This is a genomic window from Okeania sp. SIO1H4 (assembly GCF_010672695.1).
Taxonomy (GTDB): Bacteria; Cyanobacteriota; Cyanobacteriia; order Cyanobacteriales; family Microcoleaceae; genus Okeania; species Okeania hirsuta.
Genome location: NZ_JAAHGB010000022.1, coordinates 1 through 57671, shown reverse-complemented (window position 1 = coordinate 57671; position 57671 = coordinate 1). Strand labels below are relative to the sequence as shown.

Sequence of the window (57671 nt, the reverse complement as noted above, 5' to 3'; positions counted from 1 at the left end):
ATCAGGAACTACCAATTCAGCTCGACGGATTATCTCAGCCAAGACGTGATTTTTCTCTCCCTGCATAACCATTTCAGCATTTAGTGTCACTACATGAGTTCCCAGTCCCTTCTCTAATCGAGAAAGTAAATAACCAGAGTAGTCATCAATACAATGTATTGGTAAACCTAGGACAAAATTTTTTGCAGGTAGACCAAGTGCGGACTCAGAATTTTTTTCACTCATATTTATTTTGATTTTATTGATTTATTTTTTTGTTTTACTATCCTCAATACCTACTGATTTAGATTAGTTGATTCCGCTCTTTCAGGCTAGTGCTTAACGACTTTCTTTCACCCTGATGCCATATCAAGATTTTCCAATTTTAGAAACTTAATCTATAATCAATCGAACAGAATCAACTACAAAAATATTGTTGTATTCTGACAAGTAACGCTTTTGTGAAAATTAGTGTTTATGAATCTTAAACCAGGAGTTGTCCTTCAAAAAGGAAAATATACTATTGATAGTATCTTAGGCCAAGGAGGCTTTGGTATAACCTACCGAGCTATTCATCATCAACACAATCAAATTGTTGTCCTGAAAACCCTGAATGAAAGTCTACGCCATCATCAAGATTTTGCTAAATTTAAACATCAATTTATAGATGAGGTTCATCTTCTGACAAACTCTAGACATCCTAACATCGTTAGAGTGTGGGACTTTTTTGAGGAAGAGCAGTTCTTCTTCATGGTAATGGACTATATTCCTGGTCAAAATTTGGCTGATTTAATACAGTCTGGCCATAAACTTCATCCCAACGAAGCTATTGATTATGTACATCAAATTGCTTCAGCTTTATCAGTAGTTCACAAAAATGGTTTTTTACATCGGGATATACAGCCTAAAAATATTATTAGGCAACAGGGAACTAATACAGTAATACTCACTGATTTTGGTATTACCTGTGACTTAACTGCTGGAATTAGGCAAACTTATACTAATTTATTTTCTGTGGGATATGCAGCACCTGAACAGTGCGATCTAGAACAAAAGTTAACTCCCGCAGCAGATATTTATGCTTTGACTGCTACATTATACTATTTACTTACTGGTAAAGCTCCTACTCCTGCAGCTTTAAGGCTCAGTGATGAAGCTATTCCTCAAACACTTATAGTGTCTACAACTGAGCTAAGATTACTGGAAACGAATCTTTCTCCAAATATTGAGAATGCGATTATCAAAGGATTGGAAATAGACCCTCAAAAACGACCTCAAACTTTGGATAATTGGTTTGCACTACTGTTGGATAAGTCGGAGATTTCACAGGTAAGTAAACAAAAATACCAAGTAAAAGAAAGTTGTTGTGAAGTTAATAGTAATTATGGCTTGATGGATACTAACTTTAAGTCAAATATGAATAATAAAGTTAAAAATGATTTTAGCAATCAATCAAAAATCAAGAATTATCACGAAAATAAAGCACCAATTAATATTTTAAAAAATTGTTCTTTGGAAAAGAATTTTAATTGGATTAATCAACTTTCTTTGCAATTAACAATTTTTTTAGTGTTTCTATTTACAGCAGCAACTTTTGGGTGGATAGGTTTTGATATTACCCTTCGTTATAGTTATGCAAAAGCTAACAAAAAAACAGTATCTTTAACGGCAGGTAATTTACTAGAAACTCTGAATAATGAGTCTGAATATGCTTTCAGAGAGCACGATCCATCTAGCCCTCTTTTTGATTCTCCTTCGGTAAAAACTTACTCTACAACTCCACCAAAATTGAACAAATTGCCTAAACCTTATGTTGACACAGATGAAGTTTTTCCTAATAGTGGGTCTAACTCTTCTGGGGAGAATTACCAGTCATATCAACCATATTATTCTTCTGATTTAAAAATTCAAATACCTAGCCACAATTATTCTGTCAATGAAGAAATTTATTTGTCAGAAAAATTAGACTATCCTTCTGACCATCAATCTAAACCTCTTGAGTATAACTATCAAAAATATCAACAACAAAATCAGTATCCTAATGACTACTATTAATTTGATTTTTTACAGATAAATTATAAATTCAATTTTTGAAGCAATGTTTGTAGCAGTATTTTTCACATTTTAGTTAATGCTAAAAATTACATACTTTATACCACATCTGAATACTTGCTATCGTGAGCGATCGCTACTCTAAAAAAATATACAATAATTCAGCTAACAGCTATTTATATCAATTATCAAAAATCATACTATAAAAATCAAATTAAAAAAATCTGCATAGTAAAGAGTCGATCAAATCCTAGTTGCCATCTATCTCTATCATTATTTCTTATTTTTTTTCTTTCTTTATTTCTTATTCATCCCTCCCTTTTCCATAATTTTACTATTGTGGTATTAGATAGATAGAAATAGAATTAGTATTTAGAGTAGATAAATATACTTGTATTCTATAACACTTTAATACTGGGAAGATTTTCATTAATTATTGGACATGGCCTGTAGGATAATTATACTCCTACAGCACTTTTTAGGATAGTAAGGTACGCTTTTAAGGCTAATCTTTTTTCCCTACTCCCTACTCCCTAAAGTCCTAAAATTTTGTACCTTATCAACTCCAAAACTGCTGTAATATCATGTCCGTTTAATTAGTAATAGTAATAAAAAACTTTCTTCTTCTCTTCCTTCTTCTTCCCTCCTGACTCCTGTACGTCGCTAATCCGACGGCTGGATCCCCTACCTGACTCCTCCGTAGTTATTTCTAAGTATTTAACCGGACATGATATAACACATCTGCAAGTTCAGATTGGAAAAATAAAACAAAGGTAGACATCTTGCTACCTGCAAGATACGGATATTTATAAGATGATGTGATACAATACTTTACAATCAGCATAGTTTTAATAGACAACTGAGATAATTAGGTCTCAAAAACTGGAAAAGATTAACAAATCAAGTAAATAAATTAGAAGTATTTTAACAGGGTGGTGATTAAGGTATTTTTATAGTAAATATATAGTAAATAAATCAAACATCAAGCATTAAAATTTGCTTAACAACCATTAGCATAATTGAAAAATCAAGAGAAACCTTGTTAAGTAAGTAAAAATAAAGATAAGCCTTGCTTTTCCAGAAAATATCAATCAAAATTAATTAGTAAATTTTCAACATAGACAACTTTGAATTATGAGTAAATCACCACTTCATGCCTTTTTCGTTGGTAGAGCTATTGCAGAAGGAGTTTACGAACAACTAGAAAATGTTGTTACCAACTCTCTTAGTACACTAGGAAAATTTGATGCAGAGCAAAGAGAGAATTTGCGAAGTTTCATTGAACAAGCATTAGAAAGAGCAGACCGGGAAGCTCAAGCAGAAAATAATGTCAGTAGCTCCAGCAACTTAAACTATCAACCCAAAGACCTACAAGCTATAATCGACGACTTAAGAGCTGAAGTCGCTCAAGTTAGATCGGAACTACAAAAATATCGTAGTGGTTCTGTCTAAAGACAACCCAACCGCTAATTTTGTCCATTGCTATCAGCAAATCTTTAAATCATATCACAAATTATTATATACTGCTACTGTGTCTGTTCTCCTTGATGACAACATCATTAACCGCAAGGGACAAGCTAACTATACAACTGGAGGCTCAATGACCAAAGCCTCCACAAAATCCTATAGTGATAAAGCTTATCGCTGGAATAGAGAAAATTATTCTCGCCAGCGTCGTTACATTGATATTTGGGCTTTTTTTCTCACCTGGCTAACCTGGCTATGGGTAGACAAAAAAAATTGGAGCTACCGAGGGGGAGTAACAGAAGAAAAGAAAAATCTCAGACGTCGCAAACAAGCAATTTGGGTACGAGAGACAATGCTAGAATTAGGTCCCACCTTCATCAAGTTGGGACAACTATTCTCTACCCGTGCAGACTTATTTCCTGTTGAGTACGTCGAAGAGCTTTCAAAACTCCAAGATAAAGTCCCCGCTTTCAAATACGAACAGGTAGAAACAATAATCTTAGAAGACCTCGGAAAAAATACAGACGAACTATACCATAGCTTTGAACCAGTACCCCTAGCTGCGGCGAGTTTAGGTCAAGTTCATAGAGCACAACTTCATTCTGGCGAAGATGTAGTAGTCAAAATACAAAGACCAGGGCTGAAAAAACTATTCCAAATCGATCTAACTATTCTTAAAGGGGTAGCTCGTTATTTTCAAAGACATCCAGAATGGGGTCGCGGTCGAGATTGGTTGGGTATCTATGAAGAATGTTGCCGAATTCTGTGGCTAGAAATAGATTATCTCAACGAAGGTCGCAATGCTGATACCTTTCGCCGTAACTTCCGAAATTGTAATTGGGTAAAAGTACCAAGAGTTTATTGGCGGTATTCAGCACCACGGGTACTGACCTTAGAATATGTCCCGGGTATCAAAATTAGTAATTATGAAGCTCTGGAAGCGTCAGGTCAAGACCGCAAGGCTTTGGCTAGAATGGGGGCTGAAGCTTACTTAAGACAACTTTTGAATGACGGGTTTTTCCATGCCGATCCTCATCCGGGCAATATTGCTGTTAGTCCAGAGGGGGGATTGATTTTCTACGATTTTGGCATGATGGGACAAATCAAGTCCAATATCCGGGAAAAACTCATGGCAACTCTCTATGGCATTGCTTCAAAGGATGCTGAAAGAGTGGTTGTCTCTCTAATAGATTTAGGAGCGTTAACTCCTACTGGAGATATGGGTCCGGTGAGACGGTCGATCCAATATATGTTGGATAATTTTATGGATAAGCCGTTTGAAGCTCAGTCAATCACAGCTATTAGTGATGATTTGTATGAGGTTGCTTATGACCAACCTTTCCGTTTTCCGGCAACTTTTACTTTTGTGATGCGAGCTTTCTCTACTTTGGAGGGGGTTGGTAAGGGTTTAGACCCAGAGTTTAATTTTATGGAGGTGGCACAACCGTTTGCCATGGAGCTGATGTCTGATGGAAATTCTCAAAATACTATTTTTAATGAACTAGGTCGTCAAGCGGCTCAGGTTAGTTCTACTGCTTTGGGTTTGCCTCGTCGTATTGAGGATGCGATTGATAAGTTGGAGCAGGGGGATATTAGGGTTCGGGTTCGGGCTACGGAAACAGATAGGTTGGTTCGGCGGGTTAGCAATGTGCAAATGGGTACTAATTATGCCCTGCTTATCAGTGGTTTTACTTTGTCGGCGACTATTCTCTATGTTAATAATCAGCCTGGTCTAGCATTAGCTTTGGTTTTAGTGGTTGTTGTGATGGGGTTTGCTTTTATACGATTGTTGAAGCGTATTAATAGGTTAGACAAGATGATGTAATAAATTTTTTCTATCTTTAACTATTTTTACCCACCCTAGTAAATTACATTTGGTGGGTTTTTAAGTTTTAGTTATAGGTTTTAATTTTTTGTTTGAAAATTTTAAAGTTTGTCATCGATCTCTGACAAAAAAATTTTGAAGTTTTCTCTATTGGCTAACGAAGTTTCAATATTTTCACTTCTGTTCTTCAATTTTGTGGTAAGCTATGAACAGTGGTAAATTCCAACGGCTAGTTATCACTTGACTAGATCTTAAAGCTGCAAATACTGATTATTTGGTTGTTTTGCTTGGCGATCGCTCCTATCTTCCTCTACTATGAATAACTAATTTTTCTCTTCTCTTTTTTATGGGAGTTGACCTATCTACTTTTTTGTGATACTTAGGTTGTGATTTTGGTAGATATTAGCCTTTATTTCACTTAGTTCTTTAGCTTTTTGGTGTTCTTTAGTTGAATAAAAAGTCATGTGCATAGGCGAACAGCCCCTAAAAATAAAATTTTATCAAAATTTTTGAGCCAAGGCAACAATCCCTCCCATTACCGATTTTTTTTATCAGCTTTAGAGAATGAATGTTTTTGTTTTGGGTTTATAGATAGCGATCGCTTCTAGAATTTTAGATATGATTGATACTTAGAGGATACGAACATGGAAAAATTCATCTGATTTTTCCTGAGCTTCACAAAATGATTTTCGGCGGTCTAGGTTTGGCTAGCTATTTCTATGACAAAAGAGATTATTAGTCTGAAAAAATACTTTTACCGGGTTGAATAAAAAGTCATGCGTATAGGCGAGCAAACCCCAATAATAAAATAGTATCATGGTTATTTAGGGAGTGCAAGGCAAAATCCATCGCCGTTTTTTTTGGAGCTTAATAAAATGATTGTAGGATAACAATAGAAGTAGCGATTGCCACAAGAGAGAAGAAAAAGTGGCAGTAAGATTTTCCCTTGCCAGAGGTTGTTCATTCCCATATACATATTCCATTGAGAGGCTGCACAAAATGATTTTCGTGTAGATTTCTATGACAACATAGACTATACTATATTAGTTACTCTCAAAAAAATTCATTTTTTGCGTTGAATAAAAAGTCATGCGTATAGGCGAGCAATCCCTAATAATAAAATAGTATCACGGTTATTTAGGGAGTGCAAGACAAAATCCATCGCCGATTTTTTTGGAGCTTCATAAAATGATTGTGGGATGAGAGTAGGTAATGTTATAGAAGTAGCGATCGCCACCAGGAGAACAGCAGTGGGAGGAAGATTCTCCCTTGCCAGAGGTTGTTATGTATATCTTTCTGAGCTTCACAAAATGATTTTCGCTATTTTTGGGGAGATGTAAGATAAATCTCTATTTATTTTTTTTGAAGCTTGAGAGAATGATGAGGTAAATAGAGAAAAGCGCATACAAGGATTCTGCCACGGATGTACGGATGGATTAACGAGTTTATTTCTACTTCTGTTGAAATTCCTTTAATAACCAAGGATAAACTTGACCTTGGTTTGTTTGGCAACTGCGCTGAAGTGCTTCTTCTAACAAAGAAATAGCTAAACCAGGCAAAACTTGAGACTGATTAATTTTTCTACTTCCTCCATTGGCAACTGCAAAAGCAATAATTTCTAGATTCTGTACGTCAACTATCCAATATTCAGAGACATTCATTGCTTCATACAACAAACGTTTTTCACCTTTATCATCTAATAGGGAGGTATTAGCAACTTCAATGACTAGGGTTGGTGGAGGATAAATATCTAGATCGATAATAGAAGTTCCCCTTGGAATAACATTTGCATTTTCACCAATGTAACAAGAGACATCGGGTTGAGCTTCTCGAAATCCAGTTTTGATGAATTACTTGTTGAGAATGAATAAATTCCAATACAGGCAATAAACTTTTTAACAACTCTACAACTTGACTTTGATCAAAAGCTCCCGACTCTTCTAATTCCTGTTGTAAATTTTGCCCGTCGATAAATTCTTGTACTAAATACTGTCGATTATCCTGAGTAAAATATGCTAAAAGTTCGGGAATTTGTGGATGTCTACCTAAACCATCTAAACGTTGAGCTTCTTGAGCAAATAATTCCGCAGCTTTTGATAAATATTTAGTTCCTTGTGCTTGAGGAAAAAATTGTTTAATTACACAAAAAGGCTTTGAAGGTTTATATTCATCTACTGCTTGAAAAGTTCTGCCAAAACCTCCTTGCCCGATAATTTTTAGAGGGCGATAACGTTCGTTTAAAACCAATTTTTCACCACAGCTTTGACAGAATATTGTTTCTGGTGGGTTAGGTTTTAAACAGTCAGGATTTAAACATTGAGTCATTTCAGTTATCGGTTATCAGTTTTCCAGTGCGACCATCTTGCTCGCCTATTTAATAATAATACCAAACCTGTTAGGAATTGAAATTATTTTCTGGGAATTGAAATTATTTTCTGACAATTTTAATAATATTCTGGCGAGCTAGAAGCTCGCACTGGATAGCTCGCACTGGATAGCTCCCATTGGATGGCTCGCACCGTTTGCTGTTATTCTAATTATGAAGAGTTCCCGGTTGATTTATGTATGTACCTCTTTGGCCTGGAAAACCATTTCCCCTGGGAGCATCCTGGGATGGTAAAGGCACCAACTTCGCCATCTTCTCTGAAAATGCTACCAGTATAGAACTTTGCTTATTTGACAAGCAAAACCAAGAAACACGACTCACTCTGACAGAAGTAAGTAACTTTGTCTGGCATGGATATCTACCAGGTATTAGTCCTGGTCAAAAATATGGATTTCGAGTACATGGCCCCTACGAACCATCCCAAGGTCATCGTTTTAACCCCAATAAATTACTAATTGACCCTTACGCTAAAGCAATTGATGGGGATATCCTCTATGGTCAAGAAATATTTGCCTATTCTTGGGATAATCCAGAAAAAGATTTAGCTTGTACTTTAGATGATGATGCTCATCTGATGCCAAAATCTGTGGTAATTGATGAAAGTTTTGATTGGGAAAACGACAAATTATTAAACATTCCCAACCACGAAACCATAATTTATGAAATTCATCCCAGAGGATTTACTAAACTCCATCCTGATATTCCCGAAAATCTCAGGGGCACTTATGCAGGGTTAGCACATCCAACAGCGATCGCTTATTTCCAATCTTTAGGCATTACAACGGTGGAGTTAATGCCAGTACATCATTTTCTCCGATATCCAGGACATTTGGTTGATAAGGAATTATCTAATTATTGGGGTTATGACTCGATTAATTATTTTGCTCCCTACTGTGGTTATAGTTCTAGCGGTAAAGCAGGGGAGCAAGTTCGAGAATTTAAACAAATGGTCAAAGCATTGCACAATGCTGGTATTGAGGTGATATTGGATGTAGTCTACAACCATACTGGAGAAGGTAATCATCTGGGTCCGACTTTATCTTTCAAAGGTATTGATAATGCTGCCTATTATCGCTTAGTAGAAGATGAACTCCGCTACTATATGGATTTTACTGGTTGTGGTAATTCTCTCAACGTTCGTCACCCCCAGGTATTGAAGTTAATTATGGATAGTCTGCGCTACTGGGTGACGGAAATGCACGTGGATGGTTTTCGATTTGATTTAGCTTCAGCTTTGGCGCGAGAATTATATGACGTAGATACTTTGGCAGCTTTCTTTGATATTGTGCATCAAGACCCGGTTATTTCCAATGTGAAATTAATTGCGGAACCTTGGGATGTGGGAGAAGGTGGTTATCAAGTTGGGAATTTCCCCCTCTTGTGGTCAGAATGGAATGGTAAATATCGAGATGCAGTTAGAGATTTTTGGCGAGGGGAAGAGGAAACATTATCTGAATTTGCCTATCGTTTTACAGGTAGTTCTGACTTATATGCTGCTAATGGTAGATTACCTCATGCGAGTATTAATTTTGTAACTGCCCACGATGGTTTTACTCTCAACGATCTAGTTAGTTATGACGAAAAACATAACGAAGCAAATGGGGAAGATAATAATGATGGAGAAGAATATAATCGTTCTTGGAATTCTGGAGAAGAAGGAGAAACAGACGACCCCGATGTACTAAATATAAGAAACCGTCAAAGGCGTAATTTTTTAGTGACTTTAATGTTATCTCAAGGCGTACCAATGTTATTAGGTGGAGATGAATTTGGGCGGACACAAAATGGTAATAATAATGCTTATTGTCAGGATAATCAAATTTCTTGGTTGGATTGGAATTTACAAGTAGAAAATTCAGATTTATTAGATTTTACTCGACAGTTAATTTATTTCCGTTGTCAACATCCAGTATTTCATAGACGTAAGTGGTTTCAAGGTCGTGCTATTCATGGTTCGGATGTAAATGATATAGGTTGGTATAATCCTGATGGTGGAGAAATGACTGAGGAACAATGGAATATTGATTTTGCTAAAGCTGTTGGTATATTTTTAAACGGAGAGGAAATTCCTGCTAGTGGCGAACGTGGGGAAAGGATTATTGATGATAGTTTTATGATATTTTTTAATGCTCATTATGAGTTGATAGAGTTTACAATTCCTCCTAAGTTTAAAGATATAAATTGGGTGGTTATTGTTGATACGAGTAAGTCTCGTTTTGTGGAGAATGGTAAGCAATATAAAGCTGAGGTTCCTATTCCTGTTATGGAACGTTCAATTGTTGTTTTACGGCGTTTATAAACATTCAGCTATTAGCAGTCAGCTCTCATATTTTTAAGGAATGAAAAATTATTTGTAAGCATTTAGGTATTAGCTATCAGCTCTCAGCTTTTTAATTAATAGGATGCATCTTAGATATTTGTAAAAATACTTTTTTTCTATTGCCTGTTGCCTATTGCTTTTTCCTTAAAAGCAATAAATTTTTGGCTTTGTTCAAAATTTAGATGCACCCAATGAATGAAAAAATCATTCGTTTAATTTTCTGTTCAAATTTGATTCATTATAGGTTATCTGGAATTGGTAATTTATCAAATGATATAAATGATATATAAGTATTGCCACTAACAAATCAATACAGTATGGGAGAAGCAAGAATTCAAGCTTAGGTATTGTATATCTATAGTCTTTTAGGACTAAAGGATAAAGAGTAGATTTTTCTATTCATGTTCAATAAAAAAAAATAATCTGGTACTTCAATAAAATGGCAAAAAACTATCTGAAAGCTTCAGCTAAAGCAGGTCGTGTATTTGCTGGTCCTCTAGCACCTCTTTTTGAAGGTGTTCTTAGTCTCTATGAAGATGAACAAATAGAAAACCGTGAAGCTAAACTAGACGAAATGATTAGCAAAGTAGAAAACGTGAGCCGTGAAACTCTTGAGGAAATATTTGAAGCTAGAACCGATATAAAGGAATTAAGAGAACAATTTATCTTGGGAATGGAAATTTGTTTTTCTGTTCTGGCTAAAAATACGGCGTTATTATCTAGCCCAGATTTAGAAGAAAATCTTCCTTTTTTGATGGAACCATATAGGGAAAAGTTAGAAGCAAGTGGGTTGATTACAGATGAAGTTTTAGCTGATGAACTTTATAAATTTTACGAGAAAGATACCCGACTTTTTTTAGCACATATTTCTGCTGATTTTCCTGTGGGAGAACTTCGTACTAATGAAGCTTTACCAGTTGTTATTTCCAACTTTTTAAGCAGATGTTCTGGTCAGGGATTAAATCAACAAGCTAAAATATTTAATGCTTTAAGTAAAAAAAATCCAGGTAGTGAACCTTTAAAGGTAAAAAGCTTGATGCTTCAGGAACAAGTGATTAAGAAAATAGGGGAATGAGAAAATATTTATGGCTAGTTTATTTCAAGAGTTTCTAGAGAAGATTAGACAACGAAGTGGTAAATATGAAGATATTAAAGAGGAAATTCTTAAGGATATTTTACAAGTTTATAAAAGGTATGAATTATTTATAAATACTCTAGAATAAGGGGGCTTTGATATTAGTAACTTGAGGCTAAATGAATCTCTGCGAGTAATTTTATCTGATTTTTTAAGCCTATGTAATGGTCTAAATATAGACGAATTGCATAAAATTTTTAGTAAATTACATCATAAAAATAAAGGTCTTACTTTATTAAAAGAAATTAGAGATATACTGGAACAAGATAAAAATCAAAAAATTAATATTTCTCCTACATATCCACTACCAGAACTATCAATACTACCAATATCAATTCCTCCTATAGAATTACCTATAGATCGGCAGGTTCCACAAAAACCAGAAGAAACTACTATTTTAGAACCAAATTTCGACCCAGAAATTTATGGTAAATTAGAAGATTTTCTGCAAAAAAAAAAGTGGAAAGAAGCTGATTTAGAAACTATGAGATTAATGATAGAAATTGCTGACAGTATTGAAAGTTCTAATCACGTTCCAAAAAATAGAGATTTGATAACACGGCTAGACAGTGAAGACATACAAAAAATACCTGATGAAGCATTAAAAATCATGGATAAACTTTGGTTTGAATACAGCAACGGTAATTTTGGTTTCAGTGTTAAAGCAAAAATTTGGTGTAAATGTAAAGGCAGGCCAGGAGAATTTAATTTTTCAATTTACAAGAACAAATTTGCAAAATATATCGGTTGGTATGATGGTAGAAAATGGATAGAAAGGTATGATGATTTTAATTTTTCTAGTGAAGCAAAACCAGGACATCTTCCTTCTTTAAGTTTTCCCGATCAAAAAAATTACCAAATCAACCGCATTCGCTGGAAAGAAACTTTTGAAGTTCTCTTACCACGTTTTTTTAATTGTGGATTAATCTAATAAATTAGGGTTCATACCAAAGTTGCTACTCTTAACCCTGAACTTTATGCTCAAATAGAAATACAAGGAAAATGGTCGGATGCACTGGCTCAAACCCAAATTAATTATCCTCAAATTATGATGACTGGTGGTAATAGTGGTTCAGGAGACTCTGCGTCAAATTTATTTAATTTATTGCAAATAGAACATTTAACTGGACTTGCAGGCAACCTTCAACTTAACCAAGGAACATCCACGCCATTACTTTCCAGATCGCCAACAACACATTCTCTTCCCCCAAACTTAGAAAAGAAAAGTTGACCAGCACACTCCGCTGAACTTAAGATTCCAATTGTTCTAGTAGTAGATACATCTAGTTCGATGTCTGGTGAACGTATTGATTCCTTAAATGCTGGAATTGCTGCTTTTAAAAAAGAATTTGAACCAAGTAGCAAAATATCCCAATCTGTGGAATTAGCTATCATAAATTCTAATAGTAATGGGCAAGGAATTCAAAATTTTGTGAATATGGATAAATTTGCCCCATCTCCTTTCAAAGCTGAAGGAGAAACGATGATGGGTGAGGGAATTAATTTAGCATTGCGAAAAATAGACAATTATCAGAATAATTACTAAAGCAATAATATTCAGGACTCTCAAAAACCTTGGTTATTTTATATTATAGGTATACCTCCAACTGACAGCAATTGGCAAACAATGGATAAGGAATGGCAAAAATCAGCGCAGCGTGCGAAAGAAGCGGCAAAGGCAAATAAACTCAATTTTTTTCTAGTCGGTGTTCAGGGAGTAGATATGATTAACCTCAGAGAAATTGCTTCTCCACAAACACAACCTAAGTCGCTCAATGGTTTGAAATTCCCTGAATTCTTCCACTGGCTTGCAGAGAATCTCAACACAGTTTCCAATAGTAAGCCAGGTGCTACTATTTCAATTCTCCCTATTACAGAATCCGCAAAAGATAAAGATTGATTATTAGACACTATTCTCTAGGGGCGAATAGCCATTCGTCCTTACACTGGTCTACCAAAATGAAAACCGTTGTAATATTCTTATCTTCCCTGAAGAAGATTTAGAGTTAAGGATGAGCGATCGCCACACATCCTTAACTCTAAATCTACCCAAAACCACTATATATAGTAGTTAAAAACTATAACGTTGCATATATACAGTGTTTAGCCTTTCGACTTTTTTGTTTTACCCGCTGCTGAACTACTTCCGGAGGCGGACCATAATCTCCATTACTGAAATATACTCGCTCTACTATATTTCCCGGTTCTACTTCAATCCACAGACGGGCACCTCCAGCTTGACTTCTATTAGGTTGATGGGGTTGATACACTATCTGGCAAGGCCCATGAATTTTTACAGCGTGGCAATAATCTTTTTTACTTCCTACTTTTACGGCGACTGCTGTATGAGAGGTTCCATGGTCTCGGTTATAATCTATAGTCTTTCGCAGAACATGAATAAAAGTATTAGCTGTGCGTTGATTTTTATTCCAAGTGGGTTCAGGGCCACGACGACCAGGTGTAATTTCTGGCATTCCTCTATGATTTAAAGGAATTCGCCAAAATCTTTTGACTTTACGCGCACCTATAACTCGGCCAGTATTTAGTAGAAAACGCAATCTACCTGTCGAGATATTTAGAAGAAAAGCCGCTTCGGTGGTACTAACTAATGAGACACTCATAACTATAACGTTGTAGTTTTAAATTATTTAAATGAAAAGGAAGGAGAATTGATAATCTTTTTTTAAAAAAGTAATTTAGTTTTAAGAGGTGAGTAAATTAACAGATGAAATTGTAGTCTAAAATTAGACAACATTATTATAAAAAATTCAACGCCCTCAGAGTATATAAATTTATGAAAATCGGTAGCCATTATTCAGCAGAAACAAATAAATGCCAATTTAATGTTTGGGCACCTCTACGAGAAAAGTTAGCTGTACATATTGTACATCCCCAAGAAAAATTTATTGAACTTCAAAAAGATGAATGGGGATATTGGCAAGGAGAAGCAAAAGACATTGACCCGGAAACTCTATATTTTTATCAATTAGACCGAGAAACTGACCGACCAGACCCAGCCTCTAACTGGCAACCTCAAGGAGTACATAGTCCTTCTAAAGTAGTAGACCATCAAAAATTTACCTGGAATGATACTTCTTGGCAAGGTATCCCTTTGGCAGAAATGATTATCTATGAACTTCATGTCGGTACTTTTACTCCCGAAGGAACTTTTGCAGCAATTATTCCGAGGTTGCCAGAATTAAAAGATTTAGGGATAAACACTATAGAAATTATGCCCGTAGCTCAATTTCCAGGCGATCGCAACTGGGGCTATGATGGAGTTTATCTTTATGGCGTCCAACATTCTTATGGTGGGCCGGATGGTCTAAAGCAGCTTGTTAATGCTTGTCATCAAGTAGGCATCTCTGTAATTTTGGACGTTGTTTATAATCATTTTGGTCCAGAGGGAAATTATCTCTGGGATTATGGTCCCTATTTTACGGATAAGTATCATACTCCTTGGGGAAATGCTGTTAATTTTGACGACGCATATAGTAATGAAGTCCGTAATTTTTTTATTGAAAATACTTTGTATTGGTTAGATAAATATCATATTGATGGTTTACGTTTAGATGCTGTTCATGCCATTTATGATATGAGTGCCGAACCTTTTTTACAACAGTTAGCTGCTAGGGTAGAAGAGTTTAGTAAAAATGATGGAAGGAAGCATTATTTAATTGCGGAAAGTGACTTAAATGATGTGCGAGTTTTACGTTCAAAAGAACAAGGAGGGTTTGGTCACGATGCTCAATGGTGCGATGATTTTCACCACTCTCTGCACAGTCTTTTAACAGGAGAAAGTTCTGGATATTATTCTGATTTTAAGAGTATAGAATCTCTGAAAAAATCTTATAAAGAAGGATATGTTTATACAGGAGAATTTTCACCTCACCGCCAGAGAAATCATGGTAATTCAACGGTTGGTTTTGCCGGAGAAAAGTTTGTAATTTGTATTCAAAACCACGACCAAATAGGTAATCGATTAATAGGAGAAAGATTATCAGCTTTAGTAGATTTTGAAGGATTAAAATTAGCAGCAGGAGCAGTTTTAATTTCTCCATTTGTACCAATGTTATATATGGGAGAAGAATATGGAGAAGAAGCTCCTTTTATGTATTTTGTTAGTCATGGAGATCCTAACTTAGTAGAAGCAGTGAGAAAAGGAAGGGCAGAAGAATTTAAGTCTTTCAATTGGTCTGGAGAAGTGCCCGATCCTCAAGGTGAAAAAGTATTTATGGACTCTAAATTAAATTGGGAAAAATCCAGGGAAGGTAAATATGGAGTTTTACGTTCTTTTTATAAACGCTTAATTGAGCTACGGAAAAAAATTCCAGTATTAGCTAAGCTTGACATCTCTCAAATAGAAGTAAAAAGTTTAGCAGATAAAAATGTCTTATTGCTTCACAGGTGGGGAGAGAAAAGTAGTGTATTGAGTCTGATGAATTTTGAAAAGCATTCTGTGACATTTGAACCTCAACTACCCACAGGAAATTGGCAAAAGCTGATTAATTCCTCAGACCGAGAATGGATGGGAGAAGGTGCTGCTTTACCTAAAAAATTATTATCTGGACAAACCGTGACGATTAATCCTTTAAGCTTTGCTCTTTATGAGACTTGATCGGAGCATTCCCCAGAGAACATACATTAGACCTCTCCTGAAAAGAGGGAGTAGGGAGAAAGAATTGATGATTTTTGCGGGATAATTGATTTTATTTTTGATTATCGTAGATATCTATTTTTAGGTTTAAAAGTTATGATGGCCAACATCACCTATAATTGATCGTAACGACTCAAAATATATTTTATTGACATTAGTCGAGTGTCAGTGAAATTGATTTCTCAATTTTAGTGTATATTGTTGAGTCTTGATTTAATACAATACTTAAAAATTCATGATAAATTTCCCAAAAAACGTTTTTTCTGAGTCTTTTCCAATTTTTCAAAAATTACCTCCTTCCATGACTTCCATAAGGGAAATAAAAGTTTTTAAGTATTTCTCTCGTTGCCTTTACTCTGGTGCTGGAGAAATAGTCGATCTTAGTTCAGGAGTAGCAGGAACAGTATATCCCTTTGCCTTGGAATTATCAAAAAATCAACAAGTATTAGAGAAAAAATCTAGAATTTATGCCTATGATGCTTTTACAACTCCAAAACAAAAAATTGCAGCTAGAGGAGGCAAAATTTATTTCTCAAATACTAGAGAAGTTCAAAAACAAGACTCCTACTTACACATATTTCAAAAAAAACTGTAAGACTTTGATTGACTATGTTAATGTTTGTAATGGAGATATTACTACATTGTCATGGCAACATAAACCCATTGAGATTATTCACATTGATATAGCCAAAAAATTAAAAGTATGGCAACACATTGTCAAAGAAATTTTTCCTCATTTTTGTGTCAATAAAACTATTGTTGTTAATCAATATTTTTATCGATCAAGACTTCCTTGGTTAATTTATTCTACTGGCATAATCCTGCCCTATATTGAATTTTTATACCATGTGATTGATGGTGTTATATATTTTAAAATAGTTCAAGAAAGACCATCATTTATTCTTGGTAAACTCGCAGAAGATAATTTTAGTATTGCTGAGAAGATATATGCAATCAATAAAATTACGGAGGTACTTGATGATTGTATTTTTGTAGGTAATATTAACAAGGATTTAATGAAAGGACTTATGGAGCTAGCAATTGCTTATATTTATTATTATTTTGGCAGCAAACAAACATCTTCTACCTTGGCAGAATCACTCAAGAATAATCATGCTATTGTCAAGCATTACTCGGGGTTCTTTCGGAAATTAGGCGTTTCTCTTCATTGAAGCTTAACTACTATCAAATTTTAATTATATTTGGGCTACATGAAGAATAAATATAAAGTTTAATATCTCAAAAAAATTTATCTGTTAAACGTGAAATTTTGAACTTTTAACGTAAGCATTCAGCAGTCAGCCATCAGCTATTTGTTATTAACTCATGATCATACTAGAGGGGAATTATCCACCAAGGAGAATTAAAATTAATTAATGAAATTGGCTATAACCTAACCTCAATTCTTGCTTGAATATGTTCAAAAGTTGATTGTTGTTTGCGAAGCATAACCTAGGAAATGCTAATAGCTGTTTGCGGAGCATGACCTAGGAAAAGCTTACCTTTTAAGAACTAATTAATCAACACTTATAGCAGTTTTCATGTTTCATAGAATACAGAGATTTTAGCTGAAAGGCAGCGGGAGCTGAAGTTTTGTAGTCAACATGAATGAAAACTGCTATATTTATATCTATATTAACTATGCGAATTCTCATAACGACATTATATAATTTAATCTACTTATAGTTTTGACTTTGGAAGTAGATCAAGTCGTAGTTTTATATTTAGCCAAACTAGGAATTTTTCAGATTTATCCTTTTCCTAAATGTTTGAAAAACAGATATTTATCTGTTAAACGTAAAATTATGAACTTTTAACAGTCAATTAATCACACTTAATTATCTCTATATTAACTATGCGAATTCCCATGACGACCTATAGAATTCAATTTACTCCTAATTTTGGCTTTGATTCAGCTAAAGCTATAGTTACATATTTAGCGGAACTAGGAATTTCTGATATTTATGCTTCTCCTATATTTAAAGCAAAAACAGGAAGCAACCATGGATATGATGTAGTCAATTCTAATATACTTAATCCTGAATTAGGTGGCAAAGAAAAATTTGCTGAACTAGTCACAGAAATTAACAGTAATCAAATGGGATGGCTACAAGATATTGTGCCTAATCATATGGCATTTAGCAGCCAAAATCATATTCTGGTTGATGTCTTAGAAAATGGTCCTGAATCTCAATATCGTGACTATTTTGATATTGACTGGAATCATCCTTATGAAGGTATCAAAGGTAGAGTTTTAGCACCTTTTTTAGGTAAATTTTATGGAGATTGTTTGGAAAGTGGAGAGTTAAAACTTAATTACGGCCAAAATGGATTAACTGTTAACTATTATGATCATCAATTTCCGATTAGAATTGATTCTTATACTCAAGTTTTAACCTACAATATCGGCAAATTAAGAAATAAATTAGGCAGAAAAAACCAAGATTTTGTTAAATTACAAGGAGTTCTCTATAGCTTAAAATATATTCCTTCTGGAGCTGAGGGGAGAGAAAGGTATGACCAAATTAGCTTCATCAAAGGGATGTTGTGGGAATTATGGAATGAAAATCTACATATTCAAGAATTCGTTGAAGAAAATATAGAGACTTTTAACGGGGTTCCGGGAAAGCCAGAAAGTTTTGACTTATTAGATAAATTATTATCCGAGCAATATTTTCGTCTATCTTTCTGGAAAGTGGGTAATGAAGAATTAAACTACCGACGATTTTTTACAGTAAATGATTTAATTTCAGTCAGAGTAGAAGATGAACAAGTATTTAATACTACCCATGCTCTAATTTTAGAAATGTTAAAAGAGGAAAAATTTACAGGTCTGAGAATCGATCATATTGATGGACTGTACGATCCTGCTCAGTATTTAAACAGACTGAGAGAAAAAGCAAATGCTCCTTATATAGTTGTCGAAAAAATTCTTGAACCTAGCGAAGATTTACCTGTTAATTGGCCGGTTCAAGGAACTACAGGTTATGATTTTTTAAACTATGTTAATGGTATTTTTTGTGACCATTTTAAGGAAGAAGAATTCGACCAAATTTATTCTCGGTTTATTCAAGGTACTTCTAACTATGGGCAGCTAGCTGATCAAAACCAAAGGCTGATTATTAACAAACATTTAGCCGGAGATATTGATAATTTAGCTCACTTACTTAAAGATATTTCTAGTAAATATCGATATGCCAGTGATTTTACTATTTTTGGTTTGAAAGCTGCTTTAGTAGAAGTTATGTCGGTGTTTCCGGTGTATCGGACCTATGTTAGTAAAGAAGGGGTTAGTAAGGCAGATCGAGAATGTATTCAGAGAGTAATTGCTAAAACGAAAGAGAAAATTCCTTTCTTTATCAATGAACTTTTGAATGAATTGAGTTTTATTGAGAAGTTTTTGTTGTTTGAATTTGATGAACATTTAAACCAGGAAGATAAAGATAAATGGCTACATTTTGTGATGCGGTTACAACAATTTACCGGACCTTTAATGGCAAAGGGTGTAGAAGATACTGTTTTATATGTTTATAATCGACTTATTTGTCTCAATGAAGTTGGTTCAACTCCTAGTAAATTTGGAGTTTCAGTTGAAGATTTTCATGGATTTAATCAACATCGTATTGCGTATTGGCCTCATACTATGAGTGGAACTTCTACTCACGATACAAAACGTGGGGAAGATGTCAGAACGCGAATTAATGTACTATCAGAAATTCCTGGAGAATGGGAAAGTTATCTACAGAAATGGCAGGAAATTAATGCTCCTCAAAAAGATTGTGTAGCAGGTTTAGATGTTCCTGCATCTAATGATGAATACTTTTTATATCAGACTTTGTTAGGTGCTTTTCCTGTTGATGAAAGTGAATATCCAACTTTTGTCGAAAGGATTAAAGAGTATATTATTAAAGCAATTCGAGAAGCAAAAGTTAATACAGGTTGGTTAAGACCGGATGATGATTACGAAAGTTCACTTATTAAGTTTGTAGAACATCTACTTAATAAATCAGAAGATAATGAATTTTTACCAGCTTTCCGACCTCTGCAACGTAAGGTTCAATATTACGGTGTTTTTAATTCTTTATCTCAGGCTTTTTTGAAACTTACTTCTCCTGGAGTTCCTGATATTTATCAAGGTACAGAATTGTGGGATTTGAGTCTTGTTGACCCTGATAACCGTCGTCCCGTTGATTTTGAAAAAAGAGCAGAGTTTCTGAAGGAAATTAAGACAAAAATAGAGTCCGATATTTTAGGATTGATTGAAGAACTTTTGCAAACTCCAGAGACTGGTAAGATTAAAATGTTTTTAATTTACCAAGCTTTACAGGCACGCCGAGAGTATTTGGATTTATTTCAAAGAGGAGATTACCAAAAGTTAATTGTTATGGGTAGTTTGAAAGATCATATAGTTGCTTTCTCGAGAAAATGGGGAGATAGTACAGCGATTATTATAGCTCCCAGATTATTAACTAAGTTGATTCAAGAAGGAGAAAATCCTTTAGGAGAACAAGTATGGCGTGAGACTCGAATATGTTTACCTTCTGGTTCTTCTTTGGTGTGGAAAAATGCAATTACTCAACAAAAACTTAAAGAAGAGAAAGAGGATACTTTATGGATTAGAAATGTACTGAATCATTTTCCTGTAGCATTATTAATTAATGAGCAAGGTGAAACAAATAATGATTCTGAACCAACAGTAGATTCTCAAAATTAAGTATACTTTGATTTTGAATTTTGAATTTTGAGATTTGATCAACATCAAATTTAGCCCGCCAGAAAACTTTTAGAAGGCGGGATTATCGCTGCGCTTGAAGTCAGAAATAGGAACTCAGAAGTCAGAACTTTTTTCTCTGAGAATTTTCGGTAATCATATCTCTATTTCTAGACGGAGAAATAGGGTGATGCGACCCCCGCTATAAATTTCATTTTAGCGGTTGAAAATTATAGCACTAAGTAAGTTGGTATAAATAAACCAAACTATGTAAAGATAAGTAAATATGGATAATATCTCTATTGAGTGAGGAAATTTATACATGGGGGCTCGTTTAAGGGTTTTTCTCACAAGTGAGCAAGACCGAAGTCTACAGAAGTTGAGAACTGCGGACGTACCACAGAAAGTCAAAGACCGAGCAGAAGTGATTAGATTAAATGCACATGGGTGGTATGTAGAAAAAATAGCTGCTCATTTTAATTGGGCTAGACAAACAGTAAGAGAAGTGTTACATAAATGGCAAAAATTTGGCTTACAAGGACTGTGGGAGTCACAAGGTCGGGGTTTAAAACCTAAGTGGACTGAAGGTGATATGAAATTTTTGGAAGAATGCCTCACCAAGGAACCACGGACATACAACAGTCATCAGCTAGCAGAGAAATTATAAAGCGATCGCGCAATTAAATTGAGTCCTGATAGATTAAGTCGGATACTCAAAAAAAGGGGGTCATTTGGAAGCAGGCCAGAAAAAGTCATAAACAGAAACAAGATCCAAGAGTCAAAGAAATAAAGCAAGCCGACTTAGATCTGTTGCAATTGGCTGCAGCTACAGGAGAAATAGACCTCAAGTACCTAGATGAGTCTGGATTTTGTATGTGGAGCGAGCCGAGTTATACCTACTACTTTAAAGGGGAGCAAAAACGCCTAGAACAGACAAAGCGTCGTGGTCGTAGATTAAGCATTATTGGCTTTCTTCAACCTTTAATCAGTTTCGTTTACGGTTTAGTAATTGGCGGTGTAGACCGCAAGTGTTACATCCGAATGATGGAGCGTGAAGCCCAAGAAACTGCCAAAACTGGGCGTATGAGGATAATTGTTCAGGATAACGGACTAATACATAGATGTCGAGAGGTACAACAATTATGGTCAAAATGGGAAAGCCAGGGCTTGTATATATTCTTTTTACCTAAGTATTGCTCAGAAATGAACCCAATTGAGCTGGAGTGGAAACATCTCAAAAAAGATGAATTATCAGGTCAAATGTTTGATGACGAGTTAGATCTTGCTTATGCAGTAATTGACGGTATTCAAGCTAGGGGAGAAAAGGGAAACTACAGGACAGAACGTTTTAAATTTTACTCAAATCAAACTGCTTAAAATTTCTTTACATACTTTGGTTTTTTTTCACCGACTTACTTACGCAAATAGGGCGCGGACATTTATAAATGCTCAAAGTTAGTCAGGAATTACTTGTGAATTCTTGAATGTTTTCCAAAATACCCGAAAAGATGCTTAAAATCTTCCTATTCAGAATGGTGACTATGAGTAGTAATACTTTCTTTTTTGTTGAATAATCGCTCACAAATACCCAGTAAATATGATTTATTATTGATGGGCGATCGCGGCAATGGTTTTTCATTATCAGGCCAACTAGGTAAATCGAAACATGGACAACAATCTGGGGGCATTCCTTTAACACGAGATGGGATAGGCATCGAACAACGGGCACAATCACTAATGTCCCACTCTGGAGATAATAATTCTGCAATTGTTTGATGTGTCCCCTCTAAAAAACAATCTCCCGATCCAGAAGATAAAATTTGTTGCCAGCATGATTCAAAATCTTGACTGTAGCGATCGCCTAAAAGTACGATTTGAGGTTTTATAGCTGCTTGGCCATTTCTCATTAATACCTTCTTACCTAACTGAAACCAACAGGCAATATATTGTTTGACTTGATCGTGAGATGCCATAATTTTTAGCTCCGATATTTTCCGTTTCATAGAACTTCAAAGCTAATAAATAGCCTCGTTCATCTACCTTCATTCTAACTTTTCCATCGTTAAAATTGGGGAGTGAAGCTAATACTTTATTCCTTTAGAATAAATTAAGAATTAAATATTCAAAGGTGTGCCTAAAGCACTAAGATTCAAAACATGACCTCCTGTAACTAGATAAACAGACTGAGAAATTACTCCAACTCGACGAATCAGATGACCAAGGCGATCACGAAATAGTCGTCCGATAGGAAACGAAGGAACTACTCCCCAACCTGTTTCTTCACCCACTAAAATTACATCGCTACTAGCTTTTAATAAAGCTTCAATCAAAGCTGCTAAAGTTTCATTCCAAGCTGGTTCATCTTGTGACAAAATATTAGCCAACCAAGTACCTAAAGAATCTACCAAAATACAACAGTCTTGATGTGCATAAGTAGTCAAAGTTTCTGATAGTTTCACAGGTATTTCTAAGGTAGTCCAATCAGGAGGGCGACGGTTTTGATGTTGTTCAATTCGAGTTTGCCACTCTAGGTCTTGACCATCAACTTGAGAGGTAGCTATATAAATTACTTGTTTGTGAGAACTAATCGCCAAATTTTCAGCCCACTCACTTTTACCAGAGCGAGCAGGACCTGTGACCAAAATTAGTTTCTTAGAAGTAGCTTGAGGAGAATTCATGGGAATACAAACAAATAATACTATTTCTCAAAAACTTTTCTACATTTTCTTGAGTCGGGGATTAGGGGAATAGAGGCGTTAGCTGCCGCTAACGCCCCTACAGATAAGTAAACATAAGAATAATTAACATTAACTAGGCTACTAATTAGCAAAAAAGTTGTTTTGCCTACGTTAATTACTTAATAACTGAAGTCTTACCTAAGTATATCATTACTTTTGAGAATTGGTATAATCCAGTGTAAACTGAAAATAAAGGATAATAAATTAGAATAAATTAGTAAATAGTAAGTTCGGCCAAAATCCGTGAAAACTCCAAAATAGTAAGAATTAACTATGGCCAAAATATCTGCTATTATCTGCACTCATAATCGGGACAATTACTTAGGAGCTGCCATAGATAGCCTACTTGGACAGGATTTTCCTGGTAGCTTTGAAGTAGTAGTAGTAGACAATGCTTCCACTGACCGCACCCGCGAAGTAGTAGAAGCAAGATATCCTAGTCCCAATCTGAAATATGTATATGAGCCAGTCACAGGATTATCTGTGGCCAGAAATACAGGGGCAAAAGCAGCCAGTGCAGAAATTTTAGCTTATCTTGATGATGATGCTGTTGCTAGTTCCCAATGGTTAAGGGTATTGCAAGAAGCTTTTCAAAGTAATGAAAAACTAGCGATCGCTGGTGGTAAAGTTACCTTGATTTGGCCAGAAGGAATTACCCCCCCCAAATGGCTTTCTCCAGAATTATCAGGAAACCTAGGTTACTATGACCTTGGTGATTCTGTAGTGTATATTAATCAGCCTGGTTTAACTCCCAGAGGTTTAAATTATTCCATTCGTCGTACATTTCTTGAACAAATTGATGGCTTTGATACTAACTTAGGTCGAGTGGGCAAAAAGCTACTGTCTAATGAAGAATTACACACCACAGAATTAGCAATCAAGCAAGGTTGGCAAGTAGCTTATTTACCTGAAGCTTTGGTTGCTCATAATGTAGCTCCTGAAAGGGTTAGACCTTCCTGGTTTATTGAGAGAGGTTGGTGGCAAGGCATTAGCGAATGTTATCGCGAACAACTAGCTGGTCAGGCGGGTCTTAGACAAATAAGAAAGGGGAGCGATAGAATGATTAGGGGTGTGTACAAGTCTCTAAAAAATATAGCAGACCCGGCCAAACGTTTTGATAATTTTGTCTATGCTTATGCTCAAATAGGCTATCTAGGTGCAGCTATTCAGGGCATGATATCTACGAAGTAGATTTTAGGTGGTAGGTAAAAAAAGCCGATCGCCCTGCCTAAAAGCTAACCCAAAGCCACTCAAAATATCAGGGCATGATATTTATGAAGTAGGTATTATGTGGTAGATTTTAGGTGGTAGGTAAAAAAAGTTGATCGTCCTGTAGAAATACTAACCCAAGTCCACTCAATCTCAAATCGTACTTACCTAAAGATTAACTCAAGGCCACTCAACATCAAATCCTAACTATCTAAATACTAACCCAAGGCAACTCAATACAAAACTATTAGTGCCTTCGAACTATAGCGATAATAAAATAAGGTAATACCTATCTATAAAATTCTGAACTATGACATCATCTAAGATACCAGTTTCAGTTCTCATCCCGGCTAAGAATGAAGAAAAAAATTTACCCGCTTGTCTAGATAGTGTTGCAAGAGCAGATGAGATATTTGTAGTAGATTCTCAAAGCAGCGATCATTCCGGGGAAATTGTAGAAAGTTATGGAGCAAATTTAGTACAGTTCCATTTTAATGGTCAATGGCCAAAAAAGAAAAATTGGTCTTTAGAAAATTTGCCATTTCGGAATGAGTGGGTACTTATTGTTGATTGTGACGAACGTATTACTCCTGAGCAATGGGATGAAATTGCTGTAGCTATTCAAGACCCAAATTACAATGGTTACTACCTTAATAGACGAGTATTTTTTCTAGGTAAATGGATTCGTTATGGGGGTAAATATCCTGATTGGAATCTGCGTTTATTTAAGCATAAAGAAGGTCGCTACGAGAATTTAGGAACTGAGGGAGTGGCCAATACGGGGGATAATGAAGTGCATGAACACGTTGTTTTGAATGGAAAGGTAGGCTATCTGAAAAATGATATGCTTCACGAAGATTTTCGTGATTTATTCCACTGGTTGGAAAGACACAATCGTTATTCTAACTGGGAAGCGCGAGTACATTATAATATACTGACTGGTCAGGATGATGATGGAACTATTGGTGCAAGTTTATTTGGGGATGCGGTACAGCGTAAACGTTTTCTGAAGAAGATATGGGTAAGATTACCGTTTAAACCGATATTGAGGTTTATTTTATTTTACTTTATTCAATTAGGGTTTTTAGATGGTAAAGCAGGATATATTTACGGTAGGTTACTGAGTCAATATGAGTATCAAATAGGTGTTAAACTTTACGAACTTAAAGATTGTGGTGGTCAGTTAAATGCTGTTCAGAAAATAGAAAAAACTCCTAAACCTCAGCCAGTTGCTCAGGTAGATTCAGCAAGTAGTAGTTAGTAATTAGGCATAAGCATTCAGCGGTCAGCAATCAGCAATCAGCTATTAATTCATTGCCTTTAAAGCAGGAATTAGTATTGAGAGGTTTAAGGACAATTCAAAGTATTGAAAAAACAACTAACCTTGACCTTAGCAGTGTATATTCATTATTTATGAAACAGCTAAAAGCTGAATGTGAGCTAAGTTCAAAGAAGGGGTCGGAAAAACTAGGTTTTATTGCTGATGATTCTGATAGATCGATAACTCTAAATTTATTATCATACTTGAGTTGATAGTTATAATCAGTAATGCCAAAAATGTAGCTAATTAATCTGAAATTCACCGAACATTTAAAGGAGGTAGAAAGAGGAAAGTCAACCTATTTTCTACTTCCTTATTTTGATTTTTATACTATTAACTAGCTATCAGCATTTTCCGTACCGGAATGCTCCGCAAACAGCATTTACGGACTGAAAGGCTTTTTAAGGATTCTAGGCATTAAGCGAAGATATCTTATACCAATTCCTAAAAGTAACGCTAGACTTGGGTAAGACTTCAGTTATTAATTAATCAAAACAGTTATAATCACCCTTTTGCTAAAAATAGCCCAGTTAATGTTAATTATTCTTACTTTTTACTTCTCCCCTACTCCTCCACTCCCCTATTTCCCCTCCTGGGAGGGGTTAGGGGTGAGTCCCCTGCTCAACAAAATGTAGAAAAGTTTTTGAGAAATGGTATTATTCCTAATTTCCTTACTCCCTATTTCCTACTCTCAAAAAGATGTAGCAAGACTTTTGAGATTTGGTATAAAGTTTTTTTCAACTATCAAATAAGATTAAAATATTGACTAAAATATAGCTAGCATTGTGTAAGGGTTTGGTCTCCAAGCTCCTACTTTTGCTGTGGCAGTATTCTATGTTTAATATTTTGTTGATAAATGGTCTCTGAGAATTTTTATTCTATGATAATATCCTTGAAATATTTGCCAAAAATACAGATTGATGGAATTTAAGCACTATTTACAAGAATTAGATAAAAATCTGGAAAAAGGTAGTGAGCGTACCCACTATCCTGCTTTGAAAAATCTGATTGAGGGTGCCATGTTGGGAATTAATGCCAATATTGAAGAAACTGGAAATCAAGCTGGTATCCCAGATTTTAAAGTTAGGAAAAATAATAATTTACTTGGCTATATAGAAGCTAAAAAAAATTAGTGAAAATTTAGAAAAAATCCAATCAACTGACCAGTTAAAACGTTATTTAGAATCTGAAATCGGGAAAAACTTAATTTTAACTAATTACTTAGGGTTTGCGCTCAAAAGTCTGAAAACGGTTGATTTGTGATTCAAAGAAAGCTGATTATAACTTATTATTATCATCATTTATTCAGCTATAACTTTAAATTATAAAATACACCGCAAAAACAGTTTTTTCTCCAAAAAACTACAAAAAAAGAGAAAATGCCTCTTCCGGCGAGGGTAGAAAGGTTGATTACTAAAAAGGTCATTGCGATCGCAGTCATAGAAGTTTCAGGAAGTTTGGCCATCACTTTCGCCAGACTAAATCCTCTTTTTGCTTGCCCGAATTTACCCTCAATATGGTTCCGCAATCTTTCATCCAAGTGAGCTTGTTTCTTCTGTTCTTTATCAATATTTTTTGACCAATAAAGTATTGTAAATATGGATTTTCCTTGATTTGTTCTACTGTTTCCCTGTGGCTTATACCCAATTTTTCTTTAATAATTAACGCCCCTAAGGCGATTCTAAAAGATCAGGCAGGTGCTCCTCTTTCCTCAGATAATAAGCTAGCATATACATCTTCATATTTTGGCCAAGGAATTAGACTAACCATCACTACCCAAGGATTTTCTGGAGATAGTTGGCCATTGAACGGCAGTTCCAAATTTTCTGGTGCAGTGTCACCTTGGCCTACTTGTCTGTACATGGTGTGTGCAGTTATAGATACCTGGAATAAGAGTATATTTTAGCTCAAAATTGGGTACAATTTCTAATTCAAAATACCTTTAATCGCTGAGTGTGTAAGTTTTTTAAATTTATTCAGCAAGCCCTAAGTATGACCTGACAAATGAAAAAATATGGATTAACAAAAATTGTTATTTCACAGGGGTCAGTCAAAAAATATGGGAATTTAAAATCGGTAGCTACCAAGTTTTAGATAAATGGCTTAAAGATAGAAAAAAAGCTAACCGGGAATTATCGGATGAAAAGATTAATCAGTATCAAAAAATTATTTTTGCCCTGAGAGAAACCAGAAAATTAATGACAAAAATAGATCAAATTATTCCGAACTTTCACCTCAGATAGTCAGACAGTCCAATTGAGGATAAAAAATTCATTTATCTATATATAGTTTTCATTCCATCTACCTAGATATAAGGTAGAAAAATTTGCCCAAATTCTCTCTTCTTCCCCAAAATTATGATTTGTCTATCCCACAACCGATGAGGTGGTAGAAAAATTTATCAAAATTCTCTCAATTTTCCCTAGTAACTATTTATTTATCCCATAACCAATGAGTCGGCAAAAATTATTTTTTCACCAGACAAACCAGAAAAATAATCACAGAAATAGATCAAATTATTCTGGAGGTTTGCTCTTTTTATGACTCAATTTATTAATCTATTCCACAGTCAAAATAAATTGAATAAACCTTTGAAAATTAACTATTATATGCTAATATGCTAATCAAGGTATTATAGGAAATTTATGTAAATTTTACTCTAAGTCTATAAAAATCACTATTTACCTAGTTTATATATCTAAATGGTATAAAATTATTAAATTAGAGTCAAGCCTAAAAAAAATTAACTTTCAATGATAAATAACCAACAAACAGAATCTTGGGTCGATCTTCGCAAATATGACCAATCTTGGTATGACCGAGGTAAACCGGGTTGGTTTGTACTGTTGTGGTGGTTCATACAAGCAATTACTTTCCCACTAACTCCCCAACCTCTATATGGTCTGAGACGACTAATATTAAATCTCTTTGGAGCCAAAATTGGTCAAGGAGTTTTAATTCGCCCCACTGCCAGATTTACCTACCCTTGGAAAATAGCGATCGGCGATTATAGTTGGATTGGAGACGACGTAGTTTTATACAGTCTTGACCATATAAAAATAGGTCAACATTGCGTTATCTCTCAGAAAAGTTACCTCTGTACGGGTAGTCATGATATGGAAGACCCCACATTTGGTTTACAAACAGCAAGTATTACTATTGGTAATGGTGCATGGGTTGCTACAGATTGTTTTATTGCTCCAGGGGTTAATATTGGTGCTAATGCTGTTATTGGTGCTAGGAGTAGTGTGTTTAAAGATATGCCATCAGGTCAGGTTTGTTTAGGAACTCCTTGTCAACCTCGTTACCCAAGACAGATTAAGATGTAATACCGTTTCACCGAAGTCAGAACTCAGAAGTCAGAAAGTTAGATTTGATAGACTAAAAACTTTGACTGTACAATAATTTCAGGCAATTATTTGACATTTATTAAGGAGCGAAACTATTTGTGACATCCTGAAAGTGAATTGGTATAAGACATTAAATTATTAATATAATTAATAAGGATATAAATCAAGTAAAAATTGACTCAATAGAGAATATTATGTTTTAATGTTATATTGTTTTTCGTTCAGAAAATAACCGATCTGAGGAGTATTATAGTGGTAGAATTCAATAAAAGATTTTCAAAAGTAGTTATTGTGGGGGGAGCTGGTTTTGTTGGTAGAGAAATAATTGTTCAGTTTCAGCCCATAGCCGATAATATTGTTGTGATTGACAATATGCGTACCGGACTCAGAAACAAAAAAGAATTAGAATTAGTTGAACTAATCGAAAATGATATTCGGGACTTGGGAGGAGATTGGCCAAGAGCTTTTAGAGGCGCTGATTTAGTGATTCATCTAGCAGCAAATATTGATACTCCCTGGAGTGTCAAGTACATGAATGATGATTTTAGTCTCAATGCGCTAGGTACAAAAAATATTGTTAATGCTTGTGTAGCAGCTAGTGTTCCTAAAATACTTTATGCTTCCTCAGCAGCAGTTTATGGTGCAGTAACAGAAGACAAACTGCCAATAACAGAAAATATATACCCAGAACCAGCATCTCCCTATGCAAAAACTAAGTTTCAAGGGGAAATAGAGGTATTGGCAGGTGCAAGAACCTATGGATATACAGCACATTGTTTGAGGATGTTCAACATTTATGGTCCCTGGGAAAGTCCGGTAACACTTGATGAGGTTCTTCTATATACACTTTATGTGTTAAAAAATCAAGAAATTTCTATTTTTGGTGAACCTTCAAATCAAGTCAGAGATTATGTTAGTGTAAGTGACATTGCAAGGGCTTATGTATTAGCTGCGCAATCTGAAAAACAAGGAGCATTCTTTTATAATATTGGTAGTGGCAAGGGAACAAATTTTGCTGAGTTGCTAAGTATTATTGAAAATGTAACTGGAATTATACCTCAAACCAAAATACTCCCATTAAGGCCTGGTGAACTGACTAAAAGCTGGGGTATTTATGAGCGAGCCAAGGAAATAATACAATATGAACATCAAGTAAATATTGAAGAGGGAGTTAAACAAATGGTTGATTGGATTAAAAATGCTCCTCAGGAAGTGCTTAATCTATATAAACTTAGCTAAGATTAAAACTATATTAATATTAACAATTCAGGAATTTTTTGATAATTGATATTACTCATTCATATTCTTGTAAGTTGCCACTGCAGAAGGCGAACTACGGTTCAAGTAACGGAATATCCAATACTTAAAAACAGCATCTAAAATCACCGGAAAAGTTGCAATAAACAAGAAATTAAAATCTCTACTTTCTGCTACTCCAAAATGTCTAGCAACATTTTCCAAAATCACTTCCCAACCATGAGGGGAGTGAAACCCTACAAACATATCTGTTAACAAAATCAGAATAAATGCCTTAGCACTATCACTAAGACCATATATTACATCATCCATAAAAGACTTTAAAATCTCAACATCTCTTCTATTAGCAGAAATAATGCCAACAAAAGAAATCAAAGATATCAGGTCACAAAAAATATTTTTAATAGCATTATTACTTCTATTTTTATATTCCGAAGCTATTTCTTGAGCTTTTTCTTCTACTTTATGCTCAATCAATTCTTCTCTTTGAAGCTTAGGTATTTCTGAAACTTCTTTTCCAGCTTCATATAATTCTGGAAATAATTCAGGAGTATGGCCTAAATAAATTTGAAAATGAAGTTCTTCCTCATATTTGCGCAATTCCATCAAAGCTTCTTCTTCCAAGTCGCGGTTAATAAAAATCTCTTCTTGTTGACTAGAGATTGGCATAAAATTATCGACTAAGTAACCCACAAAAGTTATTTTTGATAACTGGTGAATTAGTAGAGGCACTAAAATCAATAGTAAAATAAATCTAACCGAAGTAATAGTCTTAACTTTAGATTTTCTAAATTTCTTAATTACATCTTCTTCAGCTTCTGGGTCTAACTCTTTCTTGATTCTTTTGAAAGTACTTAATAATGAACGGGGTAAAAAGCTAGTTTCAGGTTGATCTCTTTTTAGTGTTTCTGTAGTATTTATAGCAGAATTAGATGATATATTATTAGTAGAATTATTAATATTATTTTGACTAGATATTATAGCTAAAGAAGATGAAGTATCAGGCACTTCTACAATTGAATTAGATTTTTGAATTGGAGATTTTGTTTGTTTACGATATCGACTAGCTACTTCATCAATAAACTCTAATTTTTCCAAAATAATTGATGGTCGATCCTGAAATTCTTGCCGATAATATTTATTGAGTTTATCCTCGCTATCGCCAAACTGATTTTTCTCAAAAATACCTACAACTGAAATACTTGCATTAAACTCAGCTAATCTAGTTTCAATAACTTTTAAATATCGCTTCAATGCAGAATTAAAATAAGACTTAACACTATCACCATAACTAGCTGATGTTAAAGAAATATTTTGACCTTCAAAATGTTGATCTTCAATCGCCTTAATATTGAGGGCGGCATCATAAGCCATATCCAAAGCTCTTTCAGGAGTTTCTCGGAACCACTCATTAGCACTCAGAACAGAGAGTTTAAATTGCTTCCAGGAGTAAATAGCCATATTGATTATTTTCTGATAAGTTCAATCAGCTCGCCACTATTTATTACATTTAGAACTGATAATCTCAAGTTAGTAGTTTAAAGAGCGAGTAATGAACATTTGTATATTTGATAACAAGCAATTTCCACTTAAAAATAATATCTTTTTACTATTATCAACTTAGCTGGTATATTAGCATATTTTTGCTTTTAATGTGAGCATAAATATGATATTCAGCCAAATCATAATTATGTCTATTTCTTCAAAAATATTTAGTTAGGATTTGCGCTCAAAAGTCTTTTAGTAGGGGTAGGAGACAGGAGACAGGAGACAGGAGACAGGAGGAACGGGGAATGAGCGAGGAGGTAGGAGTAAGAATTGTCAATTTGGGATTTTTCTGCCATAGTCAGCCCAAAATACTAGCTTTTTGAGCGTTTTCAACTGAAACAGGCCTACTGCAATTCGAGCCTAAAAATACTCAAACCTTTATGTATCAATACTTTGATAATTAATCAGCTAGCCCTAATTAAATTTAGACAATATTCTCTAAGCGTTCAACTAACTGTTGTGCTTGTATAACCCCTTCTATCTGTTCTACTGGCTGACCATTTTTAAACAAAACCAAAGTCGGCAAAGCTTGAATGCCATACTTTGATGCCAACTGAGGATATTTATCTGTATCAATTTTAACTATCCGCAGTCGATCTTTCATCTTTTGATTGACCTGTTCCAGAATAGGGGCCATCATTTGACAAGGGCCACACCAAGTTGCATAAAAATCCACTAGAACAGGTATTTTTGAACTAGCAAGTAATTCATCAAAACTATCAAACTGCTTTTTAACTGCCATCTTGAGAAAATATATATACTTATCTATTCTATCTATTAGCTTAACTCAACAAGCCATAATCCCCTAAGTCAATGAAGTTAGAAGTCAGAAGTCAGAAGTCAGAAGTCAGAAGTTGTTTTTGTAACGGGGATTTGAGCAACCCTCCAAAAACATTTCGCCAATCAAGGCGGGGTTTTAAACCCAATTATTTTGATAAATTAGTTTAAATCATATAGCAAAGGATTTCATTATGGAGGCATTACCCGAAACATTACAGCGTTTGAAGGGACAAGTAGCAATAATCACAGGTGCATCTAGAGGAATTGGTCGAGCAGCAGCTTTAGCATTAGCAATGGAAGGGGCAAATGTAGTTGTTAACTATGCTAACTCTAGTGGAGCGGCTGTGGAAGTAGTGGCAGAAATAGTTGCTGCGGGTGGCAATGGGATGGCACTTCAAGCAGATGTTTCTAAAGCTGAAGAGGTTGATACCCTCGTCAAAGAAGTGATGGAAAAATGGAGTCGCATTGATATTTTGGTAAATAATGCTGGTATTACTCGCGATACTTTGCTTTTGCGGATGAAACCCAATGACTGGCAGTCAGTAATAGACCTAAATTTGACGGGGGTTTTTCTCTGTACCCGCGCCGTTAGCAAAATTATGCTCAAACAAAAGAGTGGTCGTATTATTAATATTGCTTCTGTAACTGGGCAAATGGGTAATCCTGGTCAAGCTAATTATAGTGCAGCTAAAGCAGGGGTTATTGGCTTTACTAAAAGTGTAGCAAAAGAACTTGCTAATCGTGGCATTACAGCAAACGCTGTTGCCCCTGGGTTTATAACGACTGATATGACTAAGGACTTGAAAAATTCTGAGGAAATTATCAAATTTATTCCTCTCGGTCGTTATGGTACACCAGAAGAAGTAGCGGGTATGATTAAATTTTTAGCTGCTGATAGTGCTGCTAATTATATTACAGGTCAAGTATTTAATGTGGATGGGGGAATGGTGATGGCTTAATACCAATTTTCGGCGTTGCTGAATAGCGTGTATGATATTAATCTTAATTACTTAGGAGTCAACCCACCCCTCGCCCCTCCCCCTCCCAGGAGGGGTACTCATGAGAACTGAGTCAGGAGGGAAGAAAGAAGAAGAAACAGCAGTATAAGGAGAAAGTTTTTTGAACGCCCTCTCATCCGGACATGATATCATACCTCAAATCACCAACGCCCCAATTTCATATAGAAGCCATTTGATATCTTTGCAAGCGGTACGGGTTTTTGGCACAGGAGTCAGGAGTCAGAACTCAGGAGTTCGAGAAATAGAATAAGGGGAAAAGGTGTAAATTTGCCTCCAGATTCACCATCTACCCACACTCCCCCTATATTTTTAAATAGAACCCAAATGGGTTCTATAATGGAACAGCGGTGCGACCCCACGTCGGCGACAGACACAAGTGCTCGGAACCCGGCGTTTTGCTCCGCAAGATGTTTGCGCAGTACTCGGTAGGAAAACGCGCAAGCGTCCCGTAGGGAATAGTTTCCTCCCCATGAGAATGCCAAGTAACAGAGAGAATGCGCACTCCTGTGAGAGAACAGGGAATAGAGGTATGTCCTACTAATAATGTACGAAATTGTCTCCAGCCTAAATCACTAATAGCTCTGGACAATTTCCGATTTTTCATCATACCTGAAACGTTTAAATCTTCCAGAATAATTGTTTGGTTTTCACGAATTATTTCTGTGGATAATTTATGCAGGAAATCTGTTCTAGTATCTTTTAATTTACTATGTTTGCGCAGCATTCCGAAGGAAAATTTAGCTACCCTGAGTCTGGCTTTTTCATATTGTTTAGAACCATTACTTTTTTTTGATAATGATTTACTTAATTTTCTATACTTTTTAATTCGTTTTTTTAATGGTTTTGGTGCATCTACTTTTTTACCATTGCTGAATAATGTAGAAATGCCTAAATCTATGCCTACTGATTTGCTGGATTCTGGTAGTTTTTGTGGTTGAATTTCTACTACAAAACTCAGAAAGTATCTATGGGCTGAATCTTTGATTACTGTTACTGATGATGGTTCTCCTGGTAAGGGTCTTGACCACACTACTTTGAAACAACCTATTTTGGCTAAGTATACTTTGTCTTCATGTAGTTGAAATCCTCTTAAGGTAAACCTGGCAGTTTGTTTTGACCTGCGTTTTTTGAATCTGGGAAGTTTAATTGCTTTACCTTTTCTTTTACCCTTAGTTCAATTAAAAAAGTTTTGGTAAGCCTGGTTTAAGTCATTTAATGATTGTTGTAATGGCACTACAGACACTTCTGAAAACCATTCTCTATTTTCTGTTTTTTAGCTTGAGTAATAAAGAGTTTTTGTAGTTCAGATTCAGCACCAAAAAGCTTTTCAGAACCCAGATCGACATACATATCAACTCCAGCAAATTCTATGTATAGAGGGTCGTCGGTAATAGTCCAGCCTTCTTTAATTAAGGCGTTTTTGACAGCATCATGGAATATATCTTGAGCTGGCATAATTATATATTAATACTTGACAATTATTTGATACTATTATTATATCTGAATTTGAGGTTTTACCTATCGGTCAAATATTATTTAAAAATCAACGACTGAGTTTAATAACTTTTGATGCTAAACAGGAGGTTATTTGTTCATGGATACCATAAATAATTATCATCAAATTATTACTAAAATCCTGGGAGAATATGCTAATGAGCCTGTCAACTAATTTTATAATCCTTTTATGGTAAGACTTCTAAGTCCTTGCCTAGAAAATTATGCTATACCTTTGATCAACTATTTTTAATAAATAGTGAAAGCTGAAATGGTGTAAATTCGTTATCTAGTTTGTGATTGCAGAGAGCTTGGCACACTCATAACAATTACTCTAGTTTTACGCCTAATATAACTGCATATCCTCCTTAAAACTGGAAATAGAGTTATATAGAACTTATCAATTGAAACTATAATACTAGAGTTTAGTCCCAAACTCCAGGTTGAAAAATGGATGAGGTTAAAATACTTTGCAAATCACCATTCTTTATACGATAAATCGACGTGCGGAATTTGTATTACTAATAATGGAGAATAATTTAATGGAGATTGAAAAGTCCAAAAACAGTCGAATGAAATTTCTTCAAAATGTAATCACTGAAAATATTTTACTTTATGAATAAACCACCAAGACAAAAATTTCCTCCTCCTAGAACATTAAATACTTCTAAGTCTATGCTCAACGTTGAAAATCCGATAAAAATTGGTATCGCTGCTTTACTGGGATTATTTGGTATAGTGATGCTCCGCAGTACGTTCTTAATTCTTCAACCTGGTGAAGCCGGAGTTTTGCAGGTACTCGGTTCTGTCCGTGAGGGAGAGCCTATGCGTGAAGGACTTCATATCATACTTCCTTTTGTCTCTAAGGTTAACAAGTACGACATTCGGGTGCAAAAACACCAGATTAATGGCTTGACTGCAGCCTCTAAGGATTTACAAGATATCACCGCCGAGGTTGTGGTAAATTATCAAGTACAACCCAGTGAGCTAGTAAATATCCTGCGTGATGTAGGAACCCTTGATAATGTTAAAGAGAAGTACGTTGAACCTCAAGCGCAGGAAGCCTTTAAAATTGCTTCAGCTAAATTGAAAGCTGAGGAATCTGTGACTAAACGAGAAGAGTTGATGGAGACTTTTAATGGTTCCATAATTGAGCGTCTCCAGAAATTTGGTATTAGGGTAGTTGCCACTGCCTTAGTTGATGTGGATTTTTCTCCAGAGTTTTCTAAGTCAGTTGAGGAAAAACAAATCGCGGAACAGAAAGCTCAAAAAGCCAAATATATTGCTCAAGAGGCCGAGCAAGAAGCGCAAGCAATGATTAATCGTGCTAAGGGAAAAGCTGAGGCCAATCGTCTAGAAGCGGAAAGCTTGAAAGCACAGGGTTCTGAATTAGTCATTCAAAAACTGTTCCTAGAATCATGGGATGGTAAGCTTCCTTTGGTGATGAGTGGAAATGAAGATACTCTTCTGCTCGATATGAACAAGCTAGTGGATAGTGACAAGAGATAAAAGACGAGACTGTGCCAAAATGGGTTTATTGTACGCGCTCGGAATTAGGCGTAAAACTAGAGTCATTGTCATGAGTGTGTCAAGCTCTCTCTTGATTTACCTTTAATAATATCTTAATTCATAGCTTGATTCACCAACGCCTGAAATTAATATCCATCGGGTAGGAAAAGACTTTCCCACCCAACTTTTAACATTAATCTCCCAAACAAATACCTATACTCCGAGCAGTTTTAACTAAAGTATCATTAGGATCTACCGCTCTGTACTTAGAAATCGCATCTGCAATTGGCACAGCGATCGCCTGTCGATTTTGCCAAGTTACTACATGGTCATATTTTTCTTCAGCAATGAGGTCAACTGCTGCTACCCCAAAAGCTGAAGCAATTAATCGGTCTGTCGGGGAAGGTATGCCACCACGTTGAATATGACCTAAGACGGTGACGCGAGTTTCTGCACTACTACAAGCAGCAAGTTTATCAGCTAGATATTGCCCAATACCACCAAATCTAGATTGACCCAAAGAATCATTAGTTGTGACTGCTTCTCCTGTTTCAGTACGCACTGCTTCTGCGACAATTACCAAAGAGTAATTTTTGCCTAAATCTTGGCGTTTGCGGATGTAGTCACATATTCGCTCTATTTGGTAAGGAATTTCGGGAATCAATATTACATCTGCACCACCTGCAATACCAGCATTGAGAGCAATATGTCCCGCATCTCGCCCCATTACTTCCAGAATCATAACTCGACTATGACTAGCAGCAGTAAAATGTAAGCGGTCTAGTGCTTCTGTGGCAATTTTGACAGCAGTATTAAAACCGATAGACAATTCAGTACAGTTGACATCATTATCAATAGTTTTGGGAATACCCACTAGATTCAAATTTCCCTGTTGAGCAAGTTTACGGAGAATAGTTAGACTACCATCACCCCCGATACCAATTAAAGCATCAAGCTCTAATAAACGATACCCTTCAATAATTTCCTCAGAGCGATCGCGCACAGTTCCATCTGGCATCGGAAATCCAAATGGATCGCCCTTATTAGTAGTTCCTAAAATTGTACCACCTGCTGTGAGTAAGGGGTCGATTTTTTCAATTTCAAGTTTGATTGCTTTTGGTGGACGTTCCATCAATCCCAGGGTAGCTTGCTGAATGCCAAAAACTTCCCAATTATAAGTTCCAATTGCGCGATATACTACCGCCCGAATTGCTGGATTTAAGCCTGCACAATCTCCTCCACTGGTAAGGATGCCAATACGTTTGTGTTCTACCATAATTATGATTTTCTCTACAATAAAGAACATAAATTTGTAACAGTTTCTACTCTGAAGTTGAAGCTGTCTATCGGATTTTACCAGTCAATTGTCAGTATTTATATTTATAGGATTTTTCAGTTGGATGATAAAAGGTTTTTTGGTGGTGGTGCATTGTAATGGTGGTCTATTGTAATTATTTTTTCAAGGACAAAAGCAGTGGGAGCATCTTGCTCCCTTGCTTGTATCTTATATCATGTCCGGTAGCATCGGTATTGTATAGCAAAGGTAGGCAACAGGCAACAAACAGGAAGGCAATTGAGCAAGAAAAAAACTTAAATTTCCTGTAGATATCCACGCTAACTTTTACACAAACGATACCAACGGACATGATATTACTCCCATGAAGCACCGTTGTTTATCCTCATCTACCATTACCGGAGTAGGACTAGCGGTTTTTTGATGGAGTTATCAAACAAGTTAAATTAATTCACCAGCTAAAGTTAAAATTTGACCATTTGCGCTCGGTAGTAGAGAAGTGAGCAATTTTTTGTTTTCAAATAAAGAACCGATCAAATTAATTTAATACTATAGAAAATATAATTAATTCATAAATTAATTTATCTTTATTCGGTGTTGGTGATTTGAGGCATGATATCTTGTCGGGATAAGAGCGAAAATAAAAAACTTTCTCCCTCTACTACTCTTTCTTATTTCTTTCCTCCTGACTCCTGAGGACTGACTCCCATCCTGGGAGTGGGTTTACTCCTAAATAATTAAAATTAATATCATACACGCGCTTCACCAATGCCCTTTATTCTTTATAGATTTAATATCCTCTAGTTTATCCGGTATCTAAAATTGGTTGAGGTTTGTAGATGTGGAGTGGCTTATATTAGTATTGCCATTCACTTTTTTTCTGTTTCCAACTTCGATCTTTCCTGTTTCAAATTTAAATTTTTACCGCGCCCATTGTTGGAGAATATAACGATAAAAACTCTCTGTATCCACTCGTTCCATTGCCATAATTTTCCGCCCACCAGTTTCTACTTTTATGCGACCTTGACTCACTCCTTTTGTAATAACTGTAGTTTCCCATTCTTTTAGTTGATAAAATTCTGGATGTGCTAAATAAACAGTTGCTAAAATATCCCAAAAATAATAATCCTGAGAAATTGCCAAAGCATAACATTGTCCGGCAAAATCAGAGATCGGATATTTTCTTTGCTTGCCTAATTTACGAGAAAACTCAGAAGTTAGGGGTACATTATTAGTAATATCTAACGAACAAAGTACTATTGGAATTTGAGTTTGCCAAACCCTTTCAATAGCAAATGGGTCCCAATAAGCATTCCATTCTGCGGACATATCTTGACCTGGTTCCATATCTTTACTCACATTTCCCGGTACATTTAAAGCACCACCCATCCAAACAATTTCTTGAATTTTTGACTCAATTTCTGGAGCAATATCTAAAGCTACAGCAACAGTTGTTAAAGGACCAGTTACCATTAATGTTACAGGTGCTGGTGCTGATTTTAAAACTCGTACCATAAAATTTTGACCAGGTTCTGAAACTAAAATAGTATCAATAGTTTCCTTCTCATTTAAAATCGGAAAATGGTCTACAGCAAAAGAATCTCTTCTAAATAAAACTGGAAAAGGATTAACACCACGCACTGTGCTTTCTGCCACTGGAACATCAGAACATCCCATTAAATCTAAAATTTTTCGAGTAGCATTAATTGCAGGTTTAATATAACAATCAGCAGGGGTGACAATTACTCCTAAAGATTGAACATTTTCCATGGTCATTAGTAAAACAGTGGAGAGAAAATCATCTACAGCACCATCATGATCCATCAGTACAAGTTTTTTGGACATCAACATTAAAGATTAGATTTCAATTAGAATTATATGTGATATTCAGATAAGTTTAGGAATGTTCATTGAGATTTTATCTAAACCAATGAGATCAACTATTAACAGAAAACGTCATCAAACCTTTAGTAAATAATTGAGTTGAATTATGTACACAGAATCATCAGCAAGGAATAATAATATTAACAACAATATTGTGCCAGTAGAAAGAGTAAATAAATTACTGTTTCAGTCAATTGATACTTTAGAAGAAATTCTCAAAAATCAACAACTTCCGGCACAAGAACGAGCAACAGTAGCCCTGAAAATTCTAGAAATGACAGGTATTTTGTCTCAAACCAACCCTCGATCACCAAGTACATTAATATCTGATGCTCAACAACAAATAAACCAATTAAATACAGATAATTTAACAAGAAATATTTCTGCTTATACACCTAAAATAGCACAAGTAAAATCTACATTTTTACCTGCTGTTCATGTAGAACTTCAAAACTTTTTATCTCCCGAAGAAAATCAAAAAGCTATAGAAATTGCCATTCAAAAACGCGACCAATATATTGAATCAACCACTACCACTAAAGCAGATCGATATCGGCAGTCTTATGTACTATTTTCACAATACTTTCCCGAATTAGCAGAACTTATTCAGAGCAAAATTTTACAAACCTTGCCAGAAGTATTAGCTCAACTAAATTTTCGTCCTTTCGAGATATCAGAAATTGAAGCGCAACTAACAGCACATAATGATGGATGTTATTACAAAATTCATAATGATGCGGGTAGCGAAAAAACAGCAAGTAGAGAAATTACTTATGTATATTATTTTTATCAAGAACCCAAAGCTTTTTCTGGAGGTGAGCTAAGAATTTATGATACTGAATTAAAAGCTGGTGGAGCAATAACTCATGAGAATTTTCAAACTATTACCCCTGCTAATAATTCCATCATCTTTTTTAACAGTCGTTGCAGACATGAGGTAATGCCTGTAGTTTGTCCATCAAAAGCATTTGAACATAGTCGGTTTACAGTTAATGGTTGGATTAGAAGATTAGTAGCATAAATAGTTATTTTACTGAAGTAAAGCAGGGAATAGCGGTGCGACCCAGTGTCAGCGACAGACGCATCTGGTAGCGGACTTTTGTGAGGGAACAGCAGGAAAAACATTTCCCCCTATTTGATTGATCATCACTCTATACCCTAATGTCCTAAACAACTAGTTCTTTGCTGTACAAACAAGTTTTTTGTCTACTCAGTCATCATGCAATATTCCCTCTGTATCAATCAGGGGGAATATTTTTTTTCAGTTTTGCCAACTATCTAGAGACTATAAAAAAAAGCCTACCATAATATTAACAACTCCAAAAAAGTGATGTACTGATACACGATATGCTAATTGCTATAACTTTTATCATATTAATGATATACAGTATTTTTTTCTACTTATTACTTTCTAGAATTTTGTATCTCACCAATTTGATAATTACTATATAGCGTTTCTGAAGAAGCCTTAGGTACAGTTTTTTTAACTGTTGCCTACTCCCTAGAATTTTATCTCTCACCAATTCGACAACTTCTATATAAGAATTACATACAGCTTGAATATTTCTCATTCCGTAAAGGAAAAAATACTATATATTGCGTAAAACCGTATTTCTTAACTGAAGAATAATTTATACAACGACATTAATAATTAAATAAAAAATTATTCTGATTATTTTTGTCATAGACATCTATTTGCAATGAATTATAAATATACCTCTTGATAATTTTTTGCTTCTACTACACCTGAATTTAAAGTTTCATTTTTGTGATTGAGAGGTGATTGTTATGTACAATAAAAATGATTTAATACTATCTATATTGACATTAATTGTAGTAGTAACAATGGGATTGCCTACTATAGAAATTAACAATAATTTGGTAGAACGATATTCTGATGAATTAGGTGAAGAAATTTTTCATCACTTTGTGAGTTCTTCTGATGAAGACCCTCCTGTTCCCTATAAAGAAGGAACAACCCGTGGCTAAATTTAGCAGATAATTTCATCAAGTTAAATTTGAGGATTTAGATATTTATTAAGAGCTGATTTATAAAGTAAATTTTACAGCGCTTTTCAAATGGATGAATCACATAATCAAAAACAAGCCCAGGCTTTACCACTACATTGCGCAGGTCAAAGGAAAGACGTGAGTCGCAAGCAAATACCCTCCCGAAGCACTCATTAAACTACGCTCTAGGCTGGAATGGAACTCTTGCCAGAGCGTTCGCGGGAGCGTCGCGCACTAATTGAAGAAGCTTCTGCCAACTATGGTGTGTCATATCAAATCCCCTGACTTCGGAGTAATTTGAAGAAGGAGACAGGAGACAGGAGACAGGAGACAGGAGACAGGAGGAAAATTACATGGGGATTCGCTCCCCCAAGTAATTTTGAACACCCCCGTTGACGGTGGGGTATTAAACCCACAAAGAAAATGATAATTTCTAGCGTCAGTAAGGGCAAACAGCCGTTTGCTTCTATAATATTGACTTTTATTACTAAATGTTGAATTATACCAATGCTACCGGATTTGATATCAGTGGATACTCTATATCCTAGCTTAGGAAGACAACAAAACCCAAAGCAATTCAGCGTTCCGACAAAGTAAAAGACTTACTAAAATTAAAAAGGGATAATTTTGAGGTTTTTAGGGGCGATAATGTTGTGCTTTGCGATCGCTGTTTGAGATCTGCCAAAATAGATAATGTATTTTGGAGATAATTTCTCGAACTAGCTTCTGACCCTATGAACTTAGACCCAAATTCAATATACTCTTATCAAGTCGGCGGTAGTCTACCTGTGGATGCTCCCACTTATGTCCAACGACAGGCAGACGAGCAACTTTTTGATGGCCTAATGATGGGAGAGTTTTGTTATGTCTTAAACTCCCGCCAAATGGGTAAGTCTAGTCTGCGAGTCCAAACTATGCGACGTTTACACGCATCTGGGGTTGTTTGTGCCGCTATAGATTTAACGGCCATCGGTAGTCAGGATATTACTTCGGAACAGTGGTATGCGGGAATAGTCTATAGTTTGGCCAGTAGTGTAGACTTATTGGATCGGTTTGATATTTTGAGTTGGTGGAGCGATCGCTCTTTTCTTTCTGCTTTACAACGTTTAAGTCATTTTATTGAGCAAGTTTTACTGAGGGAAATTCGGGAAAGTATTGTAATTTTTATTGATGAAATTGATAGTATTCTCAGTTTGAATTTTAATGTTGATGATTTTTTTGCTTTGATTCGTTTTTGTTATAATCAACGGGCTGAAAATTCTGATTATCAACGTTTATCTTTTGCTTTATTGGGAGTGGCAACACCGTCTGATTTGATTAAAAATCGGCATATTAGTACGCCTTTTAATATTGGTAAAGCTATTGAGTTAGAGGGGTTTAATTTTGATGAGGCTAAACCTTTAGTTGCGGGTTTTTCTGGTATTTTTAATGATGGTATGGCAGTGTTGAAAGAGGTATTAAATTGGACTGGTGGGCAACCATTTTTAACTCAAAAAGTTTGTCAAGTAATTTTATCTTATTGTAGAGAGGTTAAGTTTAATATTTCTAGAGAAAATGAGGTAGGGTTAGTGGCAGAAATTGTTCGGTCACAAATTATTGAAAATTGGGAAGCAAAGGATGAACCTGAACATTTAAAGACTATACGCGATCGCTTACTTTACGGCAGTCATAGTCAGGGTAAGTTACTATTATTATATCGACAGATATTACAGCAGGGAAATATTAAGGCGAATCATCAACAGTTTCATAGAGAATTACGACTGACTGGGGTGGTAGTAAAACAGAAAGGAAAGTTAAGGGTTTATAACAAAATTTATGCAGAGGTTTTTAATCTGAATTGGGTGGAAAATAAATTACGCGAAGCAGGTTTAGTTTTAGAAGAAAAAGTAGAGGCAGTATATTCAGAGACTGAAATTAAAGAGATTGATAAAATTACGAATGATGCTTTATCAGAGTTTGAATTTAATCAAATAGAGGCATTAATTCTAGCAATACAGGCAGGACAGAAGTTAAAAAAATTAGTTTTGCATAATTTGTCTTTAAAAGAATATCCGACTATCGCCCCAATATATACTTTACAAAAAACTCTTGCTCAGATTAGTCAAAAAAATCAATTTATTAGTCATCAAATTGGAGTTAAAGATATCAACTTTAGCCCAGATGGAGAATATTTAGCTATTGCAGAAATCAATGGCACAATTTTATTACAGCAATTATTAAATCCCCACTCAATACAACTAAAAGGTGACGAAAATGAAGTTTTGTGTGTGAAATTCAGCCCCAATGGTAAACACTTAGCAACAGCAGGAGAAGAAGGCATAATTCGAGTTTGGAATTTACAAGGTCAACAGATAAATCAGTTTAATGGTAATCAAGGTGCAGTTAATGAAATTAGATTTAGTCTAGATGGAAAATATTTCGCAACAGTAGCAGAAAATGGAGTACAACTCTGGAATATTTCACGGCAAACGCATTCGCGATCCGGAACATCATCCCTCAAGCAACGAAATATTCATTCAAGTTGGAAAACTACTGTAAGTTTTACCCGCGATGGTGAATGTATTGCAGTTTCAGTCAGAGAAAATACAGTCAGACTGTGGAAGGGATTAAAACGACAACCTACAGAATTGAAAGCAAATTACATTGAAGAGTTTGGTCTGACAAATGTAAAAATGAGTTGGAGCGGAGAATATCTGCTTTGTATTGGTAAAAAAGGAATTTTGCGACTCTGGGATTTTCCCAAACGGCGGTTTTTTGATTGGGAAACCGAGCAAACAGAGATTAACAATATTTGTTTTAGTCCCAGCGACCGCTATATTGCTACAGCAGGAGCAGATGGAATCACCAAAATTTGGGAATTATCTGGAAATTTATTAACTCAGTTTCATGCTGACCGTAACTCAGTTACAGCTCTCAGTTTTACTTCTGACGGAAAACAAATTGCCACGGTGGGTGCTGATGGCACAATTCGCACCTGGAATATATTTCCAAAACAACAGACTCAATGGAAAACTCAACAAGGCACAGTTTGGTCTGTTAGTTTCAACCTCACGGGAAAAATAGCTACGGGAGGAGAAGATGGCAGCGTCAAAATTTGGAATTTGTCTGGTCAAATATTACATCAGTGGAAAAGTAGTCGAGGTAGACTTACTAGCATCAGTTTCAGTCCAGATGGCAAATACCTAGCCACAGCAGGGCGTAATAATATTTCAATTTGGAGTGAAGAAGGGCAACTTATCAGTCAATGTAACCCCCATCAAGACCTCATATTAGAAGTAAAATTCAGTCCCAATGGCAAATCCCTAGTAGCAGTGGGAGCAAATGGCACAGCTATATTACGCAACTTGGAAGGAAAACAACTGGCAGTATTAAAGCGCAGTAATCGGAGAATTATTGCCAGTGTTAGTTTTAACTCAGAAGGCGATCGTATTGTTACAGGTGGGTGGGATGGAAAGGTCTGTATCTGGAATCTGTCTGGGCAACTTTTAGCACATTGGGATGCTCATCGGGATAAGGTCAGGAGTGTGAGTTTTAGTGCTGATGGGGAGCAAGTTACTTCTGCGGGTAGGGAGAAGGTGAAAGTTTGGAATATATCTGGGCAACTTTTGACTGAGTGGAGCGTGCATCAGGGAAAATTGGTGGATGTGTGTTTTAGTTTGGATTGGCAACGAGTGGCAACGGTGGGAAGTGACTATACTGTTATATTGTGGGATTTTTCTGGGCGCAAATTAGCACAGTGGGATACTCCAGAAATGGAATTAACAAGTATTAGTTTTAGCAATGATGGTAAATATTTGGTTGCTGGTGGGAAAAATAGTATGGTTTGTCTATGGCGAGTTGAAGGTTTGGATGAACTTTTGGTGCGGGGTTATGAGTGGTTACAGGATTATTTTGTTACTCATCCTGAAGAATTGGAAAAGTTGGAGGTATCTGAGAATCAAAATAGTGTGGTTGAAAATGTCGATGTAAGTAATGTTGTTTCTCTAGGAATAGATAGCTCACCCGCAGATATTCCTGTTAGTGTTAGTCTTCATTCTAATTATGAAATTAACTATATTCGGTTACGGGATTTATTATCCGCAGGAAAATGGCGAGAAGCAGATTTAGAAACTACTGCTATTATGCTGAAAATAGCTGGTAGAGAATCAAAAGGTTGGTTAAGAGGGGAAGATATTATCAAATTTCCCTGTTATGACTTATTTACAATAGATAACCTGTGGGTGATATATAGTAATGGTAAATTTGGCTTGAGTATTCAGAAAGAAGTTTGGCAAAATTGTGGTGCAACTCAAGATAGTAGTTATCAAATTAACGATCTGGAAATTTATAATAATTTCAGTGAAAAATTAGGCTGGAAAATAGGAGATAAACTTTTAACTTATGAGGAATTGAATTTCGATATAAATGCCCCCAATGGTCATCTCCCTGGAGGAATATTGAATTGGTTATGGTTTAGTTTTTATCTAGGAAAATCTAATATTTTCAGCGAGGAAACTATTTTGTGGGATATTATTTCTGCTATAGCAATGAAATTAGATATCTGTCAGTCTGACAAATTAGTAAAAATTTATCAATCTGATGAAGAAGGATTTTTAGGTGAATTTTTAGTACATGACAAAGTAGTAAAAATTTATCAAGGTGATATTACTAATTTAGAAGTAGATATTATTGCTAGTAGTATAGGTGGTCTAGTGTATGACCGAATTCGACAAATTACTGGGGAAGATATTTGGAAAGACATGATGAAATTGAGAATAGAAATGAGGAATTCCACTTTGTCATCTTTCAGAGATGTAGTCATAACAAACGCTGGCAAACTCCAAGCGAAAAAAATACTTTATGGATTATTAATAAGTTCACATGAAGAGGTAATTCAAGAACTACTTTATACTTGCATGAAAATCGCTCATAAACTCAGTTTTAAAACAATTGCTTTTCCTTTATTTGGCAGTGGAGTAGGTGTTTTATCTGCTCAAAAAGCTTGGCAAATTATCTTGTCACAAATAATCAAAAATTTATCTGATGAAAATCAAACAGTCAGAGAAGTTACTATCTGTATATATAACCGAAAAATTGTAGAAGAAATTGACGTTAGAGAGACACTAAAACAAATTCAAAACTTAGGTTGGGAATCGTTATTGTAATGGTTAAAAATTACAGCAGTTTTCTAGTTGATGAGGTACAAAGTTTTATTGCTCTAGGGAACAGGCAACAGGGAACAGGCAACAGGGAATATAGGAATAAATAGTCTTATAGCTGTACCTTACTATGCTCAAAAGTGCTGTAATATAGCAGGGAACAGGGAACAGGGAACAGGGAACAACAAACAAATGAATAAAAATTATGGCGTTGCACAGTGACGAATGATTTGAGATTTTTGATTGAATTGGATTGTGGATTTGAGAATTGCTAGAATGATTAATTAATGGTTTTTTTTTAGTCAAAATCTCAACCAATTTTTGGCAATATCATTCCATAATGTGCAACCCCAAATTTCCGGCATTGCACAGTGACGAATGATTTGAGATTTTTATTGAATTAAATTTTGGATTTGAGAATTGCTAGAATGATTAATTAATGGTTTTTTTTAGTCACAATCTAAACTAATTTTTGGCAATATCATTCCATAATGTGCAACCCCAAATTTCCTGTAGATATTCACCCTTGATTTTACACAAACGATACCAGCGGACATGATATTATTCAGCAAACCCTAGATTAGTCTTAAACTGTACCTAACGATCCTGAAATTTTCTGTATTCTTTTTTAAAACTGGTATAATACCAATTTAATAAATGTTTGCTACAAATAGCTAGGCTATTTTTTATGAGTTATATCATGTCCGGATAATTAGTGATAAAAAAACTTTCTCCTTCTCCTGTTCTTCTTCTTCCTTCTTCTTTCTTCCTTCCTGACTCCTGACTCCTGACTCCTGACTGCTCCGTCATTATTTATTTATAACTGTTCAACCGGACATGATATTAGGAGTCAGAATGAATAGTTTCAATACCAGTTTTGAGGTAGGAAATTTTCTTTTTTGTCAAAGGGACATTTCCTGAATTTGTGTTTTAATCGCACTTATTATTCGTAACATTCTTTTTTAACGCTGAGAAACGCGATATTATCAATCCACTCTTTTTCGATACCCAACTAATATTTATTGCTTCGGTATTCTCTAAAAGAATACAATATCCAACAACTCAAATTAAGATTACTATATGAAAAACCTAAACATTTTCAACTCTGCCTATTTCTGGTATTTCTGCTTTACCGTAATTTTCTTCCTCTCCCTAGATTTTTGGTCATGGAAGCAAACAATTTCCTTTTCAATTCTCCATCTACCAACATGGGTTTTCTATTTTATTGCTTTACAAATTATTCTCGCTTGTGCTATTTTTATTTTCTCTCAAACATTCTGGAAAACTGAATCTAAAAAGGAGAATAAATCGTGAGAGAAAACCTAATTCCCTACTTAATCATCAGTATCTATTTACTCTCAACTCTAGCCATCGGAATTATAAGTTATCGCAGCCAAGAAAATACTCCAGAAGATTACTTCCTCGCAGATAGAAAAATTAATTCCATAGTTTTATTTTTCACTCTCATTGCCACAAATTTTAGTGCTTTTACCTTCTTAGGATTTTCTGGTGCTGGTTATCGTATTGGTATCAGCTATTATCCCATGATGGGATTTGGTACTGCCCTAGTAGGAATTACATTTTATTTGATCGGTTATAAAGTTTGGCTTTTAGGAAAAGAAAAAGGCTTCATTACCCCATCAGAATTAATTGAAAGTCGCCTCCCTAGTCAACCACTAAAATTATTATTTTTAGCAGTAATGATAATTTTTACTATACCTTACTTAACCCTACAACCAATCGGTGGAGGTTATATTATTGAAAATTTAACTAACGGGCAAATTCCTTATTTTTGGGGAGCAGCTTTTTTAACCTTTATTATTGTATTGTATGTGTTTTTAGGAGGCATGAGAAGTGTAGCTTTAACCGATGTTTTGCAAGGAATTTTAATGTTAGTTTTAATGATAGTAGCAGTAGTAGCGATCGCTCAAAGTCTCGGAGGTTTTTCTGAAGCTAATCGCACTGTCTATCAACTAAAACCAGAACTTTTCTCTCGCTCTGGAATGAATAATTTTTTCACTCCCCATAAATGGTTTAGTTATATGTTTATTTGGGGTTTAAGTGTACCGATGTTTCCCCAAATGTTTATGCGATTTTATACTCCTAAAACTGCTAATTCCCTCAAAATTTCTGCTAGTTTATATCCCTTAATTACTGCCTTAATATTTATTTGTCCTGTTTTAATCGGAATGTGGGGTCATATTAACTTTCCCGACCTAGTAGGAAAAGAAGCAGATAAAATTTTTCCCATGATGTTAGGAGAATATACATCTACTGGCATTGCTTCATTAGTAATGGTAGGTGCCTTAGCAGCATTTATGTCAACACTTGATTCACAACTTTTAGCATTAAGCTCCATGATTACTAGAGATATTTATATTATTTATATTCGTCCCCAAGCTACTCTTGCAGAACAAACTTTTGTCGGGAAAATATTAATTGTTATTTTAGCAATAATAGGTTTAACTCTTGCAGCAAACCCCCCAGCTACAATTGCAGCGATCGCCACTCAATCTTTTACAGGTTTAGCAGTATTATTTCCCACAGTTATTGCTGCTTTATATGGAAAAAATATTTCACCTATTAGCTGTATAATTTCGATTATTTTTGGAGAGATAGCAGTTATTGGTTTTCAGATAGGTATGATTCCTCAAAGTTTTACTTTAGGATTTTTGCCCGTGGTGCCGATAGTATTAGTTTGTGCATTAATAATTGTAGTCGGAAGACTAATTAATTTGCCAAAAAATTAGTCTATAACAGGGAACAGGAATGACATTTCTTTTATCCTTTGTATTATTATCTTAATCCTTGTTGTTGGAACCAAGTATCTGCCCAAGCTGCATCATTTTCTGATAATTATGGTACTGGTTTTTGAGTGTAATCTATTTTTAAATCGTAACTGCCAACATCATAAATATTATTTAATAAAGCTTGTAAATCTATAATTGGTTCAGTATCTTCTGGGCGTAATGGTAATGGAAATTCAGGGATTTTATTTTGGATATTAAAAGCATATAGATCGGCTCTTGGTCGTTGCTTTCCGCGACTCACTAAAATCTGATAATGACTTTTACTTTTATGATCTAAAATAGGCATTCGTTGACCGCGACGCAGTAAATATATTTCGATAAAATTAGTCAAACTATCTAAAATTTTTTCTCGTTTTTTTTGATATATTTTTCTGCCTTTTCCACCTCTTTTATTAGAAGGAGATAATATTTCTATGGTGGTTACAACTTCCTTGGTTGCTACTTCTTGAATTTCCAAATATCCTTGGCGAATAGTTATTGGTATTGGCAGAGTTACTGTTATAGGTTTTGTGGAAGTTGCTGTTGCTGTAACCTGAGATTCTGTATAATTTGATTCGTTAGTTTGGTTTTTTTTTGACAGGACTGAAACATCAGGAAGACCTACAAGTAAAGATTCTGTATCGTTGTCTTCATACATTCTGACTTCTACAGAAACAAAATATTTTGGACGTAGTTGGGGAGATAATAATTGAGCAAGATTGCTAATTAAAAAGAGATGTAATCCCGACCATAAATCGGGATGTTCTAAATATGGGTCCATACCAGGAAATGGAGATGGCATTAATTTTTCTCCTTTGGTCGTTATATCTTTAAGGGGTAAAGGGCAGTTTGCCCCTACATTATTACATTTCTATCAGACTTGATATTATTTCTTCTTTCGACTTTTTAGAGTAACTAGCAAAACAGGGCGTAACACCCAGAGTAGAAAAGCAACTGCTATAATAATAGCGGTTGGACTATTTCCATGCTCTAATAACGGATTTAGATCTATGGGTAAAATATTTGTGCTAGGTTGACTGGTGCAAACTATATCTTCTTTAGGAAACATTTTGGTTTCTCCTATTAGTTACATTTCTATCTGAACATGAAATTTTTGTACTTTAAGCAAAGTTTTGACTCACCTTAGAAAAAAGTTTTAGTTCACTACTTTTGCCTTGAAAAAAAAGTGAGCTAAAACTGAAACTTAGCTGAATAAAAAATTTACTTTAGAAGATATAAAATTTACTTTGAAGATATAAAAATATAAATATGGCTGTTACTCTCAGAGCTTCTAAAGAGGGGCTACAAAAGGTTGATATAGCTAGAAAAAAGAAAGGTTGGACAAAAACAGAGGGTGCTTGGTGCGGACTAGCGCTAACTTCACAAGCAACTTTAAAACGTTTTTGGCGCAGTCTTCCCATTGAGCGAGATACTTTTATTGGTATTTGTGAGAATGTAGGGATTAACTGGGAAGAAGTTATGGACAACGCTCCTCCCTCACCTCAAAATTCCACTGTTGAATTTTTTTCTTATGATGATGTTTGGGTGGGTAGAGAAAACCTGATAGCTGAATTAACTACAAAAGTTAAAGAGTCTTGTCGCTTAGTTATTCTGGTTGGTATTAGTGGTATTGGTAAGACTGCTTTGGCAGAAAAGTTGGCGGTGGAGCTACACCAAGAATTTTTGCAGGGAGACTGGAGCAAGTTTCGCCAGGAAAATTTTGATAATGAGCAAGAAACTAAAGATTTTCGGAGTGTTGCTCTCCGGTGGTTGAAAAAGTGGGGAGTGTCTCTCAGTGAAGATGATTATCAATATGTGGAAAGGTTACTCTCTAAATTAGTTAATCGTTTGCGGCAACATCGGTATCTGATAATTATTGATTCTCTGGAAAATATTTTGGTGGGAAATGAGGAAGAGGGATGGAGTGATTTTCAGGATGAGTTGTGGGTGAGATTTTTTGAGCAATTTTTGGCTGCTCCAGAATGTCAAAGTCGCATTATCTTGACTTCCCAAGATTTCCCTGGGCAAATTCCCGAACGTTATCAGAATTTCTGGGTGTCTCAACCTTTGACTGGTTTGAGCAAGTCGGAGCAGTTGCAGTTGTTCGAGAAAACTGGGTTGGAGGTTGAGGAAAATTCTCCTAACCTACCTTATTTACAACGTATTGGTAATGCTTACGAGGGTCATCCTTTGGCGTTGCGGGTGATTGCCGGAGAAATTGGCAGCAAACCTTTTAATGGTAATGTGGTAGCTTATTGGAAAAGGTATGGTAATGAAATTGAGGAGGTGGAAAAGGGTATTGAGGAGGCTAAAAGTAAGGGGATAATTGGTGCTGATGATAGGTTTCGGTTAAACAGATATACTCGTGACTTGCGGAAAAAAGTCAAGTTGCGACTGGATAAGACTTTTTTCCGGTTGCAGAAAGATGCGCTTAATGCTTATCGGTTGATTTGTGCTACTGGAATATATAGATGCGAGGTGCCAGAGAGTTTTTGGTTGAATCATTTGGAAGACTGGAGTTGTAGTAAGGATGAGCAGGAGGTGGCGTTGCTGACTTTGCGCGATCGCTTTTTGGTTGAGGAAGTGGGAGTTGATGAAAGTGGTCAGTTTCTGCTGAGACAACATAATTTAATTCGTAGTGTGTCGTTGGAAAATTTAAAGAGGTTGGATGGGGAAAATGGTTGATTTATCTAAGTCGGGGTCGAAAGTTGAAAGCGATCGGGTAGGAAGAGTTAGTTTGCCTCCTGCTGATTATGTCTTGGAATTATTGAAGCTTGACGCAGATGCTTTGAAGTTAATTGAGCCACCTTCTAAGCGTCACCAATATCGGGCAGTTATTAATTGGGTGACTAACTACAAATGTCCGCCAGAAGTAAATGAGAAATTAGAGGTGGTGAAAGGCTATCTGGAAGCATTTTATCATCTTTGTGAAGTGGAAGACTGGGAACGAGCAAAGCAAATTCTTAATATTAAAGTACCGCCAGTTGATGAATATTTAGACTCTCAACTAAGGAGTTGGGATTACTATGAGGAATGTATTCACATCTACAGAAGACTATTAGGTAAATTAGATCAATATTGGGAGAGTATTTGTTTAAATGGTTTGGGTATTGCTTACTATTTCCTAGGAGAATATCACAAAGCTATCGAGTATTTTCAGCAGAGTTTACAAATAGCCAGGGAAATAGGCGATCTTTTAACCGAAGGTAAGGCTTTGGGGAATTTGGGTAATGTTTACGATTCCCTAGGAGAATATCACAAAGCTATAGAGTATCATCAGCAGAGTTTACAAATAGCCAGGGAAATAGGCGACCGTTCTGGGGAGGGTAGTGCTTTGGGGAATTTGGGTAATGTTTACTATTTGCTAGGAGAATATGACAAAGCCATTGAGTATTATCAGCAGCTTTTACAAATAGCTAGGGAAATAGGCGACCGTTCTGGGGAGGGTAGTGCTTTGGGGAATTTGGGTAATGTTTACTATTTGCTAGGAGAATATGACAAAGCCATTGAGTATTATCAGCAGCTTTTACAAATAGCTAGGGAAATAGGCAACCGTTCTGGGGAGGGTGCTGCTTCGGGGAATTTGGGTCTTGCTTACTATTTGCTAGGAGAATATGACAAAGCCATTGAGTATCATCAGCAGTCTTTACAAATAGCCAGGGAAATAGGCAACCGTTCTGGGGAGGGTAGTGCTTTGGGGAGCTTGGGTAATGTTTACTATTTGCTAGGAGAATATGACAAAGCCATGGAGTATTATCAGCAGAGTTTACAAATAGCGAGGGAAATAGGCGACCGTTCTGGGGAGGGTATTGCTTTGGGGAATTTGGGTAATGCTTACTATTCCCTAGGAAAATATCATAAAGCTATCGAGTATTATCAGCAGGATTTACAAATAGCCAGGGAAATAGGCACTCGTTCTGGTGAGGGTCATGCTTTGGGAGACTGGGGAGAATCTCTGCTCAAGTTAGAAAAGTATACTGAATCTCTGGAATATTCACAAGCAGCATTAGAGATATTGAAGCAGATAGGAGAGCGTCATTACCAAGCAAAAGTTCTCAAGAATATAGCAGAAACCCATCAACACTTAGGAAATTTAGATGCAGCACGACAGTATTGCGATGAGGCGATCGCTATTTTCACAGAATTAGGAGTGCCAGAATTGAAAGAATGTCAGGAGTTGCGGGAGGAAATTCACAAGTCTAGTAGGGTGTGTTAGCGAAGCGTAACGCACCGAAATATTTTGGGCGGTGCGTTACATTTCATTTTCATGTCACGCAGTGAAACGCACCCTACTGGACTGCTTTTCCCAATATTGATGGTAAAATCTTATTCTGCAAAAAAGAATCCTCTGCACAGAAGAGCGATCGCGTCAGCGGAACGGAGTTCTATCGCTCCTCATTTCCTCTCTTGCCAAAACTGCTCCTTTTAAGTATCCTACTATAGACAAAACCACTTCCCCAAAAAATTCCCATGAAAACAAAAAGCTTTACTGCCATAGTTTACCGAGAAGAGGATATGTATATAGCTGAATGTCCTGAAATTGGTACAGTTGACCAAGGTTCCACAATTGAAGAAGCACTAGCAAATCTTAAAGAAGCAACAAGACTATATCTCGAAGAGTGTCCGCCATCGGACGAGACAACCCCAAGATTTGTTACCAATATTGAGGTTAGTTATGCCTAGACTGCCAAGAATTTCCAGCAAAGAAGCAATTCGCACCCTAGAGCGTCTGGGTTTCCAGCAAGTCAGACAAACAGGTAGTCACGCTTCAAAAAACCCTTACCAGATGGAAAAATTGTTTGTGTCGTGCCACTGCATAACGAATTAAAAATTGGTACTCTTAGTGGCGTTCTCAAACAAGCTAAAATTACCCCGGATGAGTTTATCGCAAATTTATGATGGACAGAAAAAAAGAATTGATATAGACAGACGCATCCAAAATGGTGCATGATGACGAATTGTTAAATGCTTTCCACAGTCTAAATTTGATCCGTAAATACACACCCTACAAATTTTTCTATAATCATCAAATTATTTACTAAAATTAAACAATTCAAATGTCACAATCAAATTATTATGGTAAACTACAATCCACTACTCAACCTACCATCAAGTGACGAATTACCTGATTCAGACGACAAACCCGTTGATCGCGAAATACAAATTCTAATTCCTAACCTGCTAATGTTAATTTTAAATCAGTTATGGGGCGATCACTCTGATTGGTTTTTTGGCGTAAATATGGGAATTTTCCACACCACCGGGTCAAGTCCTAGAGTGGCTATAGTTCCTGATGCTTTGCTCAGTCTGGGAGTTCCACGACTCAAAAATAATAAATTGCGATCCTCCTATGTTCTTTGGGAGGAAAATTATGTTGTTCCGATACTGGTATTGGAGATTGTTTCTAAAACTTATGGGGGTGAATACAATGAAAAAATGATTGATTACGCTCGGTTGGGAGTATTGTATTATGTCATCTATAACCCAGATTATACCAAGCGAGACAAACACGAACAATTTGAAGTGTATTACTTGGTAGATGGAGCATACCAACGTTTAAAAGGAAATCCCGTGTGGATGCCAGAAATTGGTCTGGGGATAGGAACTGAAGTTGGTAATCATTACCGTTCCGAACAAGAGTGGTTGTATTGGTATGACTCTGAAGGGAACAGGTTTATGACCCCAGAAGAGGAAGCACTTCAGGAACGACAAAGAGCTGAACGACTTGAACAAATGTTGCGTTCCCTTGGTGTTGATCCAGAACAGTTGTAGCTATATCTTAAGTCATATCATGTCCAGCAGCATCGGTATTTTCAATAATTGATAATTGATAATTAGGGCTTGCTGAATAAAATTGTAATCAATGTCTTTCAACAATTAATAATGAATAATTACCTCTTCTTTTCAAGGAGAGGATTGACTAATAATGAAAAATTTTTTTTATTATCCCCTTAAAAGGGGAGGCTTTAAACCACAATTTTTCGGAAAAGGTTTCTAGGGTTTTTTATTTTGAAAAAGTGCAAGGTTTTTGGCTGTTGTCGCCTCAAAATGCTAGTACTTTTCCCCTGACTATCAGAAAATTTGGCCGTAGTAGATAGTCTAAACTGTTGCCTCACAGGAGTGCGCTACCAGGTGCAACTAGCCTCCGGAGGAGGAGCTGCGCTAACGTCGTCGCGGGGTCGCACCGCTGTTGCCTGTTCCCTGTTGCCTATCATCACCATTAGACTTTTTCAGCAAACCCTAATTACCTCTCCCTAATTATCAATTATCCATTATCCATTATCCATTATTGAAACCCTACTACTGCTAATTAAACCAAACTCTGAGCTGGTTTATAACTTTGAATGGCTTTCATATATTGCGCCCTTTCAAATTTACTCTCATCAGGACAATTAATTTGACTCATACTACCGCGCATCTGTGCTATTGATTCATATTCATGTTCTTCCATCCAATGAATCATTTCATTTTCGATAACTTGAATATGATTAATTCCATGACGTAATAAAGTACCTACTAGCTGAGTTACATTCGCACCTGCCATCACCATTTTAATCACATCTTGCCCTTTTTGTACGCCGCTAGTTGCTGCAAAATCAACTTCTAATCTACCGTACAAAATAGCTATCCAACGCATAGGTAAACGCATTGCTTGTGGCGTACTTAATAACACATTAGTTACAACTTCTAGCTCTTCAATATTAATATCTGGCTGATAGAAACGGTTAAATAAAACTAATCCATTTACCCCTGCTTCTACCAACTTTTTCGACATATTTGCCATGTTACTAAAAAAGGGGCTAAGTTTAATAGAAACCGGAATATTTACCTCAGATTTAACAGCTTGCAGAATACTAATATAATTCTGTTCTACTTGTTCCCCAGTCATATCCATATTAGTAGGAATATTGTAGATATTTAACTCTAAAGCATCTGCACCAGCAGCCTCTAATTCTTTAGCATAATGAGTCCAGCCACCAATGGTTGAACCATTTAAACTGGCAATAATTGGCATATTTACCATTTTTTTTGCCTGACTAATATGCTTTAAATATTCCGAAACACCGACATGAAATACTTCTGGTTCGGGAAAATAAGTTAGAGCTTCTGGAAAACTTTCTGTGCCGTATTCTAAATGATGTTGTAATTCCAAACGTTCTTCACGAAGTTGTTCTTCAAATAAAGAATGTAAAACTACTGCAGCAGCACCAGCATCTTCCATCCGTTTGAGATTATCTAAGTCTTCGGTTAAAGGTGCAGCAGCTCCTACAACTAATGGGGAACGTAATTGTAATCCTAAATAATTTGTCGTAATATCCATAATGTTTAATTCAAAATTCAAAAGTCAAAAGTCAAAAGCGAAAAAGGCGTAGAAGGCGTAGGTTGGGTTGAGGAAACCCGTTAGCGCAGCTCATCCGTAGGATAAACCCAACAAACACCTATTCGGCATCGAGCTACTTACAAATTCTAGCCCATAAATTGTAAGGTGCTGTGAGGAAAAAGCCAGATCTTTGCGAATCCCAACACCGAAAAAAATAGACCAAAAAAGATTACTAAGGCTGCAGCAATACGGTTCAAAACAACCAAATACATTTGGTTTAAGACTTTTTTCAGAAAACTGAGGAAAGTCACTAAGATTAACCACCAAAGGGCTGAACCAATGAAAATACTGGATAGGATTACAGTTAATAAAAAAACTTCATTATAGTCAATCATATTAAAAATTTCTGACTCAGTTATTAGGATACTCGCTACGATTATACTTTTAGGATTTGTTAGGGCAAAAAGTGTCGATCCTA

47 protein-coding genes and 4 pseudogenes (1 of these 51 running past the window's edge) are annotated in these 57671 nt (G+C 35.7%); 32 read left to right on the top strand and 19 right to left on the bottom strand.

Annotation, left to right across the window (positions count from 1 at the left end):
* On the bottom strand, nucleotides 1-225 hold the beginning of the coding sequence (locus F6K06_RS16710; RefSeq protein ID WP_124143089.1) for a WecB/TagA/CpsF family glycosyltransferase. 531 nt of this gene lie to the left of the window's left edge; 225 of the gene's 756 nt are visible here — the first part of the coding sequence; the start codon lies at nucleotides 223-225; its stop codon lies beyond the left edge, outside the window.
* Nucleotides 226-456: 231 nt separating this feature from the next.
* On the opposite strand from F6K06_RS16710, the gene F6K06_RS16705 reads away from it, so the two are divergent.
* The 4 genes from F6K06_RS16705 (at nucleotide 457) to F6K06_RS16690 (ending at nucleotide 6663) form a co-directional block, all read left to right on the top strand.
* Nucleotides 457-2034 (top strand): serine/threonine-protein kinase, encoded by a 1578-nt coding sequence (locus F6K06_RS16705; RefSeq protein WP_287242155.1) that lies wholly within the window; start codon nucleotides 457-459, stop codon nucleotides 2032-2034.
* 1131 nt (nucleotides 2035-3165) lie between these two features.
* Nucleotides 3166-3483: a DUF6825 family protein gene (locus F6K06_RS16700; RefSeq protein ID WP_124143087.1), complete on the top strand. Its 318-nt coding sequence runs from the start codon at nucleotides 3166-3168 to the stop codon at nucleotides 3481-3483.
* 79 nt (nucleotides 3484-3562) lie between these two features.
* Nucleotides 3563-5323: an AarF/ABC1/UbiB kinase family protein gene (locus F6K06_RS16695; RefSeq protein ID WP_124143115.1), complete on the top strand. Its 1761-nt coding sequence runs from the start codon at nucleotides 3563-3565 to the stop codon at nucleotides 5321-5323.
* A gap of 1199 nt (nucleotides 5324-6522) precedes the next feature.
* Entirely contained in the window at nucleotides 6523-6663 is a 141-nt protein-coding gene (locus F6K06_RS16690) for a hypothetical protein (protein ID WP_161564311.1), read from the top strand.
* Between the two features lie 111 nt (nucleotides 6664-6774).
* Here the strand turns inward: F6K06_RS16690 and F6K06_RS16685 are convergent, their stop codons facing one another.
* Nucleotides 6775-7104, bottom strand: coding sequence for a Uma2 family endonuclease (locus F6K06_RS16685; RefSeq protein ID WP_338043121.1), 330 nt, complete (start codon nucleotides 7102-7104; stop codon nucleotides 6775-6777).
* A gap of 22 nt (nucleotides 7105-7126) precedes the next feature.
* Nucleotides 7127-7648: pseudogene (locus F6K06_RS16680) on the bottom strand (protein kinase); the annotation flags it as partial.
* 236 nt (nucleotides 7649-7884) lie between these two features.
* On the opposite strand from F6K06_RS16680, the gene glgX reads away from it, so the two are divergent.
* From glgX to F6K06_RS16660, 4 genes are all read left to right on the top strand, one after another.
* Complete coding sequence (glgX, locus tag F6K06_RS16675; RefSeq protein WP_124143084.1) at nucleotides 7885-10008, top strand: glycogen debranching protein GlgX; 2124 nt, start codon at nucleotides 7885-7887, stop codon at nucleotides 10006-10008.
* 460 nt (nucleotides 10009-10468) lie between these two features.
* Nucleotides 10469-11104 carry a hypothetical protein gene (locus F6K06_RS16670; protein WP_287242159.1) on the top strand — a complete coding sequence of 212 codons (636 nt, stop codon included), beginning with the start codon at nucleotides 10469-10471 and terminating at the stop codon, nucleotides 11102-11104.
* Between the two features lie 10 nt (nucleotides 11105-11114).
* On the top strand, nucleotides 11115-11252 hold the full coding sequence (locus F6K06_RS16665) for a hypothetical protein (RefSeq protein WP_161564310.1): 138 nt from the start codon (nucleotides 11115-11117) through the stop codon (nucleotides 11250-11252).
* A gap of 96 nt (nucleotides 11253-11348) precedes the next feature.
* Entirely contained in the window at nucleotides 11349-12095 is a 747-nt protein-coding gene (locus F6K06_RS16660) for a GUN4 domain-containing protein (RefSeq protein ID WP_161564309.1), read from the top strand.
* Nucleotides 12096-12307: 212 nt separating this feature from the next.
* Here F6K06_RS16660 and F6K06_RS16655 read toward each other — a convergent pair whose 3' ends face one another.
* On the bottom strand, nucleotides 12308-12559 hold the full coding sequence (locus F6K06_RS16655) for a hypothetical protein (RefSeq protein WP_124143081.1): 252 nt from the start codon (nucleotides 12557-12559) through the stop codon (nucleotides 12308-12310).
* Between the two features lie 232 nt (nucleotides 12560-12791).
* Here F6K06_RS16655 and F6K06_RS16650 point away from each other — a divergent pair, with 232 nt between their 5' ends.
* On the top strand, nucleotides 12792-13064 hold the full coding sequence (locus tag F6K06_RS16650) for a hypothetical protein (protein WP_124143080.1): 273 nt from the start codon (nucleotides 12792-12794) through the stop codon (nucleotides 13062-13064).
* Nucleotides 13065-13242: 178 nt separating this feature from the next.
* Here F6K06_RS16650 and F6K06_RS16645 read toward each other — a convergent pair whose 3' ends face one another.
* Nucleotides 13243-13785 (bottom strand): DNA-binding protein, encoded by a 543-nt coding sequence (locus tag F6K06_RS16645; RefSeq protein WP_287242167.1) that lies wholly within the window; start codon nucleotides 13783-13785, stop codon nucleotides 13243-13245.
* A 173-nt stretch (nucleotides 13786-13958) separates the two neighbouring features.
* Here F6K06_RS16645 and treZ point away from each other — a divergent pair, with 173 nt between their 5' ends.
* The 5 genes and pseudogenes from treZ (at nucleotide 13959) to F6K06_RS16620 (ending at nucleotide 21909) form a co-directional block, all read left to right on the top strand.
* Nucleotides 13959-15782, top strand: a complete 1824-nt coding sequence (gene treZ, locus F6K06_RS16640) for a malto-oligosyltrehalose trehalohydrolase (RefSeq protein ID WP_124143078.1) — start codon at nucleotides 13959-13961, stop codon at nucleotides 15780-15782.
* 340 nt (nucleotides 15783-16122) lie between these two features.
* Complete coding sequence (locus F6K06_RS16635; RefSeq protein ID WP_124143077.1) at nucleotides 16123-16416, top strand: hypothetical protein; 294 nt, start codon at nucleotides 16123-16125, stop codon at nucleotides 16414-16416.
* Between the two features lie 4 nt (nucleotides 16417-16420).
* Nucleotides 16421-16993: a hypothetical protein gene (locus tag F6K06_RS16630; protein WP_153183453.1), complete on the top strand. Its 573-nt coding sequence runs from the start codon at nucleotides 16421-16423 to the stop codon at nucleotides 16991-16993.
* Between the two features lie 683 nt (nucleotides 16994-17676).
* The gene (gene treY, locus F6K06_RS16625; protein WP_124143075.1) at nucleotides 17677-20535 is read left to right on the top strand and encodes a malto-oligosyltrehalose synthase; all 2859 of its coding nucleotides are present in this window, start codon (nucleotides 17677-17679) and stop codon (nucleotides 20533-20535) included.
* 319 nt (nucleotides 20536-20854) lie between these two features.
* Nucleotides 20855-21909 (top strand): annotated as a pseudogene (locus F6K06_RS16620) (IS630 family transposase).
* A 146-nt stretch (nucleotides 21910-22055) separates the two neighbouring features.
* Here F6K06_RS16620 and F6K06_RS16615 read toward each other — a convergent pair.
* Nucleotides 22056-22505 carry a hypothetical protein gene (locus tag F6K06_RS16615; RefSeq protein ID WP_124144100.1) on the bottom strand — a complete coding sequence of 150 codons (450 nt, stop codon included), beginning with the start codon at nucleotides 22503-22505 and terminating at the stop codon, nucleotides 22056-22058.
* A gap of 141 nt (nucleotides 22506-22646) precedes the next feature.
* Nucleotides 22647-23210: a bifunctional adenosylcobinamide kinase/adenosylcobinamide-phosphate guanylyltransferase gene (cobU, locus tag F6K06_RS16610; protein WP_124144101.1), complete on the bottom strand. Its 564-nt coding sequence runs from the start codon at nucleotides 23208-23210 to the stop codon at nucleotides 22647-22649.
* A 333-nt stretch (nucleotides 23211-23543) separates the two neighbouring features.
* On the opposite strand from cobU, the gene F6K06_RS16605 reads away from it, so the two are divergent.
* The 3 genes from F6K06_RS16605 (at nucleotide 23544) to F6K06_RS16595 (ending at nucleotide 26933) form a co-directional block, all read left to right on the top strand.
* On the top strand, nucleotides 23544-24461 hold the full coding sequence (locus F6K06_RS16605) for a glycosyltransferase family 2 protein (RefSeq protein ID WP_124144102.1): 918 nt from the start codon (nucleotides 23544-23546) through the stop codon (nucleotides 24459-24461).
* A 328-nt stretch (nucleotides 24462-24789) separates the two neighbouring features.
* On the top strand, nucleotides 24790-25740 hold the full coding sequence (locus F6K06_RS16600; RefSeq protein ID WP_124144103.1) for a glycosyltransferase family 2 protein: 951 nt from the start codon (nucleotides 24790-24792) through the stop codon (nucleotides 25738-25740).
* Nucleotides 25741-26720: 980 nt separating this feature from the next.
* On the top strand, nucleotides 26721-26933 hold the full coding sequence (locus F6K06_RS16595) for a hypothetical protein (protein ID WP_287308869.1): 213 nt from the start codon (nucleotides 26721-26723) through the stop codon (nucleotides 26931-26933).
* A gap of 176 nt (nucleotides 26934-27109) precedes the next feature.
* Here F6K06_RS16595 and F6K06_RS34005 read toward each other — a convergent pair whose 3' ends face one another.
* On the bottom strand, nucleotides 27110-27370 hold the full coding sequence (locus tag F6K06_RS34005; protein WP_124155147.1) for a transposase: 261 nt from the start codon (nucleotides 27368-27370) through the stop codon (nucleotides 27110-27112).
* 8 nt (nucleotides 27371-27378) lie between these two features.
* Nucleotides 27379-27663: pseudogene (locus F6K06_RS16590) on the bottom strand (transposase); the annotation flags it as partial.
* A 107-nt stretch (nucleotides 27664-27770) separates the two neighbouring features.
* Between F6K06_RS16590 and F6K06_RS34000 the strand changes: the two are divergent.
* The 3 genes from F6K06_RS34000 to F6K06_RS16580 all read left to right on the top strand — a co-directional run bounded on the left by F6K06_RS34000 (nucleotide 27771) and on the right by F6K06_RS16580 (nucleotide 30389).
* Entirely contained in the window at nucleotides 27771-28043 is a 273-nt protein-coding gene (locus F6K06_RS34000; RefSeq protein ID WP_161564412.1) for a type ISP restriction/modification enzyme, read from the top strand.
* Nucleotides 28044-28553: 510 nt separating this feature from the next.
* The gene (gene hpsU, locus F6K06_RS16585) at nucleotides 28554-29129 is read left to right on the top strand and encodes a hormogonium polysaccharide biosynthesis acetyltransferase HpsU (protein ID WP_124144105.1); all 576 of its coding nucleotides are present in this window, start codon (nucleotides 28554-28556) and stop codon (nucleotides 29127-29129) included.
* 273 nt (nucleotides 29130-29402) lie between these two features.
* Nucleotides 29403-30389, top strand: coding sequence for an NAD(P)-dependent oxidoreductase (locus F6K06_RS16580; protein WP_161564410.1), 987 nt, complete (start codon nucleotides 29403-29405; stop codon nucleotides 30387-30389).
* A gap of 51 nt (nucleotides 30390-30440) precedes the next feature.
* Here the strand turns inward: F6K06_RS16580 and F6K06_RS16575 are convergent, their stop codons facing one another.
* Together F6K06_RS16575 and trxA are read right to left on the bottom strand one after the other, a co-directional pair.
* Nucleotides 30441-31868 (bottom strand): proton extrusion protein PcxA, encoded by a 1428-nt coding sequence (locus F6K06_RS16575; RefSeq protein ID WP_124144107.1) that lies wholly within the window; start codon nucleotides 31866-31868, stop codon nucleotides 30441-30443.
* 511 nt (nucleotides 31869-32379) lie between these two features.
* Nucleotides 32380-32697: a thioredoxin gene (gene trxA / locus F6K06_RS16570; RefSeq protein WP_287242174.1), complete on the bottom strand. Its 318-nt coding sequence runs from the start codon at nucleotides 32695-32697 to the stop codon at nucleotides 32380-32382.
* A gap of 229 nt (nucleotides 32698-32926) precedes the next feature.
* On the opposite strand from trxA, the gene fabG reads away from it, so the two are divergent.
* Complete coding sequence (fabG, locus tag F6K06_RS16565) at nucleotides 32927-33694, top strand: 3-oxoacyl-[acyl-carrier-protein] reductase (RefSeq protein ID WP_124144109.1); 768 nt, start codon at nucleotides 32927-32929, stop codon at nucleotides 33692-33694.
* Nucleotides 33695-34085: 391 nt separating this feature from the next.
* On the opposite strand, the gene F6K06_RS16560 is transcribed toward fabG, so the two are convergent.
* Together F6K06_RS16560 and F6K06_RS16555 are read right to left on the bottom strand one after the other, a co-directional pair.
* Nucleotides 34086-34901, bottom strand: a complete 816-nt coding sequence (locus tag F6K06_RS16560) for an RNA-guided endonuclease TnpB family protein (RefSeq protein WP_124144110.1) — start codon at nucleotides 34899-34901, stop codon at nucleotides 34086-34088.
* Between the two features lie 86 nt (nucleotides 34902-34987).
* On the bottom strand, nucleotides 34988-35209 hold the full coding sequence (locus F6K06_RS16555) for an element excision factor XisH family protein (RefSeq protein WP_124144111.1): 222 nt from the start codon (nucleotides 35207-35209) through the stop codon (nucleotides 34988-34990).
* Between the two features lie 654 nt (nucleotides 35210-35863).
* On the opposite strand from F6K06_RS16555, the gene F6K06_RS16550 reads away from it, so the two are divergent.
* Nucleotides 35864-36757, top strand: a complete 894-nt coding sequence (locus F6K06_RS16550; protein WP_205127303.1) for a prohibitin family protein — start codon at nucleotides 35864-35866, stop codon at nucleotides 36755-36757.
* A 193-nt stretch (nucleotides 36758-36950) separates the two neighbouring features.
* On the opposite strand, the gene F6K06_RS16545 is transcribed toward F6K06_RS16550, so the two are convergent.
* Together F6K06_RS16545 and F6K06_RS16540 are read right to left on the bottom strand one after the other, a co-directional pair.
* On the bottom strand, nucleotides 36951-38033 hold the full coding sequence (locus F6K06_RS16545; protein WP_124144112.1) for an ATP-dependent 6-phosphofructokinase: 1083 nt from the start codon (nucleotides 38031-38033) through the stop codon (nucleotides 36951-36953).
* 939 nt (nucleotides 38034-38972) lie between these two features.
* Nucleotides 38973-39896, bottom strand: coding sequence for a nucleoside hydrolase (locus F6K06_RS16540; RefSeq protein WP_124144113.1), 924 nt, complete (start codon nucleotides 39894-39896; stop codon nucleotides 38973-38975).
* Between the two features lie 145 nt (nucleotides 39897-40041).
* On the opposite strand from F6K06_RS16540, the gene F6K06_RS16535 reads away from it, so the two are divergent.
* The 4 genes from F6K06_RS16535 (at nucleotide 40042) to F6K06_RS16520 (ending at nucleotide 49833) form a co-directional block, all read left to right on the top strand.
* Entirely contained in the window at nucleotides 40042-40956 is a 915-nt protein-coding gene (locus F6K06_RS16535; RefSeq protein ID WP_287242176.1) for a 2OG-Fe(II) oxygenase, read from the top strand.
* A 767-nt stretch (nucleotides 40957-41723) separates the two neighbouring features.
* On the top strand, nucleotides 41724-41924 hold the full coding sequence (locus F6K06_RS16530) for a hypothetical protein (RefSeq protein ID WP_124144115.1): 201 nt from the start codon (nucleotides 41724-41726) through the stop codon (nucleotides 41922-41924).
* A gap of 755 nt (nucleotides 41925-42679) precedes the next feature.
* On the top strand, nucleotides 42680-47089 hold the full coding sequence (locus tag F6K06_RS16525; RefSeq protein ID WP_287242177.1) for a GUN4 domain-containing protein: 4410 nt from the start codon (nucleotides 42680-42682) through the stop codon (nucleotides 47087-47089).
* 1304 nt (nucleotides 47090-48393) lie between these two features.
* Complete coding sequence (locus F6K06_RS16520) at nucleotides 48394-49833, top strand: sodium:solute symporter family protein (protein ID WP_287242179.1); 1440 nt, start codon at nucleotides 48394-48396, stop codon at nucleotides 49831-49833.
* 106 nt (nucleotides 49834-49939) lie between these two features.
* Here F6K06_RS16520 and F6K06_RS16515 read toward each other — a convergent pair whose 3' ends face one another.
* Nucleotides 49940-50674 (bottom strand): DUF4058 family protein, encoded by a 735-nt coding sequence (locus tag F6K06_RS16515; protein ID WP_124146839.1) that lies wholly within the window; start codon nucleotides 50672-50674, stop codon nucleotides 49940-49942.
* A gap of 84 nt (nucleotides 50675-50758) precedes the next feature.
* On the bottom strand, nucleotides 50759-50941 hold the full coding sequence (locus F6K06_RS16510) for a hypothetical protein (RefSeq protein WP_124146838.1): 183 nt from the start codon (nucleotides 50939-50941) through the stop codon (nucleotides 50759-50761).
* A 200-nt stretch (nucleotides 50942-51141) separates the two neighbouring features.
* On the opposite strand from F6K06_RS16510, the gene F6K06_RS16505 reads away from it, so the two are divergent.
* From F6K06_RS16505 to F6K06_RS16485, 6 genes are all read left to right on the top strand, one after another.
* Nucleotides 51142-52557: an ATP-binding protein gene (locus F6K06_RS16505; RefSeq protein ID WP_124146837.1), complete on the top strand. Its 1416-nt coding sequence runs from the start codon at nucleotides 51142-51144 to the stop codon at nucleotides 52555-52557.
* Nucleotides 52550-54088 (top strand): tetratricopeptide repeat protein, encoded by a 1539-nt coding sequence (locus F6K06_RS16500; RefSeq protein WP_287309088.1) that lies wholly within the window; start codon nucleotides 52550-52552, stop codon nucleotides 54086-54088. The genes F6K06_RS16505 and F6K06_RS16500 overlap by 8 nt, the downstream gene beginning before the upstream one ends.
* Nucleotides 54089-54342: 254 nt before the next feature.
* Complete coding sequence (locus tag F6K06_RS16495) at nucleotides 54343-54555, top strand: type II toxin-antitoxin system HicB family antitoxin (RefSeq protein ID WP_124146835.1); 213 nt, start codon at nucleotides 54343-54345, stop codon at nucleotides 54553-54555.
* Nucleotides 54548-54700 (top strand): type II toxin-antitoxin system HicA family toxin, encoded by a 153-nt coding sequence (locus F6K06_RS16490; protein ID WP_240039137.1) that lies wholly within the window; start codon nucleotides 54548-54550, stop codon nucleotides 54698-54700. The genes F6K06_RS16495 and F6K06_RS16490 overlap by 8 nt, the downstream gene beginning before the upstream one ends.
* A complete protein-coding gene (locus F6K06_RS33995) occupies nucleotides 54679-54771 on the top strand; it encodes a hypothetical protein (RefSeq protein ID WP_240041671.1) in 93 nt (30 codons plus the stop codon). Before F6K06_RS16490 ends, F6K06_RS33995 begins: the two co-directional genes overlap by 22 nt.
* Before the next feature lie 177 nt (nucleotides 54772-54948).
* Complete coding sequence (locus F6K06_RS16485) at nucleotides 54949-55644, top strand: Uma2 family endonuclease (protein ID WP_124146834.1); 696 nt, start codon at nucleotides 54949-54951, stop codon at nucleotides 55642-55644.
* A 538-nt stretch (nucleotides 55645-56182) separates the two neighbouring features.
* Here F6K06_RS16485 and F6K06_RS16480 read toward each other — a convergent pair.
* Both F6K06_RS16480 and F6K06_RS16475 read right to left on the bottom strand, forming a co-directional pair.
* Nucleotides 56183-57193, bottom strand: a complete 1011-nt coding sequence (locus tag F6K06_RS16480; RefSeq protein ID WP_124146833.1) for a dihydroorotate dehydrogenase-like protein — start codon at nucleotides 57191-57193, stop codon at nucleotides 56183-56185.
* Nucleotides 57194-57339: 146 nt separating this feature from the next.
* Nucleotides 57340-57671: pseudogene (locus F6K06_RS16475) on the bottom strand (hypothetical protein); the annotation flags it as partial.

Bases quoted from the DNA above. Each gene is read 5' to 3' on its own strand.
- F6K06_RS16705 (WP_287242155.1), top strand. From the start codon at position 457: ATGAATCTTAAACCAGGAGTTGTCCTTCAAAAAGGAAAATATACTATT.
- F6K06_RS16700 (WP_124143087.1), top strand. From the start codon at position 3,166: ATGAGTAAATCACCACTTCATGCCTTTTTCGTTGGTAGAGCTATTGCA.
- F6K06_RS16690 (WP_161564311.1), top strand. From the start codon at position 6,523: ATGAGAGTAGGTAATGTTATAGAAGTAGCGATCGCCACCAGGAGAACA.
- glgX (WP_124143084.1), top strand. From the start codon at position 7,885: ATGTATGTACCTCTTTGGCCTGGAAAACCATTTCCCCTGGGAGCATCC.
- F6K06_RS16670 (WP_287242159.1), top strand. From the start codon at position 10,469: ATGGCAAAAAACTATCTGAAAGCTTCAGCTAAAGCAGGTCGTGTATTT.
- F6K06_RS16665 (WP_161564310.1), top strand. From the start codon at position 11,115: ATGGCTAGTTTATTTCAAGAGTTTCTAGAGAAGATTAGACAACGAAGT.
- F6K06_RS16655 (WP_124143081.1), bottom strand. From the start codon at position 12,559: ATGATAGCTAATTCCACAGATTGGGATATTTTGCTACTTGGTTCAAAT.
- F6K06_RS16650 (WP_124143080.1), top strand. From the start codon at position 12,792: ATGGATAAGGAATGGCAAAAATCAGCGCAGCGTGCGAAAGAAGCGGCA.
- F6K06_RS16645 (WP_287242167.1), bottom strand. From the start codon at position 13,785: ATGAGTGTCTCATTAGTTAGTACCACCGAAGCGGCTTTTCTTCTAAAT.
- treZ (WP_124143078.1), top strand. From the start codon at position 13,959: ATGAAAATCGGTAGCCATTATTCAGCAGAAACAAATAAATGCCAATTT.
- F6K06_RS16635 (WP_124143077.1), top strand. From the start codon at position 16,123: ATGACTTCCATAAGGGAAATAAAAGTTTTTAAGTATTTCTCTCGTTGC.
- treY (WP_124143075.1), top strand. From the start codon at position 17,677: ATGCGAATTCCCATGACGACCTATAGAATTCAATTTACTCCTAATTTT.
- F6K06_RS16615 (WP_124144100.1), bottom strand. From the start codon at position 22,505: ATGGCATCTCACGATCAAGTCAAACAATATATTGCCTGTTGGTTTCAG.
- cobU (WP_124144101.1), bottom strand. From the start codon at position 23,210: ATGAATTCTCCTCAAGCTACTTCTAAGAAACTAATTTTGGTCACAGGT.
- F6K06_RS16605 (WP_124144102.1), top strand. From the start codon at position 23,544: ATGGCCAAAATATCTGCTATTATCTGCACTCATAATCGGGACAATTAC.
- F6K06_RS16600 (WP_124144103.1), top strand. From the start codon at position 24,790: ATGACATCATCTAAGATACCAGTTTCAGTTCTCATCCCGGCTAAGAAT.
- F6K06_RS16595 (WP_287308869.1), top strand. From the start codon at position 26,721: ATGGAATTTAAGCACTATTTACAAGAATTAGATAAAAATCTGGAAAAA.
- hpsU (WP_124144105.1), top strand. From the start codon at position 28,554: ATGATAAATAACCAACAAACAGAATCTTGGGTCGATCTTCGCAAATAT.
- F6K06_RS16575 (WP_124144107.1), bottom strand. From the start codon at position 31,868: ATGGCTATTTACTCCTGGAAGCAATTTAAACTCTCTGTTCTGAGTGCT.
- trxA (WP_287242174.1), bottom strand. From the start codon at position 32,697: ATGGCAGTTAAAAAGCAGTTTGATAGTTTTGATGAATTACTTGCTAGT.
- fabG (WP_124144109.1), top strand. From the start codon at position 32,927: ATGGAGGCATTACCCGAAACATTACAGCGTTTGAAGGGACAAGTAGCA.
- F6K06_RS16555 (WP_124144111.1), bottom strand. From the start codon at position 35,209: ATGCCAGCTCAAGATATATTCCATGATGCTGTCAAAAACGCCTTAATT.
- F6K06_RS16550 (WP_205127303.1), top strand. From the start codon at position 35,864: ATGAATAAACCACCAAGACAAAAATTTCCTCCTCCTAGAACATTAAAT.
- F6K06_RS16545 (WP_124144112.1), bottom strand. From the start codon at position 38,033: ATGGTAGAACACAAACGTATTGGCATCCTTACCAGTGGAGGAGATTGT.
- F6K06_RS16540 (WP_124144113.1), bottom strand. From the start codon at position 39,896: ATGTCCAAAAAACTTGTACTGATGGATCATGATGGTGCTGTAGATGAT.
- F6K06_RS16535 (WP_287242176.1), top strand. From the start codon at position 40,042: ATGTACACAGAATCATCAGCAAGGAATAATAATATTAACAACAATATT.
- F6K06_RS16530 (WP_124144115.1), top strand. From the start codon at position 41,724: ATGTACAATAAAAATGATTTAATACTATCTATATTGACATTAATTGTA.
- F6K06_RS16525 (WP_287242177.1), top strand. From the start codon at position 42,680: ATGAACTTAGACCCAAATTCAATATACTCTTATCAAGTCGGCGGTAGT.
- F6K06_RS16515 (WP_124146839.1), bottom strand. From the start codon at position 50,674: ATGCCATCTCCATTTCCTGGTATGGACCCATATTTAGAACATCCCGAT.
- F6K06_RS16510 (WP_124146838.1), bottom strand. From the start codon at position 50,941: ATGTTTCCTAAAGAAGATATAGTTTGCACCAGTCAACCTAGCACAAAT.
- F6K06_RS16505 (WP_124146837.1), top strand. From the start codon at position 51,142: ATGGCTGTTACTCTCAGAGCTTCTAAAGAGGGGCTACAAAAGGTTGAT.
- F6K06_RS16500 (WP_287309088.1), top strand. From the start codon at position 52,550: ATGGTTGATTTATCTAAGTCGGGGTCGAAAGTTGAAAGCGATCGGGTA.
- F6K06_RS16495 (WP_124146835.1), top strand. From the start codon at position 54,343: ATGAAAACAAAAAGCTTTACTGCCATAGTTTACCGAGAAGAGGATATG.
- F6K06_RS16490 (WP_240039137.1), top strand. From the start codon at position 54,548: ATGCCTAGACTGCCAAGAATTTCCAGCAAAGAAGCAATTCGCACCCTA.
- F6K06_RS16485 (WP_124146834.1), top strand. From the start codon at position 54,949: ATGGTAAACTACAATCCACTACTCAACCTACCATCAAGTGACGAATTA.
- F6K06_RS16480 (WP_124146833.1), bottom strand. From the start codon at position 57,193: ATGGATATTACGACAAATTATTTAGGATTACAATTACGTTCCCCATTA.